Annotated in this window: 57 protein-coding genes and 1 tRNA gene (2 of these 58 running past the window's edge); 32 read left to right on the forward strand and 26 right to left on the reverse strand. The window is 53.5% G+C overall.

Going from position 1 to position 56045, the window contains the following annotated elements:
• Positions 1-1665: the 5' portion of an alpha-xylosidase gene (yicI, locus tag H2Z33_RS07235; protein ID WP_032104029.1), read on the reverse strand. It extends 654 nt beyond the left edge of the window; the window shows 1665 of its 2319 coding nt (coding positions 1-1665); the start codon lies at positions 1663-1665; the stop codon falls past the left edge of the window.
• A gap of 12 nt (positions 1666-1677) precedes the next feature.
• Positions 1678-3069 (reverse strand): glycoside-pentoside-hexuronide family transporter, encoded by a 1392-nt coding sequence (locus H2Z33_RS07240; RefSeq protein ID WP_023295696.1) that lies wholly within the window; start codon positions 3067-3069, stop codon positions 1678-1680.
• A 287-nt stretch (positions 3070-3356) separates the two neighbouring features.
• Between H2Z33_RS07240 and H2Z33_RS07245 the strand changes: the two genes are divergently transcribed.
• The 4 genes from H2Z33_RS07245 to H2Z33_RS07260 all read left to right on the forward strand — a co-directional run bounded on the left by H2Z33_RS07245 (position 3357) and on the right by H2Z33_RS07260 (position 5738).
• Positions 3357-3451, forward strand: a tRNA-Sec gene (locus H2Z33_RS07245).
• Positions 3452-3530: 79 nt separating this feature from the next.
• Positions 3531-4316: a hypothetical protein gene (locus H2Z33_RS07250; RefSeq protein ID WP_047062546.1), complete on the forward strand. Its 786-nt coding sequence runs from the start codon at positions 3531-3533 to the stop codon at positions 4314-4316.
• On the forward strand, positions 4316-5392 hold the full coding sequence (locus tag H2Z33_RS07255; RefSeq protein ID WP_047062545.1) for a hypothetical protein: 1077 nt from the start codon (positions 4316-4318) through the stop codon (positions 5390-5392). The genes H2Z33_RS07250 and H2Z33_RS07255 overlap by 1 nt, the downstream gene beginning before the upstream one ends.
• The gene (locus tag H2Z33_RS07260; protein WP_047062544.1) at positions 5370-5738 is read left to right on the forward strand and encodes an ASCH domain-containing protein; all 369 of its coding nucleotides are present in this window, start codon (positions 5370-5372) and stop codon (positions 5736-5738) included. Before H2Z33_RS07255 ends, H2Z33_RS07260 begins: the two co-directional genes overlap by 23 nt.
• Before the next feature lies 1 nt (position 5739).
• Here H2Z33_RS07260 and H2Z33_RS07265 read toward each other — a convergent pair whose 3' ends face one another.
• On the reverse strand, positions 5740-5931 hold the full coding sequence (locus H2Z33_RS07265) for a toxin-antitoxin system HicB family antitoxin (protein ID WP_047062543.1): 192 nt from the start codon (positions 5929-5931) through the stop codon (positions 5740-5742).
• 136 nt (positions 5932-6067) lie between these two features.
• Here H2Z33_RS07265 and H2Z33_RS07270 point away from each other — a divergent pair, with 136 nt between their 5' ends.
• The 5 genes from H2Z33_RS07270 to H2Z33_RS07290 all read left to right on the forward strand — a co-directional run bounded on the left by H2Z33_RS07270 (position 6068) and on the right by H2Z33_RS07290 (position 9204).
• Positions 6068-6409: a SymE family type I addiction module toxin gene (locus tag H2Z33_RS07270; RefSeq protein WP_006812446.1), complete on the forward strand. Its 342-nt coding sequence runs from the start codon at positions 6068-6070 to the stop codon at positions 6407-6409.
• A gap of 58 nt (positions 6410-6467) precedes the next feature.
• The gene (locus H2Z33_RS07275) at positions 6468-7496 is read left to right on the forward strand and encodes a virulence RhuM family protein (RefSeq protein ID WP_063135323.1); all 1029 of its coding nucleotides are present in this window, start codon (positions 6468-6470) and stop codon (positions 7494-7496) included.
• 263 nt (positions 7497-7759) lie between these two features.
• The gene (gene tssD, locus H2Z33_RS07280) at positions 7760-8245 is read left to right on the forward strand and encodes a type VI secretion system tube protein TssD (protein WP_017383637.1); all 486 of its coding nucleotides are present in this window, start codon (positions 7760-7762) and stop codon (positions 8243-8245) included.
• 9 nt (positions 8246-8254) lie between these two features.
• Positions 8255-8620, forward strand: coding sequence for a tlde1 domain-containing protein (locus H2Z33_RS07285; protein WP_023302859.1), 366 nt, complete (start codon positions 8255-8257; stop codon positions 8618-8620).
• Positions 8617-9204 (forward strand): hypothetical protein, encoded by a 588-nt coding sequence (locus tag H2Z33_RS07290; protein ID WP_225561440.1) that lies wholly within the window; start codon positions 8617-8619, stop codon positions 9202-9204. Before H2Z33_RS07285 ends, H2Z33_RS07290 begins: the two co-directional genes overlap by 4 nt.
• Before the next feature lie 32 nt (positions 9205-9236).
• On the opposite strand, the gene H2Z33_RS07295 is transcribed toward H2Z33_RS07290, so the two are convergent.
• From H2Z33_RS07295 to H2Z33_RS07310, 4 genes are all read right to left on the reverse strand, one after another.
• A complete protein-coding gene (locus H2Z33_RS07295; protein ID WP_017383639.1) occupies positions 9237-9680 on the reverse strand; it encodes a GNAT family N-acetyltransferase in 444 nt (147 codons plus the stop codon).
• Positions 9681-9728: 48 nt separating this feature from the next.
• On the reverse strand, positions 9729-10499 hold the full coding sequence (locus H2Z33_RS07300) for a GlxA family transcriptional regulator (RefSeq protein WP_225561439.1): 771 nt from the start codon (positions 10497-10499) through the stop codon (positions 9729-9731).
• A 353-nt stretch (positions 10500-10852) separates the two neighbouring features.
• The gene (locus tag H2Z33_RS07305; RefSeq protein ID WP_017383641.1) at positions 10853-11332 is read right to left on the reverse strand and encodes a hypothetical protein; all 480 of its coding nucleotides are present in this window, start codon (positions 11330-11332) and stop codon (positions 10853-10855) included.
• 1 nt (position 11333) lies between these two features.
• The gene (locus H2Z33_RS07310) at positions 11334-12122 is read right to left on the reverse strand and encodes a winged helix-turn-helix domain-containing protein (protein ID WP_032652084.1); all 789 of its coding nucleotides are present in this window, start codon (positions 12120-12122) and stop codon (positions 11334-11336) included.
• 834 nt (positions 12123-12956) lie between these two features.
• Here H2Z33_RS07310 and H2Z33_RS07315 point away from each other — a divergent pair.
• From H2Z33_RS07315 to H2Z33_RS07340, 6 genes are read left to right on the forward strand one after another with little or no spacing between them, the layout of a single operon-like run.
• On the forward strand, positions 12957-13559 hold the full coding sequence (locus H2Z33_RS07315; RefSeq protein ID WP_015570068.1) for a helix-turn-helix domain-containing protein: 603 nt from the start codon (positions 12957-12959) through the stop codon (positions 13557-13559).
• Positions 13560-13611: 52 nt separating this feature from the next.
• Complete coding sequence (locus tag H2Z33_RS07320) at positions 13612-14196, forward strand: fimbrial protein (RefSeq protein ID WP_015570069.1); 585 nt, start codon at positions 13612-13614, stop codon at positions 14194-14196.
• A 53-nt stretch (positions 14197-14249) separates the two neighbouring features.
• Positions 14250-14927, forward strand: a complete 678-nt coding sequence (locus H2Z33_RS07325; RefSeq protein WP_032104018.1) for a molecular chaperone — start codon at positions 14250-14252, stop codon at positions 14925-14927.
• Between the two features lie 23 nt (positions 14928-14950).
• The gene (locus H2Z33_RS07330) at positions 14951-17476 is read left to right on the forward strand and encodes a fimbria/pilus outer membrane usher protein (protein ID WP_063867152.1); all 2526 of its coding nucleotides are present in this window, start codon (positions 14951-14953) and stop codon (positions 17474-17476) included.
• On the forward strand, positions 17467-17985 hold the full coding sequence (locus H2Z33_RS07335) for a fimbrial protein (RefSeq protein ID WP_015570071.1): 519 nt from the start codon (positions 17467-17469) through the stop codon (positions 17983-17985). The genes H2Z33_RS07330 and H2Z33_RS07335 overlap by 10 nt, the downstream gene beginning before the upstream one ends.
• Positions 17985-18992 carry a fimbrial protein gene (locus H2Z33_RS07340; protein WP_032104015.1) on the forward strand — a complete coding sequence of 336 codons (1008 nt, stop codon included), beginning with the start codon at positions 17985-17987 and terminating at the stop codon, positions 18990-18992. Before H2Z33_RS07335 ends, H2Z33_RS07340 begins: the two co-directional genes overlap by 1 nt.
• Position 18993: 1 nt before the next feature.
• Here H2Z33_RS07340 and H2Z33_RS07345 read toward each other — a convergent pair whose 3' ends face one another.
• Complete coding sequence (locus tag H2Z33_RS07345; protein WP_015570073.1) at positions 18994-19518, reverse strand: lipocalin family protein; 525 nt, start codon at positions 19516-19518, stop codon at positions 18994-18996.
• Between the two features lie 117 nt (positions 19519-19635).
• Here H2Z33_RS07345 and H2Z33_RS07350 point away from each other — a divergent pair, with 117 nt between their 5' ends.
• The 5 genes from H2Z33_RS07350 (at position 19636) to H2Z33_RS07370 (ending at position 23913) form a co-directional block, all read left to right on the forward strand.
• On the forward strand, positions 19636-20361 hold the full coding sequence (locus H2Z33_RS07350; protein ID WP_063135325.1) for a MerR family transcriptional regulator: 726 nt from the start codon (positions 19636-19638) through the stop codon (positions 20359-20361).
• 99 nt (positions 20362-20460) lie between these two features.
• Positions 20461-20871 (forward strand): hydroxyisourate hydrolase, encoded by a 411-nt coding sequence (gene uraH, locus H2Z33_RS07355; protein ID WP_017383647.1) that lies wholly within the window; start codon positions 20461-20463, stop codon positions 20869-20871.
• Positions 20872-20973: 102 nt separating this feature from the next.
• A complete protein-coding gene (locus tag H2Z33_RS07360) occupies positions 20974-21933 on the forward strand; it encodes a YbgA family protein (protein WP_032646730.1) in 960 nt (319 codons plus the stop codon).
• A 146-nt stretch (positions 21934-22079) separates the two neighbouring features.
• A complete protein-coding gene (locus H2Z33_RS07365; protein WP_023295682.1) occupies positions 22080-23168 on the forward strand; it encodes an AAA family ATPase in 1089 nt (362 codons plus the stop codon).
• A 262-nt stretch (positions 23169-23430) separates the two neighbouring features.
• Positions 23431-23913, forward strand: coding sequence for an Hcp family type VI secretion system effector (locus H2Z33_RS07370; protein ID WP_023298995.1), 483 nt, complete (start codon positions 23431-23433; stop codon positions 23911-23913).
• A gap of 24 nt (positions 23914-23937) precedes the next feature.
• Here H2Z33_RS07370 and H2Z33_RS07375 read toward each other — a convergent pair whose 3' ends face one another.
• The 14 genes from H2Z33_RS07375 to H2Z33_RS07440 form a co-directional block, all read right to left on the reverse strand.
• Entirely contained in the window at positions 23938-24255 is a 318-nt protein-coding gene (locus H2Z33_RS07375; RefSeq protein ID WP_015570079.1) for a DUF1493 family protein, read from the reverse strand.
• Positions 24255-24707: an STM2901 family protein gene (locus H2Z33_RS07380; RefSeq protein WP_045339827.1), complete on the reverse strand. Its 453-nt coding sequence runs from the start codon at positions 24705-24707 to the stop codon at positions 24255-24257. Before H2Z33_RS07380 ends, H2Z33_RS07375 begins: the two co-directional genes overlap by 1 nt.
• A 123-nt stretch (positions 24708-24830) precedes the next feature.
• The gene (locus H2Z33_RS07385) at positions 24831-26081 is read right to left on the reverse strand and encodes an HlyD family secretion protein (RefSeq protein ID WP_017693988.1); all 1251 of its coding nucleotides are present in this window, start codon (positions 26079-26081) and stop codon (positions 24831-24833) included.
• Positions 26082-26087: 6 nt separating this feature from the next.
• Complete coding sequence (locus tag H2Z33_RS07390; protein ID WP_063135326.1) at positions 26088-26837, reverse strand: hypothetical protein; 750 nt, start codon at positions 26835-26837, stop codon at positions 26088-26090.
• Positions 26834-28930: a peptidase domain-containing ABC transporter gene (locus H2Z33_RS07395; RefSeq protein ID WP_033487010.1), complete on the reverse strand. Its 2097-nt coding sequence runs from the start codon at positions 28928-28930 to the stop codon at positions 26834-26836. Before H2Z33_RS07395 ends, H2Z33_RS07390 begins: the two co-directional genes overlap by 4 nt.
• Before the next feature lie 67 nt (positions 28931-28997).
• Positions 28998-29183, reverse strand: a complete 186-nt coding sequence (locus H2Z33_RS07400) for a hypothetical protein (protein ID WP_001196016.1) — start codon at positions 29181-29183, stop codon at positions 28998-29000.
• A 23-nt stretch (positions 29184-29206) separates the two neighbouring features.
• The gene (locus tag H2Z33_RS07405; RefSeq protein ID WP_013094846.1) at positions 29207-29401 is read right to left on the reverse strand and encodes a hypothetical protein; all 195 of its coding nucleotides are present in this window, start codon (positions 29399-29401) and stop codon (positions 29207-29209) included.
• A 73-nt stretch (positions 29402-29474) separates the two neighbouring features.
• On the reverse strand, positions 29475-30128 hold the full coding sequence (locus H2Z33_RS07410; RefSeq protein WP_006812468.1) for a hypothetical protein: 654 nt from the start codon (positions 30126-30128) through the stop codon (positions 29475-29477).
• 6 nt (positions 30129-30134) lie between these two features.
• Positions 30135-31733 carry a hypothetical protein gene (locus H2Z33_RS07415; RefSeq protein WP_015570083.1) on the reverse strand — a complete coding sequence of 533 codons (1599 nt, stop codon included), beginning with the start codon at positions 31731-31733 and terminating at the stop codon, positions 30135-30137.
• Positions 31711-34305, reverse strand: coding sequence for a CS1-pili formation C-terminal domain-containing protein (locus tag H2Z33_RS07420; protein WP_063135327.1), 2595 nt, complete (start codon positions 34303-34305; stop codon positions 31711-31713). Before H2Z33_RS07420 ends, H2Z33_RS07415 begins: the two co-directional genes overlap by 23 nt.
• Before the next feature lie 6 nt (positions 34306-34311).
• Entirely contained in the window at positions 34312-34989 is a 678-nt protein-coding gene (locus H2Z33_RS07425; protein WP_063135328.1) for a pilus assembly protein, read from the reverse strand.
• 45 nt (positions 34990-35034) lie between these two features.
• Entirely contained in the window at positions 35035-35658 is a 624-nt protein-coding gene (locus H2Z33_RS07430) for a common pilus major fimbrillin subunit EcpA (RefSeq protein WP_003860995.1), read from the reverse strand.
• A 227-nt stretch (positions 35659-35885) separates the two neighbouring features.
• A complete protein-coding gene (locus H2Z33_RS07435) occupies positions 35886-36356 on the reverse strand; it encodes a hypothetical protein (protein ID WP_017383656.1) in 471 nt (156 codons plus the stop codon).
• Positions 36357-36374: 18 nt separating this feature from the next.
• Positions 36375-37187, reverse strand: coding sequence for a winged helix-turn-helix domain-containing protein (locus tag H2Z33_RS07440; protein ID WP_015570087.1), 813 nt, complete (start codon positions 37185-37187; stop codon positions 36375-36377).
• Positions 37188-37561: 374 nt separating this feature from the next.
• Between H2Z33_RS07440 and H2Z33_RS07445 the strand changes: the two genes are divergently transcribed.
• From H2Z33_RS07445 to H2Z33_RS07460, 4 genes are read left to right on the forward strand one after another with little or no spacing between them, the layout of a single operon-like run.
• Positions 37562-38146: a fimbrial protein gene (locus tag H2Z33_RS07445; protein ID WP_017383657.1), complete on the forward strand. Its 585-nt coding sequence runs from the start codon at positions 37562-37564 to the stop codon at positions 38144-38146.
• Positions 38147-38198: 52 nt separating this feature from the next.
• Positions 38199-38891, forward strand: a complete 693-nt coding sequence (locus H2Z33_RS07450) for a molecular chaperone (RefSeq protein WP_015570089.1) — start codon at positions 38199-38201, stop codon at positions 38889-38891.
• Positions 38892-38906: 15 nt separating this feature from the next.
• Positions 38907-41399 carry a fimbria/pilus outer membrane usher protein gene (locus H2Z33_RS07455; protein WP_017383658.1) on the forward strand — a complete coding sequence of 831 codons (2493 nt, stop codon included), beginning with the start codon at positions 38907-38909 and terminating at the stop codon, positions 41397-41399.
• A gap of 15 nt (positions 41400-41414) precedes the next feature.
• Positions 41415-42479: a fimbrial protein gene (locus H2Z33_RS07460; RefSeq protein WP_032103777.1), complete on the forward strand. Its 1065-nt coding sequence runs from the start codon at positions 41415-41417 to the stop codon at positions 42477-42479.
• A gap of 6 nt (positions 42480-42485) precedes the next feature.
• On the opposite strand, the gene H2Z33_RS07465 is transcribed toward H2Z33_RS07460, so the two are convergent.
• Entirely contained in the window at positions 42486-43121 is a 636-nt protein-coding gene (locus H2Z33_RS07465) for a LuxR C-terminal-related transcriptional regulator (RefSeq protein ID WP_015570092.1), read from the reverse strand.
• Between the two features lie 570 nt (positions 43122-43691).
• Here H2Z33_RS07465 and H2Z33_RS07470 point away from each other — a divergent pair.
• Positions 43692-44312 (forward strand): LuxR C-terminal-related transcriptional regulator, encoded by a 621-nt coding sequence (locus tag H2Z33_RS07470; RefSeq protein ID WP_015570093.1) that lies wholly within the window; start codon positions 43692-43694, stop codon positions 44310-44312.
• A 75-nt stretch (positions 44313-44387) separates the two neighbouring features.
• On the forward strand, positions 44388-45068 hold the full coding sequence (locus tag H2Z33_RS07475) for an EAL domain-containing protein (protein WP_015570094.1): 681 nt from the start codon (positions 44388-44390) through the stop codon (positions 45066-45068).
• A 33-nt stretch (positions 45069-45101) separates the two neighbouring features.
• On the opposite strand, the gene nlpA is transcribed toward H2Z33_RS07475, so the two are convergent.
• Both nlpA and H2Z33_RS07485 read right to left on the reverse strand, forming a co-directional pair.
• On the reverse strand, positions 45102-45902 hold the full coding sequence (nlpA, locus tag H2Z33_RS07480; RefSeq protein ID WP_020480549.1) for a lipoprotein NlpA: 801 nt from the start codon (positions 45900-45902) through the stop codon (positions 45102-45104).
• A gap of 229 nt (positions 45903-46131) precedes the next feature.
• Positions 46132-47631, reverse strand: a complete 1500-nt coding sequence (locus H2Z33_RS07485) for an MDR family MFS transporter (protein ID WP_015570095.1) — start codon at positions 47629-47631, stop codon at positions 46132-46134.
• A 78-nt stretch (positions 47632-47709) separates the two neighbouring features.
• On the opposite strand from H2Z33_RS07485, the gene H2Z33_RS07490 reads away from it, so the two are divergent.
• Positions 47710-48357, forward strand: coding sequence for a TetR/AcrR family transcriptional regulator (locus H2Z33_RS07490; RefSeq protein WP_006812486.1), 648 nt, complete (start codon positions 47710-47712; stop codon positions 48355-48357).
• On the opposite strand, the gene H2Z33_RS07495 is transcribed toward H2Z33_RS07490, so the two are convergent.
• Entirely contained in the window at positions 48354-48773 is a 420-nt protein-coding gene (locus H2Z33_RS07495; RefSeq protein ID WP_017383664.1) for a GNAT family N-acetyltransferase, read from the reverse strand. The genes H2Z33_RS07490 and H2Z33_RS07495 overlap by 4 nt on opposite strands.
• Positions 48774-48958: 185 nt before the next feature.
• Here H2Z33_RS07495 and H2Z33_RS07500 point away from each other — a divergent pair, with 185 nt between their 5' ends.
• From H2Z33_RS07500 to H2Z33_RS07520, 5 genes are all read left to right on the forward strand, one after another.
• Complete coding sequence (locus H2Z33_RS07500) at positions 48959-49528, forward strand: TetR/AcrR family transcriptional regulator (protein WP_063135329.1); 570 nt, start codon at positions 48959-48961, stop codon at positions 49526-49528.
• A gap of 147 nt (positions 49529-49675) precedes the next feature.
• Positions 49676-50797, forward strand: a complete 1122-nt coding sequence (locus H2Z33_RS07505; protein ID WP_017383665.1) for an efflux RND transporter periplasmic adaptor subunit — start codon at positions 49676-49678, stop codon at positions 50795-50797.
• Positions 50797-53907: an efflux RND transporter permease subunit gene (locus H2Z33_RS07510; RefSeq protein WP_017383666.1), complete on the forward strand. Its 3111-nt coding sequence runs from the start codon at positions 50797-50799 to the stop codon at positions 53905-53907. Before H2Z33_RS07505 ends, H2Z33_RS07510 begins: the two co-directional genes overlap by 1 nt.
• A complete protein-coding gene (locus H2Z33_RS07515; RefSeq protein ID WP_017694001.1) occupies positions 53907-55271 on the forward strand; it encodes an efflux transporter outer membrane subunit in 1365 nt (454 codons plus the stop codon). The genes H2Z33_RS07510 and H2Z33_RS07515 overlap by 1 nt, the downstream gene beginning before the upstream one ends.
• 49 nt (positions 55272-55320) lie before the next feature.
• Positions 55321-56045 carry the 5' portion of a multidrug effflux MFS transporter gene (locus H2Z33_RS07520; RefSeq protein ID WP_032646699.1) on the forward strand. The gene runs 433 nt beyond the window's last position, so 725 of the gene's 1158 nt are visible here — the first part of the coding sequence; it begins with the start codon at positions 55321-55323; the stop codon falls past the right edge of the window.

The raw sequence follows: 56045 nt of genomic DNA on the forward strand, positions 1-56045 counted from the left end.
GGACTCGTCATCGTACGCCCACGGCACGCGGTAGGATTTGCTGCCGTGCAGGCGGCTGTGGCTGGAGAACAGCCCGAACGCGCACCAGCGTTTGTAGACGTGCGCCGGAGCGGTGTTTTCGAACCCGCCGATATCGTGGCTCCAGAACCCGAAGCCGGACAGGCCAATCGACAGCCCGCCGCGCAGGCTTTCGGCCATCGACTCATAGTTGGCGTAGCAGTCGCCACCCCAGTGTACCGGGAACTGTTGCGCACCCACGGAGGCAGAACGGGCAAACAGCACCGCCTCTTCTTCTCCCACCGTCTCTTTCAGCACGTTCCACACCAGTTCGTTGTAGATGTAGGCGTAATGGTTATGCATCTTCTGCGGATCGGAACCGTCAAACCACTGGACCTCCGTCGGGATACGCTCGCCGAAGTCGGTCTTGAAGCAGTCGACGCCGATCTCCACCAGGCCTTTCAGTTTGTCCGCATACCACCTGCACGCGTCCGGGTTGGTGAAGTCGTAGATCGCCAGCCCCGGCTGCCATTTGTCCCACTGCCACAGGGAGCCGTCCGGGCGCTTGAGCAGGTAGCCCTTCTCTTTCAACTCCCGGAAGATCGGCGATTTCTGGCCGATGTACGGGTTGATCCACACGCAGACCTTCAGCCCTTTCTCTTTCAGGCGGCGGATCATGCCTTCCGGATCGGGGAAGGTCACCGGGTCCCACTCGAAGTCGCACCACTGGAAGGCCTTCATCCAGAAGCAGTCGAAGTGGAACACGTGCAGCGGCAGGTCGCGCTCGGCCATGCCGTCGATAAAGCTGTTAACCGTCGCTTCGTCGTAGTTGGTGGTGAACGAGGTGGTCAGCCACAGGCCGAACGACCACGCAGGCGGCAGCGCCGGACTGCCGGTGAAGCGGGTATAGCGGTTCAGCACTTCTTTCGGCGTCGGGCCGTCGATCACGAAGTACTCCAGATACTCCCCTTCCACGCTGAACTGCACTTTGGAGACTTTTTCGGAGCCGACTTCAAACGAGACGTTCTCCGGGTGATTCACCAGCACGCCGTAGCCGCGGTTGGTCAGGTAGAACGGGATGTTTTTGTAGGACTGCTCGGTGCTGGTGCCCCCGTCGCGGTTCCAGGTTTCGACCGTCTGGCCGTTGCGCACCAGCGCGGTAAAGCGCTCGCCCAGGCCGTAGACCGTTTCCCCCACGCCCAGATCCAGACGTTCAAACACATAGTTGCGATCGGTATTGCTGTCCTGCACGTAGCCGTTGTTTTTCAGCTGGCTGCCGGTAATGCGCTGGCCGTTGCGCAGGAAATCCAGCGCCCAGAACTCGCCTTTGGCGACGCGCACGCTGACGCTGCCGCTTTTCAGCTCGGCAAATTCGGCGTTGTTTTCAATCTCAACTTTTACATCCTTCAGAACGTTCAGCGGATAGTGCGGGCCGTTGTTCAGCGCACCCTGGAAGTGCTCAATGCGCACCCCGACAATCCCTTCCTGCGGGGCAAACAGGCGCACCGTGAACATCAACGTGTCGAGCTGCCAGGTGCGTTCGCGCACGTCACGCGGCGCCACATACACCACCAGGTCATTGCCCTGCTGCTCCACGTCGAACACCTGCACCGGATAGGTCACATTCAGGCCCGGTTGAATAAGCCAGTTTCCATCACTGATTTTCATGCTTACGTCCTCTTAGTTCTGCAATTCTTTGCTGACCGGCAGGTTTTCAAACTCCTGCTGATTGCGGCGCGCGCCCTGCGCCAGCTCGCGCAGAATTTTGGTCAGGAAGGGGGTTTTCAGCGTGTAGTAGCGTTTGGCGATGATGGCGCTCAGCACGTAACAGATCGCCGGTGCCAGGGTAAACAGGCCGATGATGATGCTGATGGTCGCGCTGTTCTGGGTTTTGGCTGCCGCGTCGTAGCCGCCGCCTGCCAGCATCCAGCCTATCATCGCCCCGCCCAGCGCCAGGCCGAGTTTCAGCACGAACAGCGTGCCCGCAAAGCTGATGCCGGTCAGACGTTTGCCGTTGGTCCATTCGCCGTAGTCGACGGTATCGGACATCATTACCCACTGAATCGGCGTCACCAGCTGGTGCAGCACGCCGATAACGAAGATGAAGCCGAACATCAGGACGGTGGCATGCATCGGCACGAAGAACATCGCCACGCTGACCACCGCCAGCGCGGCGTTGGTCCACCAGAAGATGCTGACCTTGCACTTCCAGTCGGTGAGCGGTTTCGCCAGCGCGGAGCCGATCAGGTTGCCGACGCAGTAGGTGGTGAGGAACGCGACGAACACTTCCGGCGAACCCATGATCCAGGTGCAGTAGTACATCATCGCGCCCCCGCGCACGCAGACGGCGAGAATGTTGAGGATGGTGAGCACGCCGACGATGCGCCACTGGTCGTTTTGCCAGATATCACGCAGATCTTCACGCATGGAGGTGGTGCTCGGCGGCACCTGGATGCGCTCTTTGGTGGTGAAGAAGCAGAACGCCAGCATCAGGAACGCGACCACCGACAGCACGGCGATCCCGCCCTGGAAGCCGAAGGCTTTGTCATCCCTGCCAATCAGGTTCACCAGCGGCATCATCAGCACCGTAGAGAGCATACCGCCCGCCGTCGCCAGCACAAAGCGCCAGGACTGGAGGGAGATACGCTGCGTCGGGTCGTTGGTGATCACGCCGCCCAGCGCGCAGTACGGGATGTTGACCACGGTATAGAGCAGGGTCAGCAGGGTGTAGGTAACGGCGGCGTAAACCATTTTACCGTTGAGGCTGAGGTCCGGCGTGGTATACGCCAGCACGCAGACGATGCCGAACGGAATGGCGCCGAACAAAATCCACGGACGGAACTTACCCCAGCGGCTGCGGGTGCGGTCGGCAATCAGCCCCATGCACGGGTCGGAGATCGCATCCAGCGCGCGGGCCAGCAGGAACATGGTGCCGACAAACCCGGCGGGAATACCAAAAATATCGGTGTAGAAAAACATCATATAAAGCATGACGTTATCAAAAATGATGTGGCTGGCGGCGTCTCCCATGCCGTAGCCAATCTTCTCTTTTACTGACAGGACTTCGCTCATATTTTTATCCTTCACGCTGTAGGGGGCGCTGAGACCGGTTACCGTTTTTTAAACCATTGTTTCAGGAGCGGGTATTGCGTTTTCTGGTTAAGAGATTACGTTTCTTGTTTTTTGTGATCGGGATAAAAGTTGGTGAGCACGAAATGCTAACCTGAGGATTTTCTTAAGAATTAGCTGAAACAGGGGGGTTAAGGTCAAAAGAGAGGTGAAAAAAGTGGTGTGGGGTATGTGGTAAATGCCTGAAAGTAGCTATAATGCGCCCCGCCTCCATGTAGCAATGCAGGCGCGGAAGATCGTCATCTCCGGTGAGGTGGCTGGACTTCAAATCCAGTTGGGGGCGCCAGCGTTCCCGGGCAGGTTCGACTCCTGTGATCTTCCGCCAAAATTTATTCATAAGTATTAATAGATATAGCTAATTGCCTTAATCAATTCTGCTTTATCTTATCCCAAAGGAATGGTTTATGAATGAACTCCCAGATCATAATGAAATGTTACTTTCAGCCCAACGAAATTTATCCTTTCTCCTTAAAACTTTTTATTTACATTTTTCACAAGATTGGGAAATAACTAAAACACCAGCAATAGATGAAACTGATGAACAGCGAATACAAAGATTATTATTTGATAAGGAAATATTTTTACAAACTGGATTAGTCATATTATTTAATTCTGCCGAAATTTATTTAAAATCCATAATTGCTGAGAAAAGTGTTTTTTTGTTATTAAAAGACATCAAAGATTCATATAAAAAACACTCCTTCTTCGACTGTTTAACAATTGATGCCGCAGATTTAAATAATGTAGCCTCAAGTATTTCAGGAGTTACATTCCCTCAAAGATTCAATGATACTTATGTCGCCTTACGTAAAGAACGTAACAAAGTAATACATCTGGGCAAAAGTAATAGCAAAGCTGTAATAAAAGACTTCCTTTCCGCATTTTTAACTCTACAAGAAGAAATCAATAAAGTTAGCCTGCTCAAACTTTCGGAGGGTTTATTCAGTCACGATGGGCTCGAAATTGAAGGGATTCTAGCCTCTGCACAAGGCTACTCTAATAATATCATTGATATTTATAAAACTTTCTTTCCACTTGACGAAATCTTGAAAGAGATTTATAAACTCGATAGTAAACCTAAAATGTGGATACAATGTAGTTCCTGTCATAGTACCTCTTCCACATTAGCAGTAATATCAAAAGCTAAAGCTGTTTGTCTCGCATGTGGGTATAAAAAAGGAGTTATGTAATGGAGAATCTAAAATTAATACCTTTTTCCAAAGTTAATTTTTCAGATCCGTTTTTCGATAGTCTGAAATCAGACTATGCAATAGGATTTGTTGAATGGTTCCAAAAAAAATGCTTAACACCTGAAAAAGATAAAGCATATGTTCTCTTCGATGAGAATGACAATATAGATGGCTTCATGTATCTGAAATTAGAAGATGGAGTTATTGATGATACTTCTCCTAATATCCCCGCAGGACATCATTTAAAAATCGGAACGTTTAAATTTAATACAAAAGGTACTTTACGCGGCCAGCGTTTTTTGAAGAAAATATTCGACCATGCATTAAAAGAAAAAGTAAATGATATTTATGTCACTATCTTCGATAAACATGATTACCTTATTAAATTATTCCTGAAGTACGGATTTGTAAAGTATGGGCTCAAACATTCCGAAAATGGAACAGAAAATGTTTTACTTCGGGAGATGAGTGCAGATCATCTAACAGGAGATTTACTTTCTGATTATCCTTATATAAATAACAGAAATAATGAAAACAAATATCTATTATCTATATACCCCACTTTTCATACACGTCTTTTCCCAGACTCAAAACTCGTAAATGAGGCACCAGATGTCATTGCAGATGTTTCTTATGCCAATAGTATTAGAAAAATATATATCTGTGCAATGAGTGATGTAGCAAAAATGAAGCCTCATGACATTATTATTATTTATCGCACATCTGATAATCAGGGCCCTGCGTATTACCGTTCGGTTGTCACTTCTTTATGTGTTGTCGAAAGTGTAAAAACAATCAGCTCATTTTTAAATGAAAAAGAATTTCTCAGTCATTGTTTAAAATATAGCGTATTTACTGAATCAGAATTGAAATCATTCTTTAAAACTAAAAAATACCCTTATATCATAACTTTCACTTATAATTTAGCTCTGCCAAAACGAGTAAATCGTGCTAAACTTATCGAAGAGGTAGGCCTGAATCCTAAGGACTACTGGGGTGTGATGAAGTTAACAGATAGACAATTCGAAATGATAGTTGAGTTAGGCGGAACAGATGAAAGTATTATTGTCAATTAAGCCAGAATTTGTGGAAAAAATTCTTGATGGGACAAAAAAGTTTGAGTTCCGTAAAGGTATTTTCAAAAACGACGATGTTAAATCTGTTGTAATATACGCAACTATGCCTGTTGGTATGATTATTGGTGAATTTGACATTAAAAACATTATCGAAGATGAACCATTAAAGTTATGGAACAAAACTAGACACCAAGCGGGCATAAGTAAAAGTTTTTTTGATTCATATTTTGATAACAGAAAGAAAGCTTTTGCTATTGAAATTGGTGACATTCGCGTATATGAAGCACCTATAAAATTGAGTTCTATGGGCATCAGTGCTCCTCAGTCCTATCGATACCTAAATTAATCTAATTTTTTGGCTCAATACCGATTTTTTTTAATTCTTTTCGTCCTAAGGTCTTGAGCCAATTACCCAAACTCATCCCTTCAGCCTTCGCCGCAGCCTCAAACTGCGCCTTCAACTCCGGCGTAATACGAATCTGAAAAGTTGGTGCTTTTCCGGATTTTGACTGATTAGGGTCGCGTTTAGCTGTTGACATGTACGTACCTACAAGAGCAAGATATCTTTAATGAGGTACGTACCTTAACATACGAAAACCTCAAATTGAAACGCCCTCGCCAGGTACTCGCAATACCGGACGAGAGCTAACCTCACCAACTATCAAGGAGTTGATTATGGCTGATTCGCATTCTACCCCAGACACTGACCAATCCGGAACCGAGCGTTCATTAATTGTGGGATACCGCCCGAATGTTTACGACAAATCTACACCAAAAATCATCCTTTCCGGCAAATGGCTGCGCGCGGCGGGTTTTGATACCGGACAGCAGGTTACGGTAAAGGTTATGAAAGGGTGCATCGTTCTGGTGGCGTATAACGAGCAGGAGCAGCGTTTGCAAGATGATTATAAACGGACGAAAGCAAAGCTTATTGAGATAGAGGACGCGCTTGCAGCGATCCAAATTCCGCATGCTGGAAAGCGACTCGCAAAATCAAATACAAACCACCTGGCTTAGCGGCTGTTTCTGGCATACTACGAGCTTACAGGCATCAACCTTATGAAGCGGAGGCAGCATGACATATGAGGAATTAATAAATTCTCCAGCCGGTGAGTTCGTCATGTTTGCCAGCAAGGATGGAAAAGTTCGCATTGAATGCCGCTTCGAAAGCGATACGTTGTGGCTCTCACAGGCCACGATCTGTGAGTTATACGGCAAAGCCAAAGCTACGATCAGCGGGCATATCAAGAATATTTTTGATGAGGGTGAACTGGTCGAAAATTCAGTTGTTCGGTTTTACCGAACAACTGCCAGCGATGGTAAAGTATATAACGTTCAATACTTTAGCCTGCCCGTCATTCTCGCCATCGGCTATCGCGTCCGATCCACGCGAGGTACGCAGTTCCGCCAGTGGGCCACCCAAACGCTCCAGGAATACCTGGTTAAAGGCTTCGTTATGGACGACGAGCGCCTGAAAAATCCGCCTGTGGGATCTTCCGCCGTCCCTGACTATTTCGATGAAATGCTGGAACGCATTCGCGATATACGTGCCAGCGAACGCCGGGTCTATCTTCGCGTGAGGGAGATTTTCGCATTAGCTGCTGACTATCAGCCGTCGCTCAAAGAAACCACGCAATTCTTTCAGACCATCCAGAATAAACTGCATTTTGCCTGCACTGGGCACACCGCTGCTGAGTTGATTCACCAACGTGCGGACGCCACTCAACCGCATATGGGGTTGACCAGCTATAAAGGCGAAGAAGTCCGTAAAAGCGATGTCACCACCGCAAAAAATTATCTGTCTCAGGATGAGGTGAGCGAGCTTAATCGCGTCGTTAATATGTGGCTCGATTTTGCCGAAGATCAGGCCAAACGCCGCAAGCAGGTATTTTTACGAGACTGGCAAACCAAGCTCGATCAGTTCCTGCAATTCAACGACCGGGACGTTTTAGAAGGCGCAGGAAAAATCAACAAGAAAGCGGCTGATGAAAAGGCGTGCTCAGAATACATCGAATATGAAAAAAAGCAGCGCCTGCTGAAAGAGGCCGGAGGTGAGAAAGATATTGTCGGCTTATTAAAATGGGGTAAGCAGGCTAAGCGCTAATCCCGGCATAGGTTCATTATTTAATGATATTCATCATTTCAATATTTGATGCTTTTTTTAGTGACTATTATTCTTGCGATGGAAGAATAGTCATAAATCAACCTTATAAATTTTTAAACGTCAATTGATACCATCCATATCTCGCAACTACAACTTTCTATTAAACCAACCAAAATTCTTTAACATTCCTGTTTTGAAATTAAAGTCACAATTTAAATCCATAATGAAGAGTAGTTTCCCTCAGTCTATAAAAGGAGATTGAGATGGCTATACCTGTTTACTTATGGCTCGAGGATGATTCAGGCCGGAGGATTAATGGATCTGTCGATATAAAAGATCGCGAAGGTTCAATAGAAGTGATTGAATTTATGCATTCTATAGAACAACCTATAGATAAATTCTCCGGTAAAATCACTGCAAAACGCATTTGTAGTACCTATGCATTCATGAAAGAGATTGATTCATCATCCTCTTATCTATACAAAGCCTTATGCACTGGGCAAACACTTAAAAAAGCAGAGTTCATATTTTACAGAATCAACTATAACGGACTTGAAGAGGCTTACTTTAAGACAACTTTAGAAAATGCAAGAGTAGTTCAAATTGAACCACTCATGTTTGACATTAAACTACCGCGAAACGAACGCTATACACATTGTGAATATGTAGATCTAACATATGAAAAAATAACATGGCATTACATAGATGGAAACATCATTCATTCTGATACCTGGAAGGAACGCGCTTAAGGAGAAAGTATGTCCTGGGAATATGATGTAAAAGAGCACAAATTTTATCTTGATGGTGTTTATCAGTTCGATGCAGATTATGCAGGAGCAAGTGGTTACAAAAACGATCCATCTCAAGAATGTGTAAAAAACAGTGGGCCTCTACCTCGAGGGAAATACACAATTGGGTCCCCTCATAATTCAGCCCACACCGGGAAATATACTCTCAGCCTCACGCCCTACTCGACAAATGAGATGTGTGGTAGAGACTCATTTAAAATACATGGTAAAAGCAGTTTGCACCCTGACGACTCTTCAGAGGGCTGCATCATTGCTCCTCTGAGTGCCAGAAGGAGTATCTGGAAAAGCAACGATACGGTATTGATAGTCAAATGAAGCGTTTATTTTGTTTATTGCCATTACTCGTTGCAGTCAGTTCGCACGTCTCAGCAACGGAAATGACCGGCTTCGCGACCGAGTATTACGATGAAGACGGATCATTGACGGAAATTTCTACAACAGTGCCCCTTTCACCGACCATCGCTATAGGCAAGCAAGCCGTACGAATGGAGGTTACTCACCTGTCAGATATCACCAGCACACCAGTTAACAAAGACAGCTCAGCACGCTGGGTCTGCCTTCATGACGACGATGGCACGAATTACTGGTTCATTTCTGATAACGAAATGGGTGCAGGATTGTTAACTGCGCTAGTTATTGCCAAAGATGGCATCCATAAAGAGTGTGCTAAAACAACGGAACCTGTCAGCGTCTCAGTCGCGAATGTTCCATTGTTGAATGCTACTCACAGGAATCTAATTGAAATGTTCGGCAAGAAAGGGATCGCCAAAAAGAAAGCGATACTTTTTTATCAGGAGACGCCAGTACAGAATGGATTCATCCAGAGTAATACGGTCTCGTATTACTTCGATGGCGAAAAAGTGCGTGGTGTAATCATCGGGCAAATTACCAGTAACTAGCTTGCAGACGCCCTCTCCAGAGGGAGAGGGCGTTAAGCCTGTCCACTCAACCGCATATGCAACAGCGGAAACGGATTCCCCTGCCCATCCAGTTCCGAGCGCCCGACCTGCTCAAACCCCATATGACGATAAAACGCCACCCCCTGCGGATTCTGCTCATTCACGTCCACTTCATTTACGCCGAATTCTGCAATGGCATATTGCAGCAGCATTTTCCCGATACCCTTCCCCCGGCTCGCATCATCCACAAACAGCATTTCAATGCGATTTTTATCCACGCCCAAAAAGCCGTGAATAATACCCACGTCATCCCGGGCAATCACAACCCTGAGATTAGGCAAATATGCGTTGAGCAATAACGGACGCAGCGCCGCGATATCGCTTTCCTGCAAAAAGCGGTGCGTGGCGCGAACGGACGACTCCCAGACTGCGACGAGGCGTTCAAATTGTGAGGGGTGTGCGGCTTCTATTTTCATGATGATATTCCGGTTGAGTAAAGTTTCAGGGCAGCAATGTAATAATATTCAGCTCTGCGACGTGCGCCAAACGCCAGGCGTACAACCATACTCCGTCTGAAAATGACGAATAAAGTGCGCGCAGTCGCTGAACCCCATCCGCTGCGCAATATCCGTCACGCTTTGCTGTGAGTTCTTCAGCAGCCAGCAAGCATAGCGCAGTCTGGCACTGCGGATAAATTCGCGGGCCGTTTTGCCGAATTCTGCGTGGAACAGACGGTTGAGCTGGCGTTCACTCAATGCCACTTCTCGCGCAAGCCCGGCGGTGGTGAGCGGCCGGGTCAGGAACTGTTCTATCAGCATGACGGCGCGGCGCAACCGCGAGTCAGGGATAAGCGCAAAATTCGCCGGACGCGGGGTGGCAATTTCATGCGGAACGAGCGACAAACGCTGACAGGTGGTGCTGGCGATATCATCCCCGGCATGGGCGCGGATAAGCTCAGTTGCCAGCGTCAGGGTGGAAATACCGCCCGGGCAGGTCAGCACATCGCCATCGTCGATGAAATCATACCCTTGCTCAGCATAAACCATCGGGAAAGCCTGCCGAAATGCATCAAGGTGGAAAGGATGGATGGACGCTCGTCGTTCATTCAGCAATCCTTCCTGTGCGAGGACAAAACTGCCGGTGCCAATGCCAATGAGCGGAACCCCGGCATGGTGGGCATGTGCCAGATACGCTTTATCCCCCTGATACCCTAAGTCCAGATACTGCAATTCACCGCCGATAACAGCAAGGTAGTTAAAACTGTCCGGCGGCGCATGGGGAGAATCCGGTCTCATGATAATCCCCGCATTGCTGATAATCGGGATATCAGGAAATTCACTTATCAGGCTGATTTTAAATGCTAATTTATCCTGAGCTTTCGCTGCATAACGCAGCGCCTCCAGCAACCCGGAGACGGCCAGGAGTGAATAACGGGGCCATAATATCAACCCAATATGCAGACACTTTTCCGGTACTGATTTCCCCCCATCGGAGGAGTCAAATACACTTTTCATTTACTTGCCAAATTTAAAATTAATTACATTATCGCAACATGATCTGTCGCACTTTTTATTTCTAAGGTAATCCTGATATTTTAAATCAAGCATAAATGAGACGGGAGGAAAATATAATGTTTTTCTCGTTTACATCATTCTTTTTTTGAACCACGACACACATATGTCGGTAATGTTCCTAAGGTAAAGATATAGTTACCATTATGTTGTTCATTGATCCGCATATAAATACTCTTGCCCGGATAGACAAAGAATTGCGGTTCATATTTTTCCAGCCAGCTGTCTTCGACATTATCGTCCGGGAACGTCATATTTTTTTCTGACGTCAGCAAATAGAGATGATCTTGTCTCTCCACCCGAAAGGAAATTTTCCTGTCAATGGTTTTACCCGGATCGCTCTTTGCCCGGCCATTCATGCTCAGGGTGCCGAGTTTCCCGTCGAAGGTGTAATTCAGCCAGACCGTCAGCGTCTCATCCGGATGGTGCTGTACCAGATTAGCCTGGCATGAAAAAGGCTGAACGTAAGTTCGGTGCCACAGGTAATAGCCCGTCAGCACGCCTGCGGTGACGAGGCCCGTCACGATGATATACAGCATCTGCCGAAAACGAGTCATGCTAGCTATCCTTCAGGAAATAATCAGATATACAGCGGTTCGGCTCTTTCATTGGCCGGTCGCAGCGAATAACCGACGCACGAGGAAGCAGAGCGTACCAGCTGATGTAAACCCAGGGATATTGCGCGCATTCAGCCTTGAATTGTTCCACATAGGTCAGCGCTGAAGCGCGTTCAGCGTGAGTCTGAATGTCATTCGCAAGATAAACGCGACAGGCTCCGACGGATGCCGCAAAACGGTAATCCTCAACAAAACGGTTTTCTGTGGCGTTCATATATCCCGTCACGCCTGCCCCGGCCAGGACGATCAATAGCCCCATGACGACAGCCAGCCAGCGCGTGGGCTTCCTGGCAACGGGCGTTGCTGGCTCGGAGGATGCAGAGACCTCCTCGATCGCTGGCGCCTCCACACATTGTCCCTCTGCGGGTTGAGGCGCGACGGGTGAAGACTCTCTGACGGTTATTTGCGTGTCGCTTGCCAGCGTCAACCCAATCCGCGGAATGGTAACGATAGGGTCAGTTTCAAAACCAATCTTTTTGAGCCCTTTGCGCAGGATGGAGATGTTCTGGTAATAGGTATTGGAGGAGACAAGCATGCCGCGGCTTTGCCAGACAATATCAAGGAACTCTTGCTGAGTGACAATCGACCCCGCTCTGTCGATTAATAACAACAGGCATCGGCCTGCTGGCGAATTTAACACAACCACACGGTCAGGATTGTTGATATCACGTAACGTGCTGGCCGCAGGATGAAATTCGACGATATTATTTATAATGTAATGCTTATGCATAGGGGCAGTATGAATTCTCCGGTTAACAGATGTTGAACCTGGGTCACCGCATGTATGGGATGACATTCACGTCGGGATTAATGTGACTGATTAACGTCATGCTGTATATCTTCGCCATTGGCGAAAAATCTTAATTTATATTTCATCCCTTAAGCTTCACTGAACCTGCATAAGAACTCAACCCTTGTAGAATGCGGCTTGCAGAGCCGCTTCATCCGCGATCATCCTCATTATGATGTTTTGTGAAGTGAATTTCCGCTCCACAGAAGTATCTGACTACCGGCAGCATCTCATTTATCAGGGCCTCATCTTTTGGCGCACTCCTCGCCTCTTGACATTGACAAATATCTACATAAAAAAACATTGTACGCCACGGACATGCGTGTCTAAAATATTCAGCACCCTTAAGCCTTAAGTTTTCTCAACCTGACCAGTATCAATAACTTACATGGTTTTTGTATGCTTTTAAGCCACCTTTCTATCAGTTTTTATCGATGATAACATTCGTAAATTGTTATTCCCCGTCAGCAACTTCACACCCGCACTGACACCAGACGACAAACTCCTTACAAAACATTTATCAAAGCTAAATTTTCATTAAAAATAGCGGCTATCATAATTTACAGAAAGCGAAGCGGAATAAGACCAATCAGAGGGAAGCGTCGTAACCGGTCTCGATCTTAGTAATTAATACAATTTTAGATTAATTCAGATTACCTCTTTATTGGCCGACGTATAGTAGGCCTACAGTATGCAATACGTCATTGCTTCGAGAATACTGGCGATAACCTTATAAATAATTCGCCTGATTACTATTATAAATCGAGGAATAACATGACGAACAATAGCCAAATAACACAGCATATAACTGTTGCACTGATGGGCGGCGATCATTATGCAAGAAACGGCATTAAAACGTTATTAAGCAGCATCCGCGACGACCTTCACATCATTATCATCGAAGGAGGTTATCAGGAACTGGATAAGGCGCTGTCGTCGATTCGTATCGATATCTTATTTATATCCGGCGCAGAGAAATACCATACAGGGTATGACTCACTGAAATATTTAAAAAAAATCAAAGTCACGCAGCCTGAAGTGATTATCTGCCTGTACTCAACCTCTGCCCATTCCCTGTTATGGGTCCGGGAAGATATTGATGCCTATATCTCGCTACAGAACACGGTTTATCAGTGGCGGATAAAGCTAGCAAAAATGGTCGATAGCCATTATCGACCCCAAAAGCAGCCAGCGGCGTTATCGCTGACGCCTGGAGAAAGGAGGGTATTAAAGGAACTCAGGAACGGACTGGATATACGTTACATCGCAGAACTGGAGAAACTTTCTTATCGCCGCGTGAGCGCCTTAAAAAGCTCAGCGATAAGGAAACTCGGGCTCAGGAATAAGACAGATTTGCTGGTCTTTTTAACCAGTTAGACCTGCCGCTTTCAGAGCAAATCTCGTAATAAAAAAATCAAGGAACTATGAAATGAAAGCACGCCTTACTTGCCATTCTCTGCTGGCATTAAGCATTGCCGCCCTGCTGCCAGCGGGCTCAGCACTGGCCGCCACCACCAGCGGCGGCACGGTTAACTTCAGCGGTAAAGTGGTGACCTCCGCCTGTGCCATCAGCGCCGGTAGCGCCAATATCGACGTCGACATGGGTGAAGTGCGTACCGCCACGCTGGCTGCCGCAGGCAGTGAAGCCAGTACCGCAAAAGCCTTCTCCATCACCCTGGAAGATTGCGAAATCGCCGATACCTCCGCGTCCACGGAAGATAACCCTATTGCCGCAACGACCGTGGCTATCACCTTCACCGGTACACCGGACAGTACCGATGTGAATAGCCTGGCCGCGGGAGTAAACGGCGGCGCGGGCTCGGCGCAGCATGTCGCTATCCGTCTTTATGACGAACAGGGCAACGTCGTCAGGCTGGGTGAGCCGGCAGCAGCGATCCCCCTGCGTGCGGGGGCGAACATCCTGAACTTCAGCGCGAAATATTACTCCCCACTGGGCAACGCCACGGCGGGTGATGCCAGCGCGGTCGCCACCTACACCGTGACCTATTCGTAATCTTCAGGCCCGGTCTGCTGGCCGGGTCTGACTCAGCTTTCAGGAGACGCACTATGCGCGTAAACACATGGATTTGTCTGGCTGGCACGTTATGTTCATCCGCCGTGTACGCAGGCGGCGTGGGGTTAGGCGCAACGCGGCTGATTTACACCGGCGCGGCTACGCAGACGATGATGCAGGTAAGAAATACCCACCCTGATGCCACGTTTCTGATCCAGTCCTGGATGGAAGACGAGAAAGGGAGCCGTACCAACGACTTCGTCATCACGCCGCCGCTGTACGTCATGAAGCCCGCCAGCGAAAGCGCGGTGAAAATCATGTTCAGCGGCGACGCCCTGCCAGCCGATCGCGAGACGCTGTACTGGATGACGGTCAAAGCTATCCCACAGCAGGTTAAAAACGGTTCCGGCAATTCGCTGCAATTCGCCTCTGCCAACCGCATCAAGGTCTTTTATCGCCCGGAGCGGCTCAGGGAAGGTGCAGGGGAGGCATGGAAAAACCTTGCCGGCGCCTACCGCGCGGGCAAGGTCACGCTGACCAACCCAACGCCGTATTACCTCACCACCATTAACGTGAAAATTGATGGCAGGCCGGTGTCGCCCGTCATGGTACCGCCGAAATCCAGCGTGACGCTGGCAGACACCTTCAGCCATGCGAGCAGCTTAAGCTACCAGACGATTAACGATTATGGCGCCTGGACGCCCGTTACCCGCACGTCATTGTCCCAATAATAAAAACAGTAAGGCGTGACCACATGAAAATTAAAATCCTGTGCGCCACGGCGATCGCCCTGGTGATTCGGCAAGCCGTGGCTGCCGAAAGCGAGCTGCAATTTAATCCTGCGTTTCTCAACGGCGAGCGCGCCAACAGCGCCGATCTCGCCTGGGTCAACGCCGGGAGCGCGTTGCCGCCGGGCGAGTACAATCTTAACGTGTATATCAACACCCAGTTCGCGTTCACAGGTAACGTCACGTTTCGCGTGGCTGAAAACACCGCCGGTGAAGCCCTGCCGTGCCTTACGCCTGCGCAATTCGCCGCACTTGGCATCGACAGCCGTCAGGCTAAAGGGGGTGAGCTGCCGCCTGCGCAGCGCTGCATTTTTTTAACCCAGTCATTCGCCGATACCCGGTTTGATTTTGACCAGAGGACGCTTACCCTTAACTTCACCGTACCGCAAAGCGCGATGCGCGCTCTGCCGCGCGGGTACGTCAGCCCGGAGAGCTGGGAGTCCGGCATCCCTGCCGCGTGGCTGAACTATGTGGTCAATGGCGCGAATAATGACTACCGGGGCGAGACGCGCACGCGGGAACAACAGCTGTTTGTGAGCCTCAACAGCGGCGCCAACCTGGGCGCATGGCGGCTGCGTGATTTCACCACGTGGACCAAAGAGAGTAACGAGCTCACCCACGTCCAGACCTGGCTACAGCGGGATATCCGCGCCCTGCGTGCCCAGGTTTATGCCGGTGAAACGTTCACCTCATCGCAGGTGTTTGACGCCGTTGGCCTGCGTGGGGTTGCCCTGAAGACCGATGACAATATGTTGCCCGCCAGCCTGAGCGGTTACGCGCCCGAAGTGCGTGGCATCGCGCGCGGCAATGCCACGGTGACGGTTCGCCAGAACGGTAACGTCATCTATCAAACCTCCGTTCCGCCGGGGGCGTTTGTGCTGAAAGATCTCTATCCGACCTCTTCCGGCGGCGATCTCGCGGTCACCATTCAGGAGAGCGACGGTAGCCAGACGCAATACACCCTGCCCTTTGCCAGCGTGCCGAATCTGGTGCGTAACGGTCAGGTCAAATATGCTCTGGGGGCGGGGAAATACCGCCCTGCGGGCAATCAGATCTCGCCCTCCTTCGCGCAGGGCGAGCTGTTCCTGGGCTGGAGATACGGCCTCACGTTTTATGGCGGGGCGCAGTTTTCCGATCGCTACAACGGCCTGGCCTTCGGTATCGGGCAGAATCTCGGCCGCTTTGGCGCCTACTCCCTCGACCTCACCCATGCCCGCAGCCAGCTGGCTGATAACCAGCACTACACCGGTGATTCGGTGCGCCTGCGGTACAGCAAGCTGCTGAACGATATCGGTACGCGAGTCAATTTCTTCTCGCTGCGTTACTCAACGGCAGGGTTTTATACCCTCAGCGATACCACTTACAAAGGCATGGCGGGCGGAGCGCCAAAACAGACCGTGGAAGACGATGGCACCGTCACCACTCACTACGACACGGTTTACAACCTGCATATGTCGCGTAAGGCAAAAAATAAGCTGCTGTTGTCGCAGCCGATGGGCGAATACGGCGCGCTGTCGCTGTCCTGGGATCAACAAACCTACTGGAATACGTCAAAAACCACGCAAAGTTTGCAGTTCGCGTGGAACGCGACGTTTCGTAACCTGTCGCTTGGCATCAGTGCCCAGCGTAGCTCTGGCCTGTACGACAACAAGAAAGACAATATCCTCGCGTTGTCCCTGTCGGTGCCGCTGGGTAACCCGGCGCTGTCGACCCGTCTCCGTTTTACCGCTACCCATGCGGATCCCGCTGGCACCACCGCCAGTACCGGTGTCAGTGGTTATCTGCCGGGGCAGGAGAATCTTTTCTATAGCGTCAACCAGCGCTACAGCGCGCAGCAGCACTACGGCGGCGATGCCGCGCTGCAATACGAGGGCGCGTGGGGAGACTATAACCTGGGCTACAGCTACGCCGGTGACTCCCGCAACCTCAGTTACGGGATGAGCGGCGGTGCGGTGCTGCATGAGGATGGTCTGACGCTGAGCCAGCCGCTCGGGAACACCAATATTCTGGTGAAAGCCCCGGGCGCCAGCCATGTCGCCGTGCTCAACCACAAGGGCATCAAAACCGACAGCCGGGGCTATGCGGTGATCCCGTACGCCACGCCGTATCGCGTTAATCAGGTTGCGCTGGATGTCACCACCGTGGGCAATGACGTGGAACTTGAGAACGCCATCGCCAATAAAATCCCCACCGACGGGGCACTGGTTCGCGCCACCCTCACCACGCGTCAGGGGGCAAAAGCGATGTTTATCGTACGTCACGCTAAACACGTGCTCCCCTTCGGTACGCTGGTCTCGTCAGAGGATGACAAAGCCAGCGGTATCGTCGGCGACGGCGGCAGCGTGTATCTGACCGGCCTGTCAGCGGAGGGAACCTTGCATGCCGTATGGGGGCGCGACAGCGCCCAGCGCTGCACGATCCGCTATGCGTTGAACCCGCAGAATTATCACGCCCGCACCGGGCTTTATTCCCAGGAGGTCATATGTCAGTAACCATCCGGTTCCTCCCCCTGATCCTGCTGATGTTCATCACCGTTCCCGCGCGCGGCTATGACGTGCTGGTTTCCGTGACCGGCAACGTGATCGGCAATACCTGCATTGTCTCGGAAGATTCGAAGGAGCAAAACGTGCCGCTGGGCACCCTCGGCGTGAAGCAATTTAGCGAGGCGGGCGCGGTCAGCAATATCAAAACGCCCTTCACGCTCACCCTTGAAGCATGCGGCCCCACCTTTGCTGGCGTGAAAATCCGCTTCAGCGGTACGCCGGATGACGAGAACCCGCAGCTTCTGAAAGTCGCTGACGGCGGCGCGACCGGCGTGGCGGTGCAGATTCTGGATAAAGACAGCGTACTTATCCCGCTGGACACCCAAACCGCTGCTTACGGCGCGGCGGGGGATGACAGCGTAAAAATGACCTTCTATGCGCGACTGGCCGCCACGGGTGCGCCGGTCAATGCCGGAGACGTTTCGGCAGTGGCGACCTGGACGACGGAGTATCAATAATGCGTTTACTGTTTTTAGCCCTGTTTTTCATGTCCTCTCAGGCACTTGCCCTCTCCTGGACATCGGATATCACCCTTTCGCCAACGCCTATGTCGTGGTCCGGCCCGGCAGACTCCATCGTGCCTGGAAAGACGATCGGCTCTGAATGGAGCGCCTCTGCGAGCGTCTCGGAAGTGTTCTGGTGCGGCCTGGTATTTACCTGCTCCAAAGGGACGCTGGAGCCGAGCAGCAGTATAACCGCCACCGGCATCACGGTTATTCTTGATGGCGCAAATTACATGGTATTTGAAACGGGCGTGCCCGGCATCGGCTTCATTCTTGGGCTTAAAGATTATAACGGCACCACCTATGTCCCGATGCAGACGGGCATTACGCAGAGCTATCCGGCCGATGGGACTAACGGTTACGCCACCGCACTGGGCTGGTCGGCAAAAGTGACGTTTATCAAGACCGGCGTTCCGCTGAAATCCGGCGTATACCAGACCCCGACCATTAACGCGGCGATCCTGACGGCCTATAACAACGAAGTGAAAACCGCGCAGGTGATCATCAACCCCACCACCATCACGGTGACGGCAAGCGGCTGCACGGTAGGCACAAAAAGCGCCAACGTCGACCTGGGCACCATTGATGTTCACACGCTGCCCAGCGTAGGCAGCACCTCGCCGTCGGGGGAGTTTAACGTCAGCCTGACCTGCGATGAGAACGTGGCGGTTAACGCAGTGATGACCGATCAGACCACACCGTCAAATACCTCGTCGGTCGTGACGCTGACCGGGGACTCCACGGCCTCCGGCATTGGCGTACAGTTTTTCTATAACGGTACCGGGCCGCTGATGATGGGGCCGGACAGCTCGTCCGCAGGTACGACGGGACAGTTTTTCATCCAGACCACCAGCTCGGCACAAACGCTGTCCCTGCCGTTCCAGGCGCAGTACATCCGAACCGGTGAACTGGTCCCCGGCTCGGCCAACGCCCTGGCAAGCATCACCTTTTCGTATCAGTAGGTTAGTGCTTCACCCACACCAGCTGATCGACCCGGAAGCCCAGCTCGCGTGCGGTGTTCAGGTAGTCCTGTTTTACCGCATCCGGAATGGTCGGGGTGCGCGATAAAATCCACAGATAGTCGCGGTTCGGGCCGCTGACCAGCGCGTACTGGTACTTATCATCCAGCTTGATCACGTTATAGCCGCCGTAGAACGGGCCGAAGAACGATACCTTCAGCGCAGCCGTGGTCGGTTCGCCGGTAAAGTACGCCTTTCCTTCGCTCTCATTCCATTTTTTCTTCACCGGATCGTAGCCGCGGTTCAGTACGCTGATACCGCCATCGCTACGCTTGCCGTACGTCGCGGTGACCTGTTCCAGACCGCGCTCGAAGCGATTTTCCAGTCGGGCGACTTCATACCATTTGCCGAGATAGCGGCTGGCATCAAAGCCGGTAATGGGCTGCACGCCTTTCGGCGGCGTGGGAGATTTACAGGCAACCAGCGTCAGCGCAATGGCGACACCGGTAACGACAGGCCATAGCCTCATGAGAACTCCTTTCATTTACGCGGTTGGACGTTAAGTGTAGCGCACCCGTGCGGCGCTTCATCCCGTCGGGGAATATTCGTAGTATATTGAGACAACTCCTTCTCTTCGGATGCAGACATGGCTTACTCCATCGGCGAATTCGCCAGACTCAGCGGCATCACCGCCACCACGCTGCGGGCGTGGCAGCGACGCTATGGCTTGCTCAAACCCGAGCGTACGGACGGCGGTCACCGCCTGTACAGCGATGAGGACGTTCAGCAGGCGCTGAAAATCCTCGACTGGATAAAAAAAGGCGTACCCATCGGTCAGGTAAAATCACTGCTGGAACGCCCTGCGCCGCGCCGCGCCAATAACTGGCAAACCCTGCAACAGGCCATGCTGCAAAAGTTGCAGGAGGGGAAAATTGAGTCCCTGCGTCAGATGATTTACGACGCCGGACGCGAATACCCAAGGCCAGAGCTGGTCACTAACGTGCTGCGTCCGTTGCGCAGCCAGATATCGGCCAACGTCGCCGCCGCCATGACGCTGCGTGAGATCCTCGACGGCATCCTCATCGCCTATACCTCGTTTTGCCTTGAGGGCGATAAAAAAGCGCCGGGCGATAACATCCTCATCAGCGGCTGGCATCTGAACGACCCCTGTGAGATCTGGCTTGAAGCTCTGACGCGCACCGGCCAGGGCCACCGCATCGACATACTGCCGGTTCCCCCTGCCGCGCTGGCCCCGGAAATTTTCCCGGACCGCAAATGGCTGCTGGTCACCAGCGGTAAACTTACCGCCGTGCGGAAAAAGCAGGTTGCGCAGTGGCAGCAGCAGGTTTCCCTTGAGGTGATTATCCTCTGATTATTTTCTGCTGAGGCAATCTTCACGAAAAGTTGAATATTTTTTCGCACAGCGAGTGCTAACGTTTTCCTGTCACCGACAACTCAACAGGAAAACACGATGAAAAAGACACTTCCTCTGATGATGCTGGCTACAATGGCTTTCGCGCCTGCCGCGTTCAGCGCCCCGGCAGGCACCCTGAGCGTTCACGTTCTGGACCAGCAAACCGGTATGCCGCCAGCGGATGTGGCCGTCACGCTGGAGAAGCAGGAGCAGGACAAGTGGACCCCGATTGCCAGCGGTAAAACCGACCACGACGGGCGCATCAAATCGCTCTATCCGCAGGATCAGGATATGGCGCCTGGCGTGTATAAAGTGACCTTCAAAACCGCCGATTACTTCCACGGTAAAAAGCTGGACTCCTTCTTCCCGGAAGTGCCGGTGCTGTTCACCGTCACCCGCACCAATGAAAAACTGCACATCCCGCTTCTGCTCAGCCAGTACGGTTACTCAACCTATAAGGGCAGCTGATTGCTCTTGATTTTAAAGACGGTTTAAAAATAATCCCGCCAATACTTGGACAAATACGCATTGTTGTGTAACTTTTAGGTATGAGATCGGGAGGTGCACACCATGACAACAAAACCTGTGCTGGGTATTAGCGGATGTTTGACCGGTTCCGCCGTTCGCTTTGACGGCGGGCATAAGCGTATGGGCTTTGTGATGGATGAGCTGGCGCAGTGGGTCGCTTTCCGTCCGGTATGCCCTGAAATGGCTATCGGCCTGCCCACGCCTCGTCCGGCGCTGCGTCTGGTGATGACCACCGGCGGCGAGACAGAAATGCGGTTCAGCAAAGCGCCGCACGATGACGTCACGCAGAAGATGGCCGCATTTACGGCAGATTATCTGCCGAAAATCGGCGATCTGGCGGGTTTTATCGTCTGTGCAAAATCCCCCAGCTGCGGCATGGAGCGCGTGCGGCTGTACGACGAAAACGGCAACCGGGGCCGCAAGGAGGGTGTCGGGCTGTTCACCGCCGCCCTCCTTGAAACTTTCCCCTGGCTGCCCGTCGAAGAAGACGGTCGCCTGCACGATCCGGTACTACGGGAAAACTTTGTTGAGCGCGTTTTCGCTCTCCACGAACTGAACGTAATGCGTAAAAATGGCCTGACGCGCCGTGCCCTGCTGGACTTTCACAGCCGCTATAAGCTTCAGCTTCTGGCGCACCATCAGGCAGGCTACCGTGAAATTGGCCCGTTCGTGGCATCACTGCACGAGTGGGACGATCTGGACGCGTTTTTCGTGGCCTATCGCGACAAGCTGATGACCATTCTGAAAAAACCCGCTTCGCGGAAGAATCACACTAACGTGCTGATGCACATTCAGGGCTATTTCCGTAACCAGCTGAACAGCCGCCAGCGTGGAGAACTGCGGGATGTGATCCTGCATTACCGGGACGGGCTGCTGCCGATCCTCGCGCCGCTGACGCTGCTGAAGCATTATCTGGCTGAATACCCTGACCGGTATCTGATGACGCAAAACTACTTTGATCCCTATCCTGATGATTTGGGTCTGCGTCTGGCCGTTACCTGATAAGAAAGAAGCGAAGGCCCTGTTGACCCACAGAGGCCCAAAGCAGTACCCCGTTTAGACGACACCCTCACTGTCGTCTTTTTTTTGCGCTCAGCGTAAAATACTGTAATTCTGTACAGGTTAAGCGTGCACAGCGGAGTACCCCGATGATCAAAAATTTGCATATTCAGAACTACCGCTCAATTCGCGATATGTCGCTTGAGCTGGAACAGCTCAATATCGTGTTCGGCCCCAACGGCACCGGAAAATCTAATATTTATAAAGCGATTTACCTGATGCACAGCGCGGCGCAGGGGCAATTCTCCCAGGCGCTGGCGAACGAGGGGGGAATTTTGAAAGTGTTCTGGGCGGGAAAAACCCGCAGCGACCAGCTGCGACGCATGAACCTGGCGGTGGAAACGGAAACCTATGAATATGAGCTTCAGGTCGGGTTCGTGGAAAAGCTGCCCTACCCCTCACAGTTTCAGCTCGATCCGGTGATCAAGGAGGAATCTATCTGGCTCGGCGGACAGCACCGTCGCCCGTCGTCACAGCTGATGAAGCGTAAGAATCAGGCGGTATTCCTGAACAACGTGCATCACGAAAAAGTGACCCACAGCGGCACGCTGTATGAGAACGAGTCGGTGTTCGGTCAGCTCGGTGAACCGCACCTCTACCCCGAAGTGTCGCAGATGCGCGAGTCCCTGCGTAACTGGCGATTCTATCACGAGTTTTCCGTCTCATCCGGCTCGGCGATCCGTGCCCCGCAGGTGGGCTTTCGTTCCCCGGTGCTGGCCAGCGACGGCGCGAACCTGGCCGCCGCGTTTCAGACCATTGTCGAAATTGGCGACGAGCTGCTGCTGATGCGCATTCTCGACCAGGCCTTCCCCGGCTGCGTGTTTTACAGCGACAACACCGGCGGGCGCTTCCGCATGATGATGCAGCGCGAGGGGCTGAGCAGACCGCTGGAACCGGCAGAGTTCTCCGACGGCACGCTGCGTTTTTTGTGCCTGGCGGTGGCGCTGTTAAGCCCGCGCCCTCCCGCATTCATCGCCCTCAACGAACCGGAAAACAGCCTGCATCCGCAGATGCTGCCCGCCCTGGCAAGCCTCATTGCCGAGGCCAGCCGCTATTCGCAGATCTGGCTCACCAGCCATTCGCCGGAGCTGGCGCATTTGATTGAGAAGCACCGATCGTTTTCGCTGTATCAGCTGTCGATGGCGGAGGGGGAGACGAGGATGGAGAGGCTGGGGTAATTGCCATCCTCACCGGTAGTGCTGAGAGAACCGCTTTTTATCTTTTCTGGAAGCGTTATAAGTTAACTCCTTATTTTGGTTAAAATTTGCCTGGTCAATGTCTTAAAAGGACATCGATTGGGTGTAAACATGATCTGGTTTCACCTTTCCATGCGTATAGCGGACATACGCTGGAGCGTATTGACATACTTGATGGAAAGGATAGGTATGGGGTTTTAAAGCACAATAATGACGTTATTCAACAAAATAAGGAAATAGAGAAATGTCTATACCAGCATACTTATGGCTTAAGGACGACGGCGGAGCATTAATCAAAGGCGGAGTTGATGTTCAGCACAGAGAGTGCAGCATTGAGGTAAAAGGGTTCCACCACAACCTCATGATCCCAACAGATAACGCAACCGGCAAAATAACCGGTACACGTATGCATTCCCCTATGCTGATCATTAAAGAATTCGACTGCTCTAGCCCATATCTTTATAAAGCAGTTGCGACAGGTCAAAGCCTGGTGTCAGCAGAAATAAAATGGTATCGGATCAACTACTCTGGACAGGAAGAGGAATACTTCAACATGCTGCTTGAAGGCGTGCGAATAGTTTCGATTTCACCAGCAATGGCACCAGGGGATAACCCTAACGAAAACCATATGGAAACGGTCGAACTGCGTTACGAGAAGATTACCTGGAAGCATAACGACGGGAACATTATCTTCAGCGATGCATGGAACGAACGCCAGTCAGCATAGAACGCACAAGGGGCGCTTAGCCCCTTAATCATACAACCAGCGCCCCGCTTTGGCAGACTCAATAATCATTTCGAGCGTTAGCGGCTTGTACTGACGATCTCGAAACTTCTTTCTAAGCCCAAACTGGTACCAAAAAAGCTCGGGCTCAAAGTAGTTATCCATGACAAAGTTGCTGTGCTCAATTTCATACCGGTTGAATAGGTCGAGCAGCATCTCCTCCAGATCTTCAGGGACGAGGTTAAAATGCTCCTGGAAGGTCCATTCCTTAAGGGCAGGACGCTTACGTTCACTGTAATTTTCAGTGATGTAATCTAAAAACTCTTGCTCATCCGGCAACAACATTAGAAATAAGTCCAGGCAATCCGATCTTTCGGTCGGGCAATGAGGTTGTACTTGTTTCTGGTTTCTCTGGCAACTAGGGCAAAGATAATTACCGCCTGGGCATAGCCAACAAAGGGAACTGCTCTTCCCACGACGGCCCCAACCTTATTTGTCTGTCTGGTTTTACCCATACCGATGATCGTCTCCACTCTCATGCCTTCAGGAAAGTGGCCCCCCTTTAAAATGCGACGCGCTACCTTAGACGCGATACTTGTACGCGAACCGGACGCACCCAATACCTTACGCTTGGGTAATATAGGCTGCCCCGCCAGGATTGTTGCAGCAGTCTCCACAGTTACGCCCAGATGGTTCGCCAGACCCTCAGCGAATATCAGCAAAAATAGCTCCTGTGGGGTTACGTTCGCATTCCCGTGATAGAAATACGTCCCGCCAGATTCCTCTACTGTGTCCATAGCATAATCCATTAATTAAAGAGATAAAGGTTAAACCCTTATCTTTATTAAGGATAACAAGGCAATACCACTTTGATTAAATTCAGAAAAGTGCCTGCATAAATGCTTTAAAATGAAATCGGGTCAATCGATAAACCGCTTGCGCACCCTTTCCAGCGGCGCAATCAGCAGATTGATGAGCGGCTTACGATCGATAACGATATCGGCGTTCACCGTCATTCCGCCCATCAGCATGCGCTTTTTCTTGTCCGGGTCGGTAAACCAGGAGGGGACGCGCACTTTAGCCAGGTAGTAGTTCTGCCCTTCCTGGAGCGGGATCAGCGCCGAATGGGCATCAATGTTTACCTCATAGAAATCGGACAACGTCGCCTCCACGGAACCGTATTTGTCCACGGGCCACGAGTCGAAGCGCAGCTTGACCTTATCGCCTTTCGCCACGCGCCCCACCCCCGTTGCCGGAACATACAGGTACCCCTCCATCGTCGCCGCGGTATTTTTACGGATCACCACCACCACCTCGCTATTTTGCGTAATGGCCCGGCCAGGCGGGAAGTTAATCGCCACCACGTAACCGTCGGAAGGGGCCAGCATCGCCATGGTGGAACTTCCCCGGCTGGACAGGTTGCGGTCAATTTCGCTGATGCGGTTTTTCACATACAGCTGCTCTTCGCTCAGAGAGTCAATTTGCGACTGGGTGCTGTCGGTCAGGCTGGTTTTTCGTGCCTCAAGCTCAAGAATAGTGCTCTCCTCCAGCGTCAGGTTGAGCTGCGCATTGAGCACATCGTTGTGGCTTTTATCGAGATCCACTTTGGATACATAGCCCTTCCCGGAGACGGATTTCCACGCCTCGTAGGTGTCGGTGCTGTTTTTTAACAACGCGCGCAGCTTCTTCACCTTATCGCGGGAAACGGCGATCTGCTTGTCAGTGAGAGCCAGCTGCTGCGCCAGATTTTTGCGATACGACGCAATCGAGTCCTCAATGGCCTGGATACGCTGCTCGCTGCGCTTCTTCTCCGCTTCCATCTGCTGGCGGTCAAACTGCACCACCGAGCCCTGCTTGCCGCCATAGTCCTGTGACACGGTGAACAGCGGATCGTTTTCCTTCACGTACTGGCCCGGCCGTACGGCAAAATCCACAAGCGTACCGGACTCTCTGGCGCGCACCTCCACATCGCCCTGCGCCGGGATCAGCACCCCGCGCGCCAGGGTGGTTTCCGAAAAGTTAAAGACAATCGCAAAGACCAGCAGGCAGAGAAAAAAGGTGATGAACAAGGTCAGCACGGCTTTCAGCCGTGGCGCGTTGATGTGATAGCTTTTTGAGAAATGATGCGGGATCAGCGCCCGCCGCTGTCGGCTTCGGTTTTTTAATTTCACGATATGTCATCCATGATAAATCACTGAAAGATCGTCCCATGCACTCCAGAGCGTGGGGGTTTTGCGCAGCGCGTTCAGCGTGTCGGCGGCGGCCTGACGGTAATCCTCTGGCGCATACGCCTGACTCTCCAGCCCAAACTCCGCCGTGTGCAGCGAACAGATCGGCAGCAGCGTTCGGACGCTGTAGCCATAGCGCGATAAAAACCGCGTTGAGACGTCCGTTAACCACGCCTTTTGATCCCCAGCCTGGGTGGAGAACAGCGGCGCATCCGGCAGGCGTTCGTCCATCAGCAGCACCGTCACCAGGCGGTGAGGGGCGAAAAACGAGCTGGCGCGTCGGCCTTCGTGCGCGGCCATTAGCTTATGCAGCGCAGTGTGACGGGTAATAAACTGAAAGCGCACATCGGCTGGCGCGGTGGCGAGCAGCGCATCCACGATCAGACCAAAGCCCGCCCAGCGCATTCCCAGAAGCAGGGTGCGAGATGAACTGTAAAACGCCTGCTCCTGCGTCCACTGCGCCACGTACGCGTGCAGATCGAAGCGGACGTTGCGCGCCCAAAGCGCGGGCGGGAAGATCTGCTCCACGAAGTTAAACCCGCTCAGCTCATGGGCGTTCTGATGCAGAAAATCAGCCGGGACATCGGCCTCCGGGCAGCGCATAAACTGGCTGTAGTTTTGCGTGATCCGGTTTGCCAGCAGCGTGCGCCCGGCCTGGCGCGCGCAGAGGCGCGCATAGAGGCGCGGCAGAAACATCATTGCTCATTCTCCCGCAGGGTGCCATTTTCCATGGTATAGAGACGCCCCTGACAGCCCACCACGTCCGGCGAGTGGGTAACAAACACCAGGCCAATCCCCAGGCTACGCAGGTTCGCCAGCACTTTCTGCGCGGTCGTTTTATCCAGGTTCGCCGTCACTTCGTCACAGAGCAGAAGCTTAGGCTGGCTGTACAGGGCGCGCGCCAGAACCAGACGCTGCATCTCCCCGGCAGAGAAAAAGGTGTTCCCCGGCAGCATCTCCGTTTCGTAGCCGTGCGGCAGCCTGGCGACGACGTGGTCCACCTCCGCCAGCCGACACGCGGCAATGACCTGCTCTTTATCCGGTGCGCTGTCAAAGCAGGCGATGTTGTCCAGAATCGAGCCGGTGAAGAGAATATCGTCCGCATGGACAATGCGGATGTGCTGACGCAGCGAGGAAAGATCGCACTCCTCAATGGGGATCTTATTGATCCGCAGCGTGCCAGACGATGACAGCAGCATGCCGGAGATCAGACGCAGCAGCGTGGTTTTTCCCGACCCGCTCTGGCCCACAATCACCGCTTCTTCGCCCTGCTTCAGGGTCATATTGATATGCTGTAGCGTGGCCTCCCGGCCAGGATAGGCAAATGAGACATCCTCAAATTGCAGACAGACCGGCGAGGTGACAATCCGCTTCCCAAACTGGCTGGTTTCAGAGGGGGCAAACAGCAGGTCGCCCACGCGATCCAGCGGCCCCTTGAGGGCATTTTTGTCCAGCAGCTTCTGCGCCACCTGCACCATGGCATCGGAAAAATAGCGCTTATAGCTGATATAGGCGTAAAGCATCCCGATGCTCATCTGCCCTTCCAGGATCAGCCACGCGCCAAAGCAGACCACCAGCAGCTGCTCGGCATTGATCACCAACAGCGAAGCCACGTCAAAGCGGGCCAGCAGCCGCTCTTTACGCATCAGCCCGGCGATGTGTTCGCGCTGGGATTTATCCATCACCGCATCCCGGGCCTGCTCCATATTGTTCGCTTTGAGCGTAATGATCCCTTTCTGCGTCTCCACCAGCAGGGATTCATACTGGGCGGTGCGCTCGATGGAGTCATCCACCGCGCGTTGATAGGGGCCGATCAGCGAAAAGCGGATCAGGAAAAACACGCCCATCAGCAGCATCGTCAGCAGCGCAATTTTGACGTTATACAGCAGCATAAACAGCAGGCTGGTGACGGCGATCAGGCTGGAAAAGAGAATTTGCACGTAACCATTGCTGATGAACTCCGCGCAGGCGTGGAGCGATTTCTCAATAGCCAGCACGATGCCCGGCGGGCGCGAGCGGAACCAGCTGGTCTGGGTGCGCAGCATGTAGTGGCGCACGGACTGGCTTAAATCGTCATAGGCAATGTTACGCATCAGGATCTCAAGCAACTGCTTGAGGAATTTACCGATGACTTCAAAGATAAAGACAATAGCGAAGATCGCGGTGAGCAGGATCACCAGATCGCTGTCGCTGCGGGAAATAGCCTCATCCATAATCAGCTGCACGTAGGTGGGGCTTGCCAGCATGGTGATGAGGGTAAAAATACAGAGCACAAACAGCAGCAGCTGGCGCTGGAACAGGCTCGGGGATTTATTGGCTAACCGGCCAAGCGTGAGCTTTTCATCCGGGGATTTCTTTTTGAAGCACGGCGTGGGCTTAAGCTCAAGAACATAGCCAGAAAAGAGTTTTTCCGCCTCTTTCAGACGGTAACGACGCACGCCGCTGGCGGGGTCGTGAACGGTCACGCTGCGGCTGTCGATCTTCACGATGACCACGAAATGGTTGCCGCGCCAGAAGGCGATGAGCGGCAGCTCAGACGTTTCTATTTCAGTGATTTCGCCTTTAAGCACCCGGCCAGACATATTTTTATCGCTGGCAAGGGTCATCAATTCCGCCATTGAGGTTCCCGCATCGGCGGAAACGGAAATCTCCCGGCGCAGCTGGCTGACGGAGACATGGTGGTCGTAGTGCCCCAACACCATCGCCAGGCAGGCCAGTCCACATTCGGTAAATTCATGCTGGCGAATAACAGGGGTCTTACCCTGTTTTTTATACTGAAAGAGCGAAAACATAATGATCCGTGGCTGAAATAAAAAAATGGCCCGGCAATGCGGGCCATGCGTACAACGTGCTTCTCGCTTAGGCGCTGAAGAAACCGCCGATGAAGCCGCCCACCAGGCCGAACACGCCGCCGATGGTGCCGCCCAGCGCGCCTAACATCTGGCTGCCCGCGTTATAGCCCGCGCTTGCGCCCTGAATAGCGGCAGCAAACGGATCCCAACCACCGATGATGGCCTGTGCTTTTTTGAAATCGATAACTTGCATGAGTCTTTTCCTGTTAACGTGAATTAGTTGTAGCTACCAACCAGCGCACCCAGGAAGCCCATTGCGCCACCCAGAATTCCGCCAACCACACCGCCAACCATGCCCATGATGCTTGCGCCGGTGTCGTAACCCAGCTGTGCACCTTTAACCAGACCAGCGAACGGGTTTAACGCGCCACCGATAATGTCTTTCGCTTCTACGAATGAAATCGCTTTCATTTTTATCTCCTGTAGTGATGGATCTTTAGCATGATGCTAAAGGCTAATTTCCTTTTATGAAGGAAAGCGGTTGCTACGGGCAGGTGGTAAGCGGAATGATTTTATTGCCATAAATAATCATCCGCCTTGCAGCCTGCCCGGCATTATCTATTTCCAGCCGTTGCCCCGGCGGAATATATTTTGAATTGTTGTATTGCGTACTGCACCCGACCGAGGAAACATATTTAAAATAGGTATTCCCGGTATTACTCACCACCCCGTTGCTAAACGCATAATCAAAATGTCGTGTCCATGGACGGACAATCAAAATAGCCTCAAGCGAGACCACCACATCCGACTGGATGCGCTGGCCTTTGCGCGTGATAACCTTTGCCTGGAGCGGCGTCTCGGTGAATTTTACGCGATAGTATCGCTCTTTGTTGTCATGCGGGCCGGTATAATAAAATTTAAAACCCGCGCGTTCACCGCTCCCCAGCGTTAATTGCTTAGGCGAATACATGACTTCGCCATCTTTTATTTCGGTTTCTTTTCCCTTCTCTTTAGGAACGTCTACCTGAATAAGCGAAACGGTATAATTCTGACGCTCGCTGGTATCGTTTTTTATCGGCTGAAAAACAACTTCTCTTTCGGGAAGAAAATCAATATTCAGACTTTCGATAATTAAAGCATTTGCCCCTGTGGAAATGAAGCAATTTATTGCAAAAATAGCCAGGAATTTTCCAGTCATGGTTGATTAATTCCAGGATGCGCTAACATCTATTCTTCCCTGCGCGGTCACTTCGCCAAACCAGCTATTTCCGTCATAGGTGGTTTTCGATACCGGATTATCCATAACGAACTGGAGGACCAGCGGTGTTTTCCAGAGCCACATATCGGTCACGCCGGAACTCATTTTGTCCCACTCTTCCGCATGGGTGGCCGGTGCCGGGATCGACAGTACTTCGCCTTTACAGTTGTGCGCCATCAGCGTCTGGCTTTTCCCCACCAGCACGTTGCCCGGAATGGGAACCGTGAAGCCGTTGCCGCTAAAGGCGCAGTAGTCCACCCCATTCAGGCTTTGGGTAGGCCCGGTTACTTTTACCGTGACCGCAATCGCCGCATCTTTTTGCGCCCCGCTGTAGGTGATGGTGTAGGGGATCTCAATGGGCGCTTCGCCGATAATACCTTTCCCGGAGCCGCCCAGACCGTCAGGATCGAGGGTGTAATCCGGGTTGTCTGGCACAATCTCCAGCCCGGGCTCGATAGGGTTAATCACCAGGCCGCCCCCCGGCTGGAAGCAGAAATCCGCCGCCAGCGAGCTGTTGCCGGGCGTCAGACACAGGCTGACGATATTGCCAATGTTGCTGCCGTCCCCCGCCTGCGCCACGCTCAGAATTAACGCTTTCGGCAAAAAGATTTTAAGGGACGCTTTGCCGCCGTTTTTCTGCGGCGCTGCAAGGAAGGTGTTCGCCAGGACACGCGTATCGCTCAGGATACCGCCGGAGATACTGTACCAGGTGTTTTCATCGAAGGTCAGCTCGGCGGCAAGCCCGGTGCCGCCGCTCATGTGCGATTGCAGCACGCTGTTGACGCGGGAAGAGGTGAGCGCCAGCCCCCCGTTGTAACCGGAGATGTCCTCCCCAACAAACGTGTATTCGAGCAGGTCGCACAGGACGCCAGAGACCGTGTTGCGGGTGTATTTGGTGCAGGTGGCCCCCGTTGAACCATCGACAATCGTCACCTCACCGCTGATCGGGTCAATCCCCAGGTTAAGCGCCCTGGCGTTGGTCATGGTCAGCGTGCCCACCTTGTGAAGCGTATTGGTGGTGGTCACTTTGTTGATGGAGCTGATTTGCGGCGTGGAGGTGATGGTCACTTCATCCCCTGGCGCGGCGTTGAGCAGATAGTTAAAGAACGGATCGCCCAGTACCCAGCGCCCGTATGACGTGCCGGGCTCCATCACCGGCGGCTTAACCACCATCGACGTGTCGGTATAGCTGGTCGTCGGGGTGTACCCCGTGTTGCCGCAGGACGAGGAACACGCCGTCCCTTTGAAGAACGGAGAGGCGCTGGAACCGGTCACCGAAAAGTCGATGGTCAGCGCGCTGCCTGCCGGACCGCTGTAGCTGTTGTCCGGGATGTAAGTGGCGATACCGTTATTCGTTTTCGCACTCAGGGTCGGCCACTCGCGCGAACCGTGTAAAAACGCGGTCGACGTGCTGTTCAGACTAAACAGCCCCGCGCTGTTTCCCGTACCGTTATTGTCCGGGTTATTAATGGCTAAATAGGGCAGCTCCTGCGCCTGGGCCGCCGCGCTCATCAGCAGTAAATTAAGAGCGAATATCTTTTTCATCGTCACGTTCCTGCGTTCCTTTTGCTTCCTGCCAGACGAAATCGCCTTTGTCGCAGGAGATGTCCCCGAGCCACAGCGCACCGCGGTTAGACTCGATGTCCAGGCGCACTTCGCAGACGCTGTCGTCCGGCGTGGCGATACTCAGGACAGGGTTGTTCTTATCAACGTCGATCACGAAGCGTCCGTCGTTTTCCGTCCGGGTCAGCCCGACGTGGTTTTTGATCTGCATGGCGCCAACCGGGGCCCCGTTTGCATCCACAAGACGACCAAACAGGGTGACGATTTTCTTCACCTGCGGCTTCATCACCACGGTATTACCCGGATAAACCGTGATATGGCGACGCGCATTCGCGCCAATCTCATAGCTTTCCGTACCGGTTTCACTGTTCATCACTTCCAGGTCATAAGCCTGGTATGCCGGCAGCGACAGCCAGGTCTTATCCCCTTTGATGCGTTCTGCCCGGCCGTTAAGCTTCAGGGTCAGCGCTTCATCAGATTTGAGACCGGTACTGACAATCACCCCTGCGCTTTCGGTGCCTTTCCCGGCGGCGATGGCCTCTTTGGACCAGCCCACGCTGCCGTCACTGGTCAGCGTGGAGTTCCAGCCTTTACTCATGCCGCTCTGGACGCTGAGGATGTTGCTGTTCCACGGCGTGTCGAAGTTCACGCTGCCGCCGCCGCTTACGCTGCGATCCTGGCGGCTGTTAAAGGCTTTCGAGACGTTGGCGGTAGCCGATTTCAGGTAATCGCCCTCAAACTGGCGGCTGGCGCTGACGTTCAACGCCGTGCCGGTATCGCGATTGTGGGAAACGCCAACCGACACGGTATTGCCGAGCGGTATGGCGAAATCGAGCATTACGTAACGATCTTTCTCTTCGTAATACCCGTCGTATTTGTTGCGCGACATCCCCACCCGCAGGCGCGCCGTACCGTAGCGACCAGCGTATAACCCCTGGGAGTAGTCCAGCTGATAGCGTTTATAGCGATAGAGGTCGTCTTCCTGACGCATCAGGCTCAGGTTGCCTGCCGAGGGCAGGCCGAATGACGGCAGGCTAAAGGAAGCGCCCCAGGTGTTGCCCTTGCTCTCATAGATATCCAGGAACTTGCCGCTGGAGAGCTGTTCATGGGAGTACCACACCGAGCCGATCTGCCACGGCAGGCTGAGATTCGCCCCATAGTTGGCGCGATACGTTCCGTCGGAGGCGGCCATGGTCTGGGTATTCACCGAGAAATAGCCCGTCAGGTTCAGGGAGGCCCACAGCTCGCTGACGATGTGTTCCCGCATCATGTAGGTAGAGGCGTTCCAGTCGACCATCCCGCTGCGCTTGCTGAACGAGGCTCCCACCAGCGACATGGTGTCTTTATGTTTGGTGTCGTAATCGTAGTAGTAGGTGTTATCCTGCTCGTTTTTGCGTTTCGCGTATTTTTTATAATTGACGACGGATTTATCGCGGCTATACATCCCTCCCCACATCTGCCAGCGCAGCGTTTCCGACACGTTGCTGGAGAACGGTTTATTTACGGTGTACATGCTGCGCGACACGGTGCGGCTTCCGCTCACCACTTCAACTTCGACGCTGTAGATCCCGTAGGGCAGGCTGCTGGTGTCAATTTCATGGTTGCCGACGTCAAAGCGCTGAATGCCGATAAGCTGCCCGTCACGACGAATACGGGCCTCGCCCGCCGTGGGAAAATAGACCACCACCGGCGTCAGAGAGAGCGTGTTATCGCGCTTGCGGGAGTTGGCCTGGTTGCCCACGGAAACGCCGTAGACTTCACCGCCGGAAATCCCGCTGACGCTCGCCAGAGACTGCATCGCCCAGCCGTTCAGCATGCCCGCGGCGTAGCGCATCCCCTGATAGTCGCGCTCCCACATAACCGCGTTCATCTGGGTGTCGCTGCTGTTCTCGTTGACGTAGCCAGAGCCGTCGATCAGGACATGATCGACGCCCATTGAGATCCAGTTTCTCGCGTTCAGATAGCCCGACGACCAGCTGTCACCGTAGCCGCTCTCGGTGTGATACGCTCCGAGGTTGTAGGAGAACGTGCCGCTCAGGTCGTCAGACTCCGGCGCATCAATGTCCACCTCACGCGGGCGAATATTCACCCCGTAGTCACTCTGCGAAAGATTCAGCAACAGGCGCATTTTTTTCTGATCCAGTTCGAACGCCGAACCCGCGCTAACCGGAATACGCATCTGGTCATCAAACTGCTTATCGTTAATGCTTTGCAGTAACGCCCGCATCTCTTTTGACAGACGAATGCCGTTATCAGACTCCTGGACCTGAACATCCCTCAGCCCCAGCTTCAGATCTTTTGCAAAGAGCGTCACGTCACCGATACGAACATATTCGTTCGCCGTGCCTTCGTGGTTCCCTTGTTGTGCTGAGTGTGGACGCGTATTCACCAGATAGACGGGAATTTTGATCCCCTGCTCCAGCAGTGCATAAAGCGAGTCGGGAAAACGGTAATTAGCGATAACCACGGAGCTTGAGGCTGCATGCGCAAGCGCGGGCAGCGTGCCGGATGCGCAAGCCATCATCACCGGCAACACTAATTTATTTTTCACCATGCATCCTTACTTAACAGGAATGAACTTTTTCAGGTCCCATATTCCGAGATGAAAATGGTTATCCGTAACGTTGATATCCTCGATAGCGCGCGAGGTCTCTGGCATCAGGTAGAAGTTTTTGCTACACGGCGTGCCGGGGGATTCCGGATTCGGCTTCAGGCAGGTCCCGGTCGCATTGACGCGAAACGAGGTGTTCCCTTTATTGGTTATTTTTCCCGCCACATAGACGAAATCAATCTTCTTATCCCGGGGCTGAACCACCAGAATGGTGCTCACCACCGCACGCGTCATCCCGGTGCCGTTTTTTGGCGAACCGCTGTCCACCTCTTCGCTTACCCCTTCATCCGTGAAGGTAATGCGGTAGTAACGCTCTTTGTTATCGGCGTTCCCGTGATAGTAAAATTTGACGATATTGCTGGTACCGGCGGGCATTACCATGCGCGTGGGCGTCAGCAACAGTTCGTCCACTTTCTCCGGATTAATGACGATCCCTTCATCCATTGGGCTGCTGATCCGCTGTGCGCGAACAGAAACAATACGCACGCTGTCTGCTTCGTTTTTTATTTCCTTGGCGGTGGAGTCAGCATCCGCAGAAATAATGGTGGTGACTTTTCCCACATTAATGGCCAGCGCGGAGGAAGAGATAAATAATAAAAATAAGAAGGTGGATTTGAGGTTAAACATGCTATTTCCCTAAACAGGGGCTTGCGCCCCTGGATCGATCAGGCCTTAGCCCCAGGTTGCGCGGAACGCAACAGACACGGTCCCTTCCCACAGGCTGTTGGTCAGGTCTTTGAACTCTTTCGCAGTACCCGCGTTGTCCTGAGCGGAGTCAACGTAGAAGACGAATTTGTCCTGGCCGGTAATTTCGGTATCTGCCGCCGCGCCTGCGCTGGTGGTCAGGTTCCACAGGCCAGAAGAGACGCCGGTGTTAGAAGAAGAATCAACCAGCGTGGTCCATGCGGTCGATTTCGCCCCCACGGTGCCACCGATAGAGCCCAGGTCGTTACCGCCCCAACGCGCACCCACTTTCAGCTTGGTCGCTTCACCACCCACGCTGAACAGCGTGTTGTTTGAATCGTCGAGGATAGCTTCGAGTTTGAAGCTGGTCGCCGTAGAGTGATCGCCACGGATAGCCACATCAAACAGACCGGTATCGGTGTTGAAAGATTTGGTATTGGCGCTGTAAACGAAGTTCAAAGCACGCGTTGGCGTAACAACCAGATCGGATTCGCTGTCTTTGGTCGCGGTTGCCTGCCAGGTGGCAGAAGCCGTGGTTTCAGCTGCATTAACTGCGCTCAGGGCAGAAACAGACAGCAGGGAGCCCAGAACGATAGCGTTCAGTTTGTTCATTTATTTAGTCCTTCAAAAAAGAATCCACGTGTATAAAAAGGGGAGCCCCTTTTTCGAGGCGGAGTATAGACAGCCGCAAAATAACGAGGCAATACAGAAAAATTCACTCGACGGAGAGTAACAATAAAAATATAAATAAATTTCTCGTATCTTATTGTTACGTATTGAGTAAATTACTCAATTTCCCGAGCAATAGATAAATATCGATTTTTCAATAAAGAGAAATATCAGGACGTCGGGACAGCCACACACATCATTACAGGCAACACCAGCCCCTTAATTAACCACGCATGTTTTTTTACGCTGGTAATATAGAAGAAGTTGATATTATCAAGTAACATTTCGTTTACAACGCCATCCGGCGCCGCATCATCTTCAGATTTATTCAGCTTTTTATCCTTAATATAAAAGATATTGCTGCCGTCGACCTTTTCCACGCTGAGCGTGTAATTTCTGTCAATCAGGTAGCTTTTGCCCTCTTTCTTGAGTACGCCTTTATGAATAACCGTCACAACATCTTTGTTGTTAAACAGGAAAAGCGTGGTTAGCGACATATCGGTTGACTCACCCGTGGAATAGGTTTTCCAGGAAATGGTATCTGACTGGCAGCCAAACCCCTCATCCTGCGTTCTGGTAAAATAGACCCATAACAACGCGATGACAGACAGCGCCAGTACGATACTGAACAGTACACTCATTTTAGTCCTTGACATATTTTAACTCCCGGTCAGGCTTCTGTAAGAAATGCAGTTCTTATAATCGTCGATACTGTCCTGCTGATAACAGATGGCCAGGAAATAATTTTCTATCTGCGACTTTTTAAACCTGGAATAGTAAGCATCTGCAACCTGATGTTGACAGTCGATATGTTGACTGGCGATGACCTCTTTTACGTGATTAAAGTAGTGCTGTCGCGGCTGATACATATTCTTATCGATCAGGTATATCGTACACCTGTCCACTTTACCGAGCAGATGCATATCAGAATCTTTCAGGCTCTCGGCATAGGAATCCCGCTGGTGCAACAGTAAAACAGCGGTGCCGGTAACAATAATCAGTAATAACGTGCAGAGAGAAATAAAGAGTCTGTGCAGCGATATTATTTGTTTAGGCGGATCGGCATCTTTCTTATGCGCTAGCGTATCGAATGCTTCAGAGGCAGATTCTTCGCTAAGCGTTGAAATAACCGGCGGCCTGACCGTGTGGTGTTCAATATGCGCGGCAAGGCTAAATCCCTTGCCACGTATCGTTTTTATCAGTAAAGGGTCGCAGCCTAATGTACGAAATGCTTTTCTGATTTCACTTATGGCAACATTCAGACTCACCGAAGAACCAGAGAAACCATGATCCTCCCAGACCTTCTTTATCAGGTCGTCTCTGTCGAGTGTTTTACCATTATTGATGATAAGTTCATAAAGCAGACGACCCGCCTGGTTAGATAACTTAATGGATGACTCTTCCTCTCCATTAATCATGATCATACCGGTGTCGACTTCATAAAGCATTGTAAGATCAATGAGATACTTCATATTATTATTACGCCATTGTTAAATTTTTGTGCATTTGCCAGGCAATAATAAGTCTAAAGTTTGTGTGGTCAAGTCGCGTGATATTAATTGAGAGATGAATTCATAAAGCTTCATTAATTAACGATTATTAAAGCATTAATAAAAATCTTCGAACCAACGCATTTAGGTTAAAACATTAAAAAAAACATACTGACAAGATTATAATCTTAAACTTTAGAAGTTGTTGGAATAATGTTTTGCTATGTACTTTTTTAGTGCAACATAATATCGTCAAAGCATTCTCCCGAGTCGCCATGCGTCTAGCCGGTACATCAGGGACATGTGTAGCCGATTAACATTCATTTTAAATAACACAAATCTTCATGGAGTTTATCATGTTCAAATCGATCATGACCGTATCACTGCTGGCCGCCGCTATTGCCTCTACCAGCGCAGTGGCCGCAGACAATTCGGCGGGTGGTATCATTAACTTTACCGGCGCTATTACCGATACAACCTGTACCATTAACGGCGGTAAAAGCGCGGACTTTACCGTTGCGCTTTCCCCTATTTCGGTAAAAGATGCGGGCACCACGGTTGGCCTGATCACCCGAAATAAAAAATCTATTGCGCTGACATTCTCTGGTTGCTCACCAGCAGCCGGAACGACCGGTACCCCGCTGAAAGTTTATTTCTCCAGCGCGGATAATATTTCCACTGACGGTAAATACCTGCTGAATAACAGCGTGAACGAAAGCGATGCCAGCGTGGCACGTAATGTCGGCTTTGCGTTAGTGGAGCCAGGTTCGTCTACGCCTATTACCCTGAACCAGCCTTACACGACAAATATTATGGGTACAGCGACCGCGCCAGATTCCGAAACGCTGACGCTGGACGTTTATTACTATAAAACAAACGCCGCTGCCGCCACCGTGGGCGAGTTAAGCTCCAACGTAACGTATACCATTTCCTACCTGTAATAGTGATTATTCAGGCTCTGTTTTCGCAGAGCCTGTATTTAAGGTTGCAATCATGCGCAAGGCAATTTTGCTGGCAGGCTTACTGCTAAGCACGGGTCACTCATGGGCCAATATTGTCATTAATGGCACCCGTGTCCTTTATCCTGAAAATAACAAAGAGGTGATCGTCCAGTTAATGAATACGGGCGATGCGCCGGCTCTGGTACAATCCTGGATAGATGACGGTGATATTAATTCCACGCCGGAAACAGCCAATGTGCCGTTTCTGTTGTCGCCGCCGGTGATAAAGGTTAACGAACATAATGGTCAACAGCTTCGTATTAAAAAGCTGCCGTCCAGCTTGCCTGCGGATCGCGAATCCGTCTTTTTCCTGAATGTCCTCGACATTCCGCCCAGACCTGAAAATCTGCAAAACCAGAATACCGTTCAGCTGGCGATTAAATCCCGTATCAAACTTTTTTATCGGCCCGCTGCGCTGAAAGGCACGCTGGATGACGCGGTGGCGAAACTGACGCTCGCCGCCGACGGCGATCGCTTTCGCATTACAAATAACAGTCCGTTCCATATTACGGTCGCCAATATTTCGCTGGGTAAAACGAAATTGCTCCAGGAGTCCCCGATGGTTTCCCCGTTTGGGCAGCTGACGGTCGCCGCCAAAAATACGGTTAAGCGCGGACAGACCTTCCAGCTGATGTATGTGGACGATCTTGGCGCGTATAAAACCCGGACTTTCACCAGTCAGTGATCGGAAAGACTCACCATGAAAATGAAACAAAACAGACTCTGTCTGCTGGCAGTCTGCACGCTTCTGCTTTCGCATAAATCAGGGGCCGTCTCGTTTGATCCCTCCCTGCTTGCTGGCGCATCCGGTGAGTCCGATTTGTCTCGCTTTTCCGAAAACAACGCCATGCCTGCCGGCAGTCAGGAGATGGATATCTACGTAAACGGCAGCTGGAAGGGACGTTATACCGTCATCTACGGCGAACAGCGTGACGACATCCGCCTTGCCTGGAAAGATGCCCGGTCGCTGGGCATCAACACCACGTCCGTGCCTGCGCCCGCCATTGCGCACGGGCAGGTCCAGCTGCGCGATCTGGTTCAGGGCGGTGAAGTCAAAACCGATACCAGCACCCTGAGTCTGGCGCTTACCGTTCCGCAGGCGGCCGTGCAGCGTACTGAAGAAGGTTACATTGCCCCCCAGTTCTGGGACGAGGGGATACCGGCGCTGATGCTCTCGTGGAACACGACCTGGTACAACACCCGCGCGAAAGGCACTGCGAAAGACACAAATGATGATTTTTATGCCGGGCTGGATTCCGGCGCCAACCTGTTCGGCTGGCAGTTTCGCGACAGCAGCGCCTGGCGGAAAACCGCCAGCGGAGAGAGTAGCTGGCAGAATAATACCCGCTACCTGCGCCGTCCCCTGGCCTCGCTGAAATCCAACCTGACGCTGGGTGACTTTTATATTCCTGGCGATCTGTTTGATTCCCTGCGCGTGCGCGGCGTGTCGCTGGCGTCGGATATGAAGATGCGCCCAAATTCACAGCAGGGTTTTTCACCGGTGGTTCACGGCGTGGCAAGGACGAACGCCCTGGTGAAAGTTATCCAGAATGGCAACGTGATCTATCAGGAGAACGTGCCGCCGGGCCAGTTTACCCTCGACAGCATTCAGCCTACCGGGTCCGCGGGCGATTTGCTGGTGGTGGTGCGTGAAGCGGACGGTTCACAGCAGTCCTTCACGGTGCCGTTTTCCGCCGTGCCCGGGATGCTAAAAGAAGGGGTGAGCCAGTACAGCGTAGTGGCGGGTAAAGTGCATCAGAACACGCTCGATGCCGAACCCGCATTCATGCAGGCCACGCTGCGCTACGGGTTTAATAACCTCATCACCGGGTATACCGGGACGATTATTAGCGATAACTACCAGGCCGGGCTTGTCGGTACCGGGTGGAACCTTCCTTTTGGCGCGGTTTCGTTTGATGTCACCCACGCCAAAACCACCCTACAGGATCGCACCAGCAGCGGTCAGAGTTATCGCGTGTCGTACAGCAAATTTATCGATACCACCGCCACCAACTTCACCCTGGCGGCCTATCGCTATTCCACTAAAGGCTATTACAGCTTCAGCGATGCGCTCTATTCGCGCGAAGGGTATCAGCGCCTGAGAGCGCAGTACGACGACTATGAAGATCGGTTTGGCGTTGCGCCCGACATGTCGCTAAGCACCTGGGACGCCCTGCGCGCGGCGCAGCCCAAGAATACCTTTACGCTTAACCTTAATCAGCGCCTGCTCAATAACTGGGGCACGGTGTTTGTCTCCGGCACACAGCGCGATTACTGGAACTCACAGCAAACCACGCGCGAATATCAGATGGGCTATTCCAACGCCATCGGCCGCGCCAGCTATACCCTGTCGGCCAGCCGGGTACGGAACAGGGACAGTGAAGAAGAGACGCGCCTTTACCTCTCCCTCAGCCTGCCGTTCTCGCTGTTTGATAATAATGCGTGGATCACCTCCAGCCTGACGGCCAGCGATTCGCATTACGAACAGAGCAATATCAGCATGAGCGGGAACGCGCTGGCGTCGAACCGCCTGAGCTATACCCTCTCCGGCAGTAATGCGCGTGGGGGTAAAAATGCGGCAAGCGTTAACGCCGCGTACCGTTCGAACTTCGCGACACTCGGTGGCTCTTACAGCGAATCCTCCGACTACCGCCAGACCGGGCTCAGCGGGCGCGGAAGCCTGGTGGCCTACCCGTGGCACGTTCTCGCCTCAAACGAAACCGGCACAACCATGACTATCGTCGATGCGCCAAAGGCGGAGGGGCTGATGGTGAACGGCGATGAAAGCATTATGACGAACCGCGATGGCGTAGCGCTGGTGCCTTACGCCACCCCGTATCGCAAAAACGCCATTACGTTAACCGAAACGGAAAATAGCGCTGGCGCGGAGGTGATCGGCAATATGGCTAACGTGGCTCCTTACGACGGGGCGGTGAGTTATATCCGCTTCGAAACCGATAAGCGCCAGTCATGGGTACTTCATGCGACGCGCACCGACGGCAAACCGCTGCCGTTTGGCACCGAAGTGCTGGATGAACACGGTGGATCTGTCGGGTATGTCGGCCAGGCCAGCGTACTGTATATCCGTGCTGAACAGCCGCCACGCGCGCTCAACGTGCATCTCCGCGGCGGAAAGTGCGAAATCTCCTCCCCGGCCTGGGGGCTGAACAGCCCCTCGTCGGTTTGCCATTAATTACGGATTATCAAAATGTTACGATCATTCATGTTCCTGCTCCTCACCAGCATTAGCGGGATGAGCTATGCCACCTGCTCCGGCAGCAGCATCGTTTATGGCACACCGATTACCATTGATTTATCGGATAAGCTGAGCCCGGCCACGCCCACATGGACCGGCAGCTTCAGCACCCAGTACAGCGGCTCGTTCAACTGTACGACGGGTAACAGTGAATTTTCTTACACGCCGATCCTCTCGACCGACAGCAAATACGCGACCATCCTCGGGTTCAGCAATAACAAGTATATGGTGCGGGCGGAGATCACCGATCCCCCGGCCAATAAAACCCTGTCTGCCAGCGGTAGCCATACGGCGTCTGAGCTGAACACACCGTTTACGGTTCGCTTCACCCTCGTTAACCAGAGCGGTACCACCCTGACGGGGGATACGGCGAACATGAGCGACGTTCTGTTCGTCAGCGACATGAGCGGGTTATCCATCTGGGAAATCATCACCTGGCCAATCAATCAGGTCATCAAGATAGCGCAGTGGTTATTCAGCGGGTTCAAGTGGCCTTACGACAACCGCGATATGTTTGGTCAGCCGATGATCATCAAATACGCGCCGAAACTGACTACCTGTTCCTTTGATAATGCGGGGCTGACCGTGGCGCTGCCGACGCTCGGCATTCCCCAGCTCAGTGCATCCTCACAGCCGGGGCTGACGCCTTTTTCACTGAACATGAGCTGTCAGAACGTCGGGGTTAATGGCAATTCCGATCGGGCAATTGAGATGTTTCTGTCCAGCACGCAGCTGCTCTCAACCGACAGCTCGGTGCTGATCGACAGCAGCAGTAGCGCGGCGCAGGGCGTGGGGCTCCGCCTGATAAAACGTGACGCCCCGCAAACGCCGGTGACCTTCTCTACCTCAACCACCAGCCGTGGCAACGCCACGATGATTTTCAGCGTGGCGGCTGGCGCGGCGCTGGACGAACATTTCACCCTTCCGATGGCGGCGTACTATTACGTGTGGGCGCCCGCCCAGGTGAGCCAGGGTAAGATCAATACATCGGCTACGCTGAATATTATCTATCCCTGATGTGAACTATTCCTCCATCTTTCCAACCGCTTGCACATACTTAATCAGTTCGCTGTGGTTGGAAAGATTCAGCTTTTTCATTGCATTGTGTTTCTGTGTCGCAATGGTACTGACCGAACGGTTTCGATGACGGGCAATCTCCGTCGTTGAAAATCCTTCCACGATAAGATGAAGCACCTCCCACTCTCTGGCCGAGAGGATGGAACGCGCCCGGGAGCCGGACCGCATTACCCGCCTGAGCCACGAAGAGATCGACGGTTTTTGCCCGTCCGCCATGAGCAACGCAGGTAATTCCTTTTTCAGTTCAGTCAATTCATCCTGCTGACTGATGGTTAATTCAAATTTCATCTCCAGAACTTTTTTTAACAGCCCGTAAGGCAGCTCGGGAACCAACAGAACACGCCTGACGTGATGGGTTTTACATAAAGATGTAAAACGGCTGCTGACCTCCGCACTCCACTCTTTATGATTAAGCAGATAATTAAATTCAGTGAAGAAAACATCCACGTTATTATCCGCCACCGCCGCCAGCGCCTGTTCTGTGGAATCGACCTGAGTAATGTTCAGTACGTAATCGGGTAAAAGATCCTGGAGCGCCCGGAATATTATCTCTTTAAATATATTTATTTTGTAAAACACCATTACCCTTACGATACGTTCAGTATTATTCATGTCTTTTCTAAATTCTCGTGACCGGAGGAAAATGATAATAGTTTATGTACTCACCACTCACAACCTCTTCGCGCCAGGATTTTATCCTTCTCAGGCTTAAAAATCTGAACAAGGACATTAAATTCATAGAAAAAATTCTATTTTATTCTGCGCGCCGTTTCCCCTCGCAGATAAAGCCCTGTCGATAACCCTGCCACGATCACAATTTTTCTTACAGAAACAGCAGTAAATCACTGAAAAGGCGGTGGATTAACCCCATTAATCAACCTTCTGATGCTTATTATCCGCTCATTTACAGAATAAAAATCTGGCATGAATATTATTAGAAGATTAAAACAATTGCATATACCATTAAAACCATTTTTCAATTTTATCTTCCGCTAATAATTGGCTTCAGCTTTACTCGACGGTTTGTATTGGCTTACATTGATGCCATCGCATCGCGTTATTTAAAAAAGTGCTCGCTATTCTTTTAATAAGAGAGTGCGAACCGCCATTTTCTCTTATATGGACTGTTTACTCAGCGAAAGGAGAATGCCAATGCAAAATAAAAAAACAATTCACGTTGCCGTTGTTGACAGCTGCGAATTCACGATGATTGGCCTGCAATCGCTTGGAAAGCGTGAGCCTGATGAAAAACACGACGTTATTTTCCATGGATTTACCCATATCGAAGAACTTGCTATGAGTGAACAACTCTTTGATATCATCATTTATGATCCGTTGAATACGCGTCATTTCCGGGTGACGACGAATGACGACATTCTCTGTATTAAACAGAAACAAGTGACGGCGAAGATCTATATCTATTCGTTATCCGCCGGCTATTTGAAATTCAAACATGTTGATGGAGTCATCAGCAAAAGAGTCTCCCTGGGGGATATCAAAGCGCTGTGGCAAATACTGATGAGCCAGACGCCGCAAGAGTCTGGCCGTTACAACGTAGGCATGACGACCCGCTTACGCACCCCGGCGAGGTTGTCCAGCGAGGAGGCCAGCGTATTGCGCGGCTATTCCTGTAATCTCAAAACCAAGCAAATCGCCCGTCAGCTGGGGTGTAACGTCAGGCTGGTTTACTTTTATAAGAACAACGCCATGAACAAGCTTAAGGCCGTGCGTGGCCCCTCGTTTTACCAGAGCATTCGCTGGATCCTGAATTAAGAATTTGACCGTGTGTCGTTTGCCTTTTGTTCCCGTGTCCGCGGGAACCTTTTTTCATTTCCTGAAGGCTGTTCCATGTATACCGTTCTTCCCTCTCCCTTGTTGCAACGTATCTCAGGGCTGCGATTCCAGCCTCTTGTCGATCTTCATTCGGGCCAGGTGTTCGCGCATGAAGTTCTCGTGGAGATCCATAACGTCAATCTTGAGGTGCTGTTTGCCTCGCTGCCCTCGCGCAGCGCGCTGCAAATCTTCTTCTGGCAGGCCAACACCCTGTTACAGATACCCGCCCGGGACGCTTACTGGCTAAACCTTCCGGCAGAACACCTTCTCAACGAACGCGCTATCCGGTTGTTGCTGGCGTTACGCCATCAGCAGCGGTTAACGATTGAAATTCAGGATCCCCTCACCATCACACGGCTGAGCGAGGATGAGCAACGTCGCCTTCATGCCACGCTTGTTCGGTTAAAAGAGGCGGGATGGCAAATCTGGCTGGACGATTTAACCCGGGAGTTGGCGGAGGCGTTCGCGCGGCTTGCGCTGCCGCTGGATGGGGTGAAAATTGACCGCTCAGCGCTGCGCGAGCGCGCGCCGCTTGCCCCGTTTGTACAGGAGGTCAGGGCAGGTATCGCGCAATCAATTCTTATAGAAGGCATCGAAAACTCGCGGGATCTGGCGCGCGCCCGCGCGTCCGGCGCACAGTCTGGTCAGGGTTTTCTGTGGCCCGAAAGCCGAACCGATGCCCGCGTAACGCTTTGACGGCCAGCGGAGCGCTGGCCTTTTTACCGGGGCTTACCAGCCCGGCACCGCGCCACCGTTAAAAATGGTCTCCGCCGCTTTCGCCACTTCCGGCGACTGATAGGACTGGATAAATTCCTTCACGTTTTCGGCGTCTTTGTTCTCTTCACGCGTGACCACAATATTCACGTAGGGTGAGTTTTTGTCTTCGATAAAGACGCTGTCGTGTACCGGAGAAAGCCCCGTTTGCTGGAGATAGGTGGTACTGATGATGGCCACATCCACTTTCGGATCGTCCAGCACGCGCGGCAGCTGCGCCCCTTCCAGCTCCATAATCTGTAAGTTTTTCGGGTTCGCGGTAATATCCAGCGCCGTTGGCAGCAGCCCAACATCCGGTTTAAGGGTAATCAGCTTCTCTTTTTGCAGCAGCAACAGCGCGCGGCCAAGGTTGGTGGGATCGTTTGGAATCGCAATGGTTGCGCCGTCCTTCAGCTCAGAGACCGATTTAATCTTTCGGGAGTAACCCGCCATGGGGAAGACGAAGGTATTGGCCACGGCGACCAGCTTGTAATTGTGCGCCTTGTTATCTTCTGCGAGGAACGGGCGATGCTGGAAGACGTTGGCGTCCAGTTCGCCCTGGTTGGTGGCATCGTTGGGTAGCAGCGAGCCGCTAAAGCCCACCAGCTCAACATCCAGACCGTATTTCTCCTTTGCCACCTTTTTGGCGACTTCCGCCACGTCCTGCTCAGCGCCATTGATCACGCCGACTTTAATGTGTCTGGCATCATTGCCGCCCTGATCACAGCCCGCGAGCAGCAGGCCAGTCAGGAGAAGCGCACCCAATCGAAGTTTCACGAGACAGTTCCTTTTGATAGACGTTTTGAAGACTATATCGACAACGAGACGGCAGGCTAAAAAACGAAAAGGAATCAGTAAGACGGTTAAGTTATATGCGGCCTGTTGCCGGGTGGCGCTGCGCTTACCCGGCCTACGTAACGGGCGAAGTGTAGGCCCGGTAAGCGTAGCGCCACCGGGCGATGGGCATCAGGCTACGGTAGTCCAGGCGCAAGCAGAACTGCTTCCCTCACGCCTGCCGACGCAGCGGCGCTTCGCGCAAAAACCACGACAGCACAAACGCCAGCACCATAATCCCCGCCGCCAGCATGAATACCGCATGGATCGCCGAGCCGAACGCATCCAGATAGTCCAGACGCAGGGCATCAGGCAGATGGTGTATGGCAACGGGATTAAGTTCGCGCGGCAGTTCCGCCCCTTCCGGCAGCCTGTCGATCAGGCCTGATTGCAGAATATGGGTGAACACCGCGCCAAACAGCGCAACGCCAATCGCCCCGCCAATGGAACGGAACAGCGTCACCCCAGACGTCGCGACGCCGTATTGATCGGCTGACACGCTGTTCTGCACCGCCAGCACCAGCACCTGCATCACCAGTCCCAGCCCCATGCCCAGCACGCCGGTAAACAGGTACAGCTGCCAGGTTGGGGAGGTGATTGAAATGCGCGTCAGTAATACCATCCCCACCACGCCGAGCAGCGTGCCGAGGATCGGGAACAGACGATATTTCCCGGTACGGCTGATGATGCGCCCGCTGATAATGGAGGTGAGCAACAGCCCCCCCATCAGGGGGATCAGCTGCAAACCGGCCTGCGTCGGCGTGGCGTCTTTTACCACCTGTAAATAGAGCGGCAGGAAAGTGACGGAGCCAAACAGCGACATGCCGATAATAAAACCGATCAGGCTACAGAGCAGGAAGCTGCGGTCGCGGAAGAGCGACAGCGGGATAATCGGCTCCCACGCCAGCCGCTCTTCGTAGATAAACCCGGCGATCCCCGTCAGGCCGAAGGCCAGAATGCACCACAGCTGCGGGTCGCTCCATTGGCGGATCGTCCCGCCCTCGGTGGTAAACAGAATGATGCACAGCAACGCCATGCTGAGGTAAATCGCCCCCAGGTAGTCAATCTCATGCTTGCTGCGCCGCGCGCTGCCGTGGAAAACCGCGCCAATCACCAGCAGGGCAAACAGCCCCAGCGGCAGGTTGATGTAGAAAATCCAGCGCCAGGATGCGTGCTGAACGATAAACCCGCCGATCAGCGGCCCTATCACCGTCGCCAGGCCAAACACGCCGCCAAACAACCCCTGATAGCGACCCCGATCGGCAGGCGGGATCACGTCCGCCACGGCAGCCATGCTGATCACCATCAGACCGCCGCCCCCCAGCCCTTGCAGGGCGCGCATCAGCACCAGCTGGGTCATGTTCTGCGCCAGACCGCACAGCGCGGACCCTACAAGAAACAGCACAATCGCGATTTGCAGAACGATTTTTCGGCCAAACAGATCGCCGAATTTGCCGTACAGCGGCACCACGATGGTCGAACTGAGGATATAGGCCGTTACCACCCACGAGAGCTTATCCAGCCCGCCCAGCTCACCGACGATGGTCGGCAGCGCGGTGGAGACAATGGTCTGATCCAGCGCCGAGAGCAGCATCACCAGCAGGAGTGCGCTGAACAGCAGCTTAATCGACGGCGCCTTTTTCGCAGGTTGAGTCATTACGTCGGACTCCATAAGACATCACTTGAAATTAATTAATCGTATAATTAATATTTGTGGAAGTGATGAATAAGATCAAGAGATACGGTGACCATGCCAGCACAAAAGGACAATTCTGAACCCCGCCGCCCCGGTCGGCCACGCGGCGGCAAGCGCGTTACCGCCAGCCGTGAACAGCTGCTGGATATCGCCCTGAACCTCTTTTCCCGCCAGGGGATCGCCAATACGTCGTTGAACGCCATCGCCCGCGAAGCAGGCGTGACGCCCGCCATGCTGCACTACTACTTCAACTCCAGAGAACAGTTGCTGGATGCGATGATTGAGGAGCGCTTCCTGCCGTTACGCGAGCGGATCGGGGCGATTTTCGCCGACAACCGGGATTCGCCGGTGGATGCCCTGACGGAAATGGTCAGGGTGCTGGCCGAACTGGCGGAAAAGTATCGCTGGTTTGCCCCGCTGTGGATGCAGGAGGTGATTGGCGAGATGCCGGTACTGCGCACCCATTTGCAGGCACGCTTTGGCGATGAGAAATATCACACCACGCTGGCAACCATCAAAAGCTGGCAGCAGGAAGGAAAGCTGAATCCGGCGCTGGCCCCCGAACTGCTGTTCACTACGCTGCTGAGCCTGGTGCTGGTGCCGTTCTCCCGCATGCGCAATGACGAGAGGCTTAGCGCCCTCTCGCCGGAGATCGTGGTGCGCCACGTGTTAGCCGTGATAGGCACCGGGATAGGCGGTTAAAGATTTTTGGACAGATAATGTCTCTGCATTCCCTGATAAGGGTAATCCTGCAAGGACATCTGCACCTGATAACCCTGCTTTTCATAGAACGGGCGCGCCTGGAAGCTGACCGTATCCACCAGCGCGTGACGACAGCCTTTGCGACGAGCCTCCTCTTCAGCCGTTTTGATAAGCTGGCTTCCCACGCCCGTTCCCCGCACGCTGTCGCTGACCCACAGATAGTCGATGTTCAGCCAGTCGCCTTTCCGTACGCCGATTAACCCGCCCAGCATGACGCCATTGTCGTCTCGCATATATACGCCAATATCGCCGCCAAACGTCGACAGATCTAAAAACTGCGCGTTATAGGCTCTTAGCCCCGTTAATAATTCTTCTTTTTCTTCGGCTGTGACATTATCTGTAATGCTCAGATGCATAATTCTCTCCTTATTTTCAGCGCAATCTGAATATCTCACAGCTTAACCTTCATAAAAACTCCTTATTTTCTCCATTGTTTATACCTGGAAATATTCATTCAATATGTAAATAAAAAAAACCTTTCCAATAGTCTCCGAAAACGTATAATGAGAACGATCATTCTCACTTTTTACGGTAGCCGACAATGAGTACAAAGCTGGAAGAACGACAAAAACTGCGGCAGGACGAAATCATTACCGCCTCGCGCCGCTGCTTTCGCGCCAGTGGATTTCACGCTGCCAGCATGTCGCAGATCGCCAGCGAAGCCAGGCTCAGCGTCGGACAAATCTATCGCTATTTCAGTAACAAAGACGCGATTATTGAAGAGATGATCCGGCGCATTATCGACTCACGTATTGAAGAGATGCAGGGCAAAACCCTGGTTGAAGGGATGCCGCAGGCGCTTGCCTGGCGCCAGACGCTTAACGAAGACGATGACGCGCTGATGCTCGAAATGTCCGCAGAGGCCACGCGCAATCCGCTGGTGGCAAACATGCTGATCGAAGCCGAAGCCCGCATGTTCGCCAATGCCTGTGAGCACCTGAAAAAGCAGTTCCCTCACCTGAGCGATGAGCATATTCGCTGCTGCGTGGAGATTACCGCCGTGATGATCGAAGGCACGATTTACCGTCGACTCACGCCTTTAAAAGTACCATCAGAACAATTAGAGCCTATATACCAGAATATTTTAAATATGATTTTCTCTGCGAAGTAATCGCATGTGAATAATTAGCGGAAATAAGTAATTTCCCTTTTTTCATTTCTGGCTCAGCCAGAGATGCGGGATCGCTGTGCTTTTAATTAGCCCTCCTCCCTGTTAAGCGATTAACAGGGCAGGCTTCGTTCACCCTGGAAAAAGATTATGAAAACCATAACAACCTCCATCGCGGCATTACTCCTCCTGACAGGGTGCGATAATGCGCAAACATCTGCTCCTCAACGTCCTCTTCCGGAAGTGGGGATTGTCACCCTCATGAGCCAGCCGGTGTCCGTCGTCAGCGAGCTGACCGGCCGCACCGCCGCCGCAATGAGCGCCGAAGTGCGCCCCCAGGTAGGTGGCATTATCCAGAAGCGCCTGTTCACCGAAGGCGATACGGTCAAGGCCGGGCAGGCGCTGTATCAGATCGATCCTTCCAGCTACCGCGCCGCGTATGATGAAGCCGCCGCCGCACTGAAACAGGCACAGGCGCTGGTGCAGGCCGACTGCCAGAAAGCCCGGCGTTATGCGCAGCTGGTGAAGGACGACGGCGTATCACGTCAGGATGCGGAAGACGCGAAGTCCACCTGCGCGCAGGACAAGGCCAGCGTCGAGTCAAAGAAAGCCGCGCTGGAAAGCGCCCGCATTAACCTCAACTGGACCACCGTCACCGCGCCGATTGCCGGACGTATCGGCATCTCCTCTGTGACCCCCGGCGCGCTGGTGACCGCCCAGCAGGATACCGCGCTGGCCACCATTCGCGGGCTGGACAGTATGTACGTCGATTTAACCCGTTCCAGCGCCGATCTGCTGCGTTTACGCAAGCAAACCCTCGCCAGCAACAGCGATACGCTGAACGTGTCGTTGATTCTCGAAGACGGCAGCAGCTACAGCGAAAAAGGCCGCCTGGCGCTGACCGAAGTGGCGGTGGATGAGTCTACCGGCTCAGTCACCCTGCGCGCCGTCTTCCCGAACCCGCAGCATCAGCTTCTGCCGGGCATGTTCGTCCGCGCCAGAGTGGATGAAGGCATCATGAATGACGCGATCCTCGCCCCGCAGCAGGGCATCACCCGCGACGCCAAAGGCACCGCCACCGCGCTGGTGGTGAACGCCAGCAACAAGGTCGAACAGCGTCAGCTGGAGACGGGCGACACCTACGGCGACAAATGGCTGGTGCTGAGCGGTTTGAAGGCGGGCGATAAGCTGATTGTGGAAGGCACCGATAAAGTCACCGCCGGGCAGGAAGTGAAAGCTGAAGAGATGAAAACCAACGGAGGAAACGCCTGATGTTTTCCCGTTTCTTCGTGCGTCGCCCGGTCTTTGCCTGGGTTATCGCCATTCTCATCATGCTCGCCGGAATGCTGGCGATCCGCACGCTGCCCGTTGCGCAGTACCCGGACGTGGCTCCGCCGTCGATCAAAATCTCCGCCACCTATACCGGTGCCTCCGCACAGACGCTGGAAAACAGCGTGACGCAGGTGATCGAGCAGCAGCTCACCGGGCTGGATAACCTGCTCTACTTCACCTCCACCAGCAGCTCGGACGGGTCGGTGAGTATTAACGTCACGTTTGAACAGGGAACCGATCCGGACACCGCTCAGGTACAGGTGCAGAACAAAGTCCAGCAGGCGGAATCGCGCCTGCCGACCGAGGTGCAGCAGTCCGGGATCACCGTCGAAAAATCCCAGAGCAACTTCCTGCTGATCATGGGCGTATATGACAAAACCGACACCGCCAGCAGCTCGGATATCGCCGACTGGCTGGTGAGTAATATGCAGGATCCGCTGGCGCGCGTGGATGGCGTCGGTAGCCTACAGGTGTTCGGTGCAGAATACGCGATGCGCATCTGGCTCGACCCGGCGAAGCTGGCGTCGTACTCGCTGATGCCCTCCGACGTGCAGAGCGCGATTGAAGCGCAGAACGTGCAGGTTTCCGCCGGTAAAATCGGCGCGCTGCCCTCGTCGAACGCCCAACAGCTGACCGCCACCGTCCGCGCTCAGTCGCGTCTGCAAACGGTCGATGAGTTCAAAAAGATCATCGTCAAGAGCCAGTCCAACGGTGCGGTGGTGCGCATCAGCGACGTCGCGCGCGTGGAGATGGGCAGCGAAGATTACACCGCCACCGCGAAGCTGAACGGCCACCCGGCGGCGGGTATGGCGGTGATGCTCTCGCCGGGCGCCAACGCGCTTAACACCGCCACGGCGGTAAAAGACAAGATTGCCGAGTTCAAAAAGTCGATGCCGGAAGGCTACGACGTGGCCTATCCGAAAGACAGCACCGAGTTCATCAAAATCTCCGTTGAGGACGTGATTCAGACCCTGTTCGAAGCCATTATCCTCGTGGTGGTGGTGATGTACCTGTTCCTGCAAAACATCCGTGCGACGCTGATCCCGGCGCTGGCGGTGCCGGTGGTGCTGCTGGGCACCTTCGGCGTGTTGGCGCTGTTCGGTTACTCCATCAACACCCTGACGCTGTTTGCGATGGTGCTGGCGATAGGGCTTTTGGTGGATGACGCCATCGTGGTGGTGGAAAACGTCGAGCGTATTATGCGCGACGAAGGGCTGCCCGCCCGGGAAGCGACCGAAAAATCGATGGGCGAAATTTCCGGCGCGCTGATCGCCATTGCGCTGGTGCTCTCTGCGGTATTCCTGCCGATGGCCTTCTTCGGCGGCTCTACCGGGGTCATTTACCGCCAGTTCTCGGTCACCATTATTTCGGCGATGTTCCTCTCCGTGGTGGTGGCGCTGACCCTGACGCCCGCGCTGTGCGGCTCGATCCTGAATCACACCGCTCCGCACAAAAAGGGCTTCTTCGGCGCGTTTAACCGCTTCTACAGTAAGACCGAGCACGGCTATCAGAACAAGGTGCTGCGCGCCCTGCGCCGTTCCGGTGGCATGCTGGTGATCTACGCCCTGCTCTGCGGCGCGATGGGGTTCGCCATGCTAAAACTGCCGGGCAGCTTCCTGCCAACCGAAGACCAGGGTGAAATCATGGTGCAGTACACCCTGCCCGCCGGCGCAACCGCGGTGCGTACCGCCGAGGTAAGCCGCCAGGTACGCGAGTGGTTCCTCACCAAAGAGAAAGCCAATACCGACGTGATCTTCACCATTGAAGGCTTCAGCTTCAGCGGCAGCGGCCAGAACGCCGGGATGGCGTTCGTCTCCCTGAAAAACTGGTCAGAGCGCAAAGGCGATGAGAATACCGCCCAGGCCATTGCCCTGCGCGCCACGCAGGAGCTGAGCACCATTCGGGATGCCACAATTTTCGCCATGACGCCCCCGGCGGTGGATGGTTTAGGCCAGAGCAACGGCTTTACCTTTGAGCTGATGGCCAGCGGCGGCACCGACCGCGACGCGCTGCTGAAACTGCGTAACCAGCTGATTGGTGAAGCCAACCAGGACAACTCGCTGCACGCCGTGCGCGCCAACGATCTGCCGCAGATGCCGCAGCTTCAGGTGGATATCGATAACAACAAAGCCGTGTCGCTGGGGCTCTCCCTGAGCGATGTTACCGACACCCTCTCCAGCGCCTGGGGCGGCACCTACGTGAACGACTTCATTGACCGTGGCCGCGTGAAAAAGGTCTACATCCAGGGCGACAGCGACTATCGCGCGGTGCCATCGGATCTTAACAAATGGTATGTGCGCGGCAGCGACAGCACCATGACCCCGTTCTCCGCCTTCGCCACCACCCGCTGGGAGTATGGCCCGGAAAGCCTGGTGCGCTACAACGGCTCGGCGGCGTATGAGATTCAGGGCGAAAACGCCAGCGGCGCCAGCTCCGGTACGGCGATGAGCAAAATGGAGCAGCTGGCGAATAACCTGCCGTCCGGCAGCACCTGGGCATGGAGCGGTTTGTCGTTGCAGGAAAAACTGGCGAGCGGTCAGGCGATGAGCCTCTATGCCCTCTCGATCCTGGTGGTGTTCCTGTGCCTGGCGGCGCTGTATGAGAGCTGGTCGGTGCCGATTTCGGTCATCATGGTGATCCCGCTAGGGGTGCTGGGTGCGGCGGTTGCCGCCTCCCTGCGCGGCCTGAACAACGACGTCTATTTCCAGGTGGCGCTGCTGACCACCATCGGTCTGTCGTCGAAGAACGCCATTCTGATTGTCGAGTTTGCCGAAGCCAAAGTGGCCGAAGGCTACTCCCTGACGCGCGCCGCCCTGCGGGCCGCCCAGACGCGTCTGCGTCCGATCATCATGACCTCGCTGGCGTTTATCGCAGGCGTGACGCCGCTGGCGATTGCCACCGGCGCCGGGGCCAACAGCCGCGTGGCGATCGGTACCGGCATTATCGGCGGGACGCTGGCCGCGACGCTGCTGGCCATCTTCTTTGTTCCTTTATTCTTTGTACTGGTGAAACGTCTGTTCTCCGGTAAGCACGCAAACCGGAGGTCATAATGTTTCGTGTAACCGTATTAACGTTAGCGCTGCTGAGCGCGGGCTGTGTGTCATTAGATCCCACGTATCAGCGCCCGGACGCCCCCGTCCCGGCGACGTTGCCGGGCGCCCATGGCGAAGCCAACGCCGTGGTGAGCCAGTGGCAGCAGGTGATGAATGATGCGCGGTTGAAAAGCGTGGTGACGATGGCGCTCAACAGCAACCGCGACGTGCAAAAAGCGATTGCGGATATCGACGCCGCCCGTGCCCAGTATGGCGAAACGCGCTCGTCCCTGTTCCCGACGGTGGACGCGGAACTGAGCCACACCCGCAGCCGCACGCTGGCGAGCGGCGTCGCGACAAGTGACGAAGCCAACGGCGCGGTCTCCAGCTTCGAACTGGATCTGTTTGGCCGCAACCAGAGCCTGTCGCGCGCCGCGCGTGAAACCTGGCTTGCCAGCGAGTTCACCGCGCAGAACACGCGCCTGACGATGGTCAGCGAGCTGACCACGGCCTGGGTGACGCTGGCGGCGGATAACAGCAATCTGGCGCTGGCGAAGTCCACCCTGGAGAGCGCCGCAAACTCACTCAAGATTGTGAAGCGCCAGCAGGAAGTGGGCGTGGCAGCGGCAACGGACGTCAGTGAAGCGATGGCGGTTTACCAGCAGGCGCGCGCCAGCGTGGCGAGCTACCAGACGCTGGTGATGCAGGACAAAAACGCTCTCAACCTGCTGGCGGGCGATACGGTGCCCGAGAACCTGCTGCCCGGCACGCTGGAGAGCCTGAGCGACAACGCCATCACGCTGATCCCGGCGGGCGTCAGCTCCAGCGCGCTGCTGCGTCGTCCGGACATTCAGGAGGCGGAACATAACCTGCTGAGCGCTAACGCCAACATCGGCGCGGCGCGCGCCAACTTCTTCCCGACCATCTCGCTCACCGCCAGCGCGGGCGTCGGCAGCGATTCGCTGTCGTCCTTGTTCAGCCACGGGATGAAGGTCTGGTCGTTTGCGCCGTCCATCACCCTGCCGCTGTTCAGCGGCGGCAACAATATGGCGCAGCTGCGCTATGCGGAAGCCGAGAAAAAAGGGTTAATTGCGACCTATGAGAAAACCATCCAGAGCGCGTTTAAGGACGTGGCCGACGCGCTGGCCCGGCGCGAAACGTTGAGTGAACAGCTTGATGCCCAGCGTGAATACGTGGCGGCGGAGCAAAAAACGCTGGATGTGGCGACGCGCAGTTACAAGGCTGGCGCGGGCGATTATCTGACGGTGCTCACCGCGCAGCGGTCGCTGTGGTCGGCGCAGGAATCACTGATTGCCTTGCAGCAAACCGACCTGGAAAACCGCATCACGCTGTGGCAGTCGCTGGGCGGCGGGATCCAGTAACATCACTGCCGGGCGGCGCAACGTTGCCCGGCCATCAGAGTAAATACCTATGGCAAAACTCTCTTTTTCTTTCGCGGCCATCCTTGGCCTGCTGACGGCGATCGGGCCGCTGTGTTCCGATTTTTATCTTCCGGCGCTGCCGGAGATCGCCACCCAGCTCAACACCTCCACAACGCTGACGCAGCTTTCTCTTACCTCGGCGCTGATTGGCCTGGGGCTGGGACAACTTTTTTTCGGCCCGCTAAGCGATCGCATCGGACGTAAAACGCCGCTGCTGTTCTCACTTTTGCTGTTTGTACTGGCTTCAGTGCTTTGTGCCAGCACGCAGAATATTTACGCCCTGATCGGCTGGCGATTTGTGCAGGGCGTTGCCGGGGCGGGCGGCTCCGTACTTGCCCGCTCTATCGCCCGTGATAACTATCATGGCACGATGCTAACGCAGTTTTTTGCCCTACTGATGACGGTCAACGGCATCGCGCCCGTGGTGTCCCCGGTACTCGGTGGCTATATCGCGTCGCATTTCGACTGGCGGATGCTGTTCTGGGTAATGGCAGGGGCGGGTCTGGCGCTGCTGATCGCCAGCCAGCTTTTTATCCGCGAGTCCCTCACAGAGAAACAGGGCGGGGGATCGCTGACGCAAACCGCCAGGACGGTACTTAAAAATCGTCGCTTTATGCGCTACTGCCTGATCCAGGCCTTCATGCTGGCGGGGCTGTTCGCCTATATCGGGGCATCCTCCTTTGTGATGCAAAACGAGTATGGCCTGAGCGCCAT

It is taken from the genome of Enterobacter sp. YSU, from assembly GCF_016082135.1.
In the GTDB taxonomy this organism is placed as follows: Bacteria; Pseudomonadota; Gammaproteobacteria; order Enterobacterales; family Enterobacteriaceae; genus Enterobacter; species Enterobacter hormaechei_C.

Excerpts from the sequence above, each read along its gene's own strand:
- uraH (WP_017383647.1), top strand. The coding sequence starts at position 20,461 with ATGAAAAAGACACTTCCTCTGATGATGCTGGCTACAATGGCTTTCGCG.
- H2Z33_RS07255 (WP_047062545.1), top strand. The coding sequence starts at position 4,316 with ATGGAGAATCTAAAATTAATACCTTTTTCCAAAGTTAATTTTTCAGAT.
- H2Z33_RS07410 (WP_006812468.1), bottom strand. The coding sequence starts at position 30,128 with ATGACTGGAAAATTCCTGGCTATTTTTGCAATAAATTGCTTCATTTCC.
- H2Z33_RS07395 (WP_033487010.1), bottom strand. The coding sequence starts at position 28,930 with ATGTTTTCGCTCTTTCAGTATAAAAAACAGGGTAAGACCCCTGTTATT.
- H2Z33_RS07510 (WP_017383666.1), top strand. The coding sequence starts at position 50,797 with ATGTTTTCCCGTTTCTTCGTGCGTCGCCCGGTCTTTGCCTGGGTTATC.
- H2Z33_RS07495 (WP_017383664.1), bottom strand. The coding sequence starts at position 48,773 with ATGCATCTGAGCATTACAGATAATGTCACAGCCGAAGAAAAAGAAGAA.
- H2Z33_RS07295 (WP_017383639.1), bottom strand. The coding sequence starts at position 9,680 with ATGAAAATAGAAGCCGCACACCCCTCACAATTTGAACGCCTCGTCGCA.
- H2Z33_RS07315 (WP_015570068.1), top strand. The coding sequence starts at position 12,957 with ATGACGAACAATAGCCAAATAACACAGCATATAACTGTTGCACTGATG.
- H2Z33_RS07420 (WP_063135327.1), bottom strand. The coding sequence starts at position 34,305 with ATGGTGAAAAATAAATTAGTGTTGCCGGTGATGATGGCTTGCGCATCC.
- H2Z33_RS07360 (WP_032646730.1), top strand. The coding sequence starts at position 20,974 with ATGACAACAAAACCTGTGCTGGGTATTAGCGGATGTTTGACCGGTTCC.
- H2Z33_RS07515 (WP_017694001.1), top strand. The coding sequence starts at position 53,907 with ATGTTTCGTGTAACCGTATTAACGTTAGCGCTGCTGAGCGCGGGCTGT.
- H2Z33_RS07300 (WP_225561439.1), bottom strand. The coding sequence starts at position 10,499 with ATGAGACCGGATTCTCCCCATGCGCCGCCGGACAGTTTTAACTACCTT.
- H2Z33_RS07330 (WP_063867152.1), top strand. The coding sequence starts at position 14,951 with ATGAAAATTAAAATCCTGTGCGCCACGGCGATCGCCCTGGTGATTCGG.
- H2Z33_RS07380 (WP_045339827.1), bottom strand. The coding sequence starts at position 24,707 with ATGGACACAGTAGAGGAATCTGGCGGGACGTATTTCTATCACGGGAAT.
- H2Z33_RS07400 (WP_001196016.1), bottom strand. The coding sequence starts at position 29,183 with ATGCAAGTTATCGATTTCAAAAAAGCACAGGCCATCATCGGTGGTTGG.
- H2Z33_RS07285 (WP_023302859.1), top strand. The coding sequence starts at position 8,255 with ATGTCCTGGGAATATGATGTAAAAGAGCACAAATTTTATCTTGATGGT.
- H2Z33_RS07275 (WP_063135323.1), top strand. The coding sequence starts at position 6,468 with ATGACATATGAGGAATTAATAAATTCTCCAGCCGGTGAGTTCGTCATG.
- H2Z33_RS07440 (WP_015570087.1), bottom strand. The coding sequence starts at position 37,187 with ATGAAGTATCTCATTGATCTTACAATGCTTTATGAAGTCGACACCGGT.
- H2Z33_RS07455 (WP_017383658.1), top strand. The coding sequence starts at position 38,907 with ATGAAAATGAAACAAAACAGACTCTGTCTGCTGGCAGTCTGCACGCTT.
- H2Z33_RS07415 (WP_015570083.1), bottom strand. The coding sequence starts at position 31,733 with ATGAAAAAGATATTCGCTCTTAATTTACTGCTGATGAGCGCGGCGGCC.
- H2Z33_RS07320 (WP_015570069.1), top strand. The coding sequence starts at position 13,612 with ATGAAAGCACGCCTTACTTGCCATTCTCTGCTGGCATTAAGCATTGCC.
- H2Z33_RS07310 (WP_032652084.1), bottom strand. The coding sequence starts at position 12,122 with ATGCATAAGCATTACATTATAAATAATATCGTCGAATTTCATCCTGCG.
- H2Z33_RS07265 (WP_047062543.1), bottom strand. The coding sequence starts at position 5,931 with ATGTCAACAGCTAAACGCGACCCTAATCAGTCAAAATCCGGAAAAGCA.
- H2Z33_RS07505 (WP_017383665.1), top strand. The coding sequence starts at position 49,676 with ATGAAAACCATAACAACCTCCATCGCGGCATTACTCCTCCTGACAGGG.
- H2Z33_RS07305 (WP_017383641.1), bottom strand. The coding sequence starts at position 11,332 with ATGACTCGTTTTCGGCAGATGCTGTATATCATCGTGACGGGCCTCGTC.
- H2Z33_RS07365 (WP_023295682.1), top strand. The coding sequence starts at position 22,080 with ATGATCAAAAATTTGCATATTCAGAACTACCGCTCAATTCGCGATATG.
- H2Z33_RS07390 (WP_063135326.1), bottom strand. The coding sequence starts at position 26,837 with ATGATGTTTCTGCCGCGCCTCTATGCGCGCCTCTGCGCGCGCCAGGCC.
- H2Z33_RS07345 (WP_015570073.1), bottom strand. The coding sequence starts at position 19,518 with ATGAGGCTATGGCCTGTCGTTACCGGTGTCGCCATTGCGCTGACGCTG.
- H2Z33_RS07490 (WP_006812486.1), top strand. The coding sequence starts at position 47,710 with ATGCCAGCACAAAAGGACAATTCTGAACCCCGCCGCCCCGGTCGGCCA.
- H2Z33_RS07425 (WP_063135328.1), bottom strand. The coding sequence starts at position 34,989 with ATGTTTAACCTCAAATCCACCTTCTTATTTTTATTATTTATCTCTTCC.
- H2Z33_RS07465 (WP_015570092.1), bottom strand. The coding sequence starts at position 43,121 with ATGGTGTTTTACAAAATAAATATATTTAAAGAGATAATATTCCGGGCG.
- H2Z33_RS07370 (WP_023298995.1), top strand. The coding sequence starts at position 23,431 with ATGTCTATACCAGCATACTTATGGCTTAAGGACGACGGCGGAGCATTA.
- H2Z33_RS07250 (WP_047062546.1), top strand. The coding sequence starts at position 3,531 with ATGAATGAACTCCCAGATCATAATGAAATGTTACTTTCAGCCCAACGA.
- H2Z33_RS07485 (WP_015570095.1), bottom strand. The coding sequence starts at position 47,631 with ATGGAGTCCGACGTAATGACTCAACCTGCGAAAAAGGCGCCGTCGATT.
- H2Z33_RS07260 (WP_047062544.1), top strand. The coding sequence starts at position 5,370 with ATGAAAGTATTATTGTCAATTAAGCCAGAATTTGTGGAAAAAATTCTT.
- H2Z33_RS07340 (WP_032104015.1), top strand. The coding sequence starts at position 17,985 with ATGCGTTTACTGTTTTTAGCCCTGTTTTTCATGTCCTCTCAGGCACTT.
- H2Z33_RS07475 (WP_015570094.1), top strand. The coding sequence starts at position 44,388 with ATGTATACCGTTCTTCCCTCTCCCTTGTTGCAACGTATCTCAGGGCTG.
- H2Z33_RS07460 (WP_032103777.1), top strand. The coding sequence starts at position 41,415 with ATGTTACGATCATTCATGTTCCTGCTCCTCACCAGCATTAGCGGGATG.
- tssD (WP_017383637.1), top strand. The coding sequence starts at position 7,760 with ATGGCTATACCTGTTTACTTATGGCTCGAGGATGATTCAGGCCGGAGG.
- H2Z33_RS07375 (WP_015570079.1), bottom strand. The coding sequence starts at position 24,255 with ATGTTGTTGCCGGATGAGCAAGAGTTTTTAGATTACATCACTGAAAAT.
- H2Z33_RS07430 (WP_003860995.1), bottom strand. The coding sequence starts at position 35,658 with ATGAACAAACTGAACGCTATCGTTCTGGGCTCCCTGCTGTCTGTTTCT.
- H2Z33_RS07270 (WP_006812446.1), top strand. The coding sequence starts at position 6,068 with ATGGCTGATTCGCATTCTACCCCAGACACTGACCAATCCGGAACCGAG.
- H2Z33_RS07240 (WP_023295696.1), bottom strand. The coding sequence starts at position 3,069 with ATGAGCGAAGTCCTGTCAGTAAAAGAGAAGATTGGCTACGGCATGGGA.
- H2Z33_RS07470 (WP_015570093.1), top strand. The coding sequence starts at position 43,692 with ATGCAAAATAAAAAAACAATTCACGTTGCCGTTGTTGACAGCTGCGAA.
- H2Z33_RS07405 (WP_013094846.1), bottom strand. The coding sequence starts at position 29,401 with ATGAAAGCGATTTCATTCGTAGAAGCGAAAGACATTATCGGTGGCGCG.
- H2Z33_RS07450 (WP_015570089.1), top strand. The coding sequence starts at position 38,199 with ATGCGCAAGGCAATTTTGCTGGCAGGCTTACTGCTAAGCACGGGTCAC.
- H2Z33_RS07290 (WP_225561440.1), top strand. The coding sequence starts at position 8,617 with ATGAAGCGTTTATTTTGTTTATTGCCATTACTCGTTGCAGTCAGTTCG.
- H2Z33_RS07325 (WP_032104018.1), top strand. The coding sequence starts at position 14,250 with ATGCGCGTAAACACATGGATTTGTCTGGCTGGCACGTTATGTTCATCC.
- H2Z33_RS07435 (WP_017383656.1), bottom strand. The coding sequence starts at position 36,356 with ATGAGTGTACTGTTCAGTATCGTACTGGCGCTGTCTGTCATCGCGTTG.
- H2Z33_RS07350 (WP_063135325.1), top strand. The coding sequence starts at position 19,636 with ATGGCTTACTCCATCGGCGAATTCGCCAGACTCAGCGGCATCACCGCC.
- H2Z33_RS07335 (WP_015570071.1), top strand. The coding sequence starts at position 17,467 with ATGTCAGTAACCATCCGGTTCCTCCCCCTGATCCTGCTGATGTTCATC.
- H2Z33_RS07500 (WP_063135329.1), top strand. The coding sequence starts at position 48,959 with ATGAGTACAAAGCTGGAAGAACGACAAAAACTGCGGCAGGACGAAATC.
- H2Z33_RS07445 (WP_017383657.1), top strand. The coding sequence starts at position 37,562 with ATGTTCAAATCGATCATGACCGTATCACTGCTGGCCGCCGCTATTGCC.